Source organism: Enterococcus sp. DIV0901a (assembly GCF_051711525.1).
GTDB lineage: Bacteria > Bacillota > Bacilli > Lactobacillales > Enterococcaceae > Enterococcus_B > Enterococcus_B faecium.
Window position 1 is genome coordinate 230,687 of the sequence record NZ_JBIOMW010000001.1, and the last position, 57,671, is coordinate 288,357.

Annotated in this window: 52 protein-coding genes and 2 pseudogenes (2 of these 54 running past the window's edge); 41 read left to right on the plus strand and 13 right to left on the minus strand. The window is 34.8% G+C overall.

Annotated elements, in window-relative coordinates:
- The 3 genes in view from IGL70_RS01140 to IGL70_RS01150 are tightly spaced (at most 47 nt apart) and all read left to right on the plus strand, a layout consistent with a single transcriptional unit that may run on beyond the window.
- Positions 1-52: the 3' end of a citrate transporter gene (locus tag IGL70_RS01140; protein ID WP_104873879.1), read on the plus strand. 1,286 nt of this gene lie to the left of the window's left edge; only the last 52 of its 1,338 coding nucleotides appear in the window; the start codon falls outside the window, past its left edge; the stop codon is at positions 50-52.
- Positions 53-99: 47 nt separating this feature from the next.
- On the plus strand, positions 100-2,229 hold the full coding sequence (locus IGL70_RS01145; RefSeq protein ID WP_104873878.1) for a hydantoinase/oxoprolinase family protein: 2,130 nt from the start codon (positions 100-102) through the stop codon (positions 2,227-2,229).
- On the plus strand, positions 2,204-2,893 hold the full coding sequence (locus IGL70_RS01150) for a hypothetical protein (RefSeq protein ID WP_002307432.1): 690 nt from the start codon (positions 2,204-2,206) through the stop codon (positions 2,891-2,893). The genes IGL70_RS01145 and IGL70_RS01150 overlap by 26 nt, the downstream gene beginning before the upstream one ends.
- Positions 2,894-3,300: 407 nt before the next feature.
- Here the strand turns inward: IGL70_RS01150 and IGL70_RS01155 are convergent, their stop codons facing one another.
- From IGL70_RS01155 to IGL70_RS01170, 4 genes are all read right to left on the minus strand, one after another.
- On the minus strand, positions 3,301-3,987 hold the full coding sequence (locus IGL70_RS01155) for a GntR family transcriptional regulator (RefSeq protein ID WP_002289316.1): 687 nt from the start codon (positions 3,985-3,987) through the stop codon (positions 3,301-3,303).
- 135 nt (positions 3,988-4,122) lie between these two features.
- A complete protein-coding gene (locus tag IGL70_RS01160; RefSeq protein WP_002315615.1) occupies positions 4,123-4,317 on the minus strand; it encodes a hypothetical protein in 195 nt (64 codons plus the stop codon).
- 49 nt (positions 4,318-4,366) lie between these two features.
- Positions 4,367-4,807, minus strand: coding sequence for an acyl-CoA thioesterase (locus IGL70_RS01165; RefSeq protein WP_002289317.1), 441 nt, complete (start codon positions 4,805-4,807; stop codon positions 4,367-4,369).
- A 21-nt stretch (positions 4,808-4,828) separates the two neighbouring features.
- Positions 4,829-5,656, minus strand: a complete 828-nt coding sequence (locus tag IGL70_RS01170; protein WP_081156530.1) for an NAD(P)H-hydrate dehydratase — start codon at positions 5,654-5,656, stop codon at positions 4,829-4,831.
- Between the two features lie 148 nt (positions 5,657-5,804).
- On the opposite strand from IGL70_RS01170, the gene pepV reads away from it, so the two are divergent.
- The gene (gene pepV, locus IGL70_RS01175) at positions 5,805-7,223 is read left to right on the plus strand and encodes a dipeptidase PepV (protein WP_002294157.1); all 1,419 of its coding nucleotides are present in this window, start codon (positions 5,805-5,807) and stop codon (positions 7,221-7,223) included.
- Positions 7,224-7,279: 56 nt separating this feature from the next.
- Here the strand turns inward: pepV and IGL70_RS01180 are convergent, their stop codons facing one another.
- Both IGL70_RS01180 and IGL70_RS01185 read right to left on the minus strand, forming a co-directional pair.
- Complete coding sequence (locus tag IGL70_RS01180) at positions 7,280-8,227, minus strand: glycosyltransferase family 2 protein (protein ID WP_002289860.1); 948 nt, start codon at positions 8,225-8,227, stop codon at positions 7,280-7,282.
- A gap of 222 nt (positions 8,228-8,449) precedes the next feature.
- Positions 8,450-8,800 (minus strand): PepSY domain-containing protein, encoded by a 351-nt coding sequence (locus IGL70_RS01185; RefSeq protein WP_002289862.1) that lies wholly within the window; start codon positions 8,798-8,800, stop codon positions 8,450-8,452.
- Between the two features lie 199 nt (positions 8,801-8,999).
- Between IGL70_RS01185 and pepA the strand changes: the two genes are divergently transcribed.
- From pepA to ytpR, 4 genes are all read left to right on the plus strand, one after another.
- Positions 9,000-10,079 carry a glutamyl aminopeptidase gene (gene pepA / locus IGL70_RS01190; protein ID WP_104873659.1) on the plus strand — a complete coding sequence of 360 codons (1,080 nt, stop codon included), beginning with the start codon at positions 9,000-9,002 and terminating at the stop codon, positions 10,077-10,079.
- 143 nt (positions 10,080-10,222) lie between these two features.
- Positions 10,223-10,543, plus strand: coding sequence for a thioredoxin family protein (locus tag IGL70_RS01195; RefSeq protein ID WP_002287837.1), 321 nt, complete (start codon positions 10,223-10,225; stop codon positions 10,541-10,543).
- A 21-nt stretch (positions 10,544-10,564) separates the two neighbouring features.
- Positions 10,565-11,029: a universal stress protein gene (locus IGL70_RS01200; RefSeq protein ID WP_002287838.1), complete on the plus strand. Its 465-nt coding sequence runs from the start codon at positions 10,565-10,567 to the stop codon at positions 11,027-11,029.
- A gap of 206 nt (positions 11,030-11,235) precedes the next feature.
- On the plus strand, positions 11,236-11,841 hold the full coding sequence (ytpR, locus tag IGL70_RS01205) for a YtpR family tRNA-binding protein (RefSeq protein ID WP_002294153.1): 606 nt from the start codon (positions 11,236-11,238) through the stop codon (positions 11,839-11,841).
- 39 nt (positions 11,842-11,880) lie between these two features.
- On the opposite strand, the gene IGL70_RS01210 is transcribed toward ytpR, so the two are convergent.
- Entirely contained in the window at positions 11,881-13,170 is a 1,290-nt protein-coding gene (locus IGL70_RS01210; protein WP_002294152.1) for a S1C family serine protease, read from the minus strand.
- 427 nt (positions 13,171-13,597) lie between these two features.
- On the opposite strand from IGL70_RS01210, the gene rlmH reads away from it, so the two are divergent.
- From rlmH to IGL70_RS01225, 3 genes are all read left to right on the plus strand, one after another.
- Complete coding sequence (gene rlmH / locus IGL70_RS01215) at positions 13,598-14,077, plus strand: 23S rRNA (pseudouridine(1915)-N(3))-methyltransferase RlmH (protein ID WP_002287841.1); 480 nt, start codon at positions 13,598-13,600, stop codon at positions 14,075-14,077.
- 202 nt (positions 14,078-14,279) lie between these two features.
- Positions 14,280-15,563: a PD-(D/E)XK nuclease family protein gene (locus IGL70_RS01220; RefSeq protein ID WP_002330713.1), complete on the plus strand. Its 1,284-nt coding sequence runs from the start codon at positions 14,280-14,282 to the stop codon at positions 15,561-15,563.
- 40 nt (positions 15,564-15,603) lie between these two features.
- The gene (locus IGL70_RS01225) at positions 15,604-16,059 is read left to right on the plus strand and encodes a hypothetical protein (RefSeq protein ID WP_240186771.1); all 456 of its coding nucleotides are present in this window, start codon (positions 15,604-15,606) and stop codon (positions 16,057-16,059) included.
- Positions 16,060-16,381: 322 nt separating this feature from the next.
- On the opposite strand, the gene IGL70_RS01230 is transcribed toward IGL70_RS01225, so the two are convergent.
- On the minus strand, positions 16,382-16,765 hold the full coding sequence (locus tag IGL70_RS01230) for a hypothetical protein (protein ID WP_428862413.1): 384 nt from the start codon (positions 16,763-16,765) through the stop codon (positions 16,382-16,384).
- A gap of 86 nt (positions 16,766-16,851) precedes the next feature.
- Positions 16,852-17,709, minus strand: coding sequence for a hypothetical protein (locus IGL70_RS01235; protein ID WP_104873970.1), 858 nt, complete (start codon positions 17,707-17,709; stop codon positions 16,852-16,854).
- Positions 17,710-17,862: 153 nt separating this feature from the next.
- On the opposite strand from IGL70_RS01235, the gene IGL70_RS01240 reads away from it, so the two are divergent.
- The 11 genes and pseudogenes from IGL70_RS01240 to IGL70_RS01290 all read left to right on the plus strand — a co-directional run bounded on the left by IGL70_RS01240 (position 17,863) and on the right by IGL70_RS01290 (position 28,817).
- Positions 17,863-18,171: a DUF960 domain-containing protein gene (locus IGL70_RS01240; RefSeq protein ID WP_104873982.1), complete on the plus strand. Its 309-nt coding sequence runs from the start codon at positions 17,863-17,865 to the stop codon at positions 18,169-18,171.
- A 26-nt stretch (positions 18,172-18,197) separates the two neighbouring features.
- Positions 18,198-18,497 (plus strand): 4'-phosphopantetheinyl transferase, encoded by a 300-nt coding sequence (locus IGL70_RS01245; protein ID WP_104873971.1) that lies wholly within the window; start codon positions 18,198-18,200, stop codon positions 18,495-18,497.
- A gap of 173 nt (positions 18,498-18,670) precedes the next feature.
- Positions 18,671-19,222, plus strand: a complete 552-nt coding sequence (locus tag IGL70_RS01250) for a DUF1643 domain-containing protein (protein ID WP_002296259.1) — start codon at positions 18,671-18,673, stop codon at positions 19,220-19,222.
- Between the two features lie 147 nt (positions 19,223-19,369).
- Positions 19,370-19,663, plus strand: a complete 294-nt coding sequence (locus tag IGL70_RS01255; protein WP_002328685.1) for a Mor transcription activator family protein — start codon at positions 19,370-19,372, stop codon at positions 19,661-19,663.
- Entirely contained in the window at positions 19,656-19,952 is a 297-nt protein-coding gene (locus tag IGL70_RS01260) for a hypothetical protein (protein WP_104873972.1), read from the plus strand. The genes IGL70_RS01255 and IGL70_RS01260 overlap by 8 nt, the downstream gene beginning before the upstream one ends.
- Before the next feature lie 427 nt (positions 19,953-20,379).
- On the plus strand, positions 20,380-21,720 hold the full coding sequence (locus IGL70_RS01265; RefSeq protein ID WP_104873973.1) for a reverse transcriptase/maturase family protein: 1,341 nt from the start codon (positions 20,380-20,382) through the stop codon (positions 21,718-21,720).
- Between the two features lie 402 nt (positions 21,721-22,122).
- A complete protein-coding gene (locus tag IGL70_RS01270) occupies positions 22,123-23,760 on the plus strand; it encodes a hypothetical protein (protein ID WP_113844042.1) in 1,638 nt (545 codons plus the stop codon).
- Between the two features lie 84 nt (positions 23,761-23,844).
- Positions 23,845-25,017 (plus strand): IS256-like element IS1542 family transposase, encoded by a 1,173-nt coding sequence (locus IGL70_RS01275; RefSeq protein ID WP_104807992.1) that lies wholly within the window; start codon positions 23,845-23,847, stop codon positions 25,015-25,017.
- A 331-nt stretch (positions 25,018-25,348) separates the two neighbouring features.
- A pseudogene (locus IGL70_RS01280) lies at positions 25,349-25,663 on the plus strand (hypothetical protein); the annotation flags it as partial.
- Positions 25,664-25,778: 115 nt separating this feature from the next.
- Positions 25,779-27,550 (plus strand): annotated as a pseudogene (locus IGL70_RS01285) (McrB family protein).
- Positions 27,525-28,817, plus strand: coding sequence for a 5-methylcytosine restriction system specificity protein McrC (locus tag IGL70_RS01290; RefSeq protein WP_104873975.1), 1,293 nt, complete (start codon positions 27,525-27,527; stop codon positions 28,815-28,817). The pseudogene IGL70_RS01285 and the gene IGL70_RS01290 overlap by 26 nt, the downstream one beginning before the upstream one ends.
- A 341-nt stretch (positions 28,818-29,158) precedes the next feature.
- Here IGL70_RS01290 and IGL70_RS01295 read toward each other — a convergent pair whose 3' ends face one another.
- Entirely contained in the window at positions 29,159-31,816 is a 2,658-nt protein-coding gene (locus IGL70_RS01295; RefSeq protein ID WP_240187836.1) for a sigma 54-interacting transcriptional regulator, read from the minus strand.
- A 406-nt stretch (positions 31,817-32,222) separates the two neighbouring features.
- Between IGL70_RS01295 and IGL70_RS01300 the strand changes: the two genes are divergently transcribed.
- Genes IGL70_RS01300 through IGL70_RS01320 form a run of 5 tightly spaced genes read left to right on the plus strand, consistent with a single transcriptional unit; the run spans position 32,223 to position 37,410 of the window.
- The gene (locus tag IGL70_RS01300) at positions 32,223-32,657 is read left to right on the plus strand and encodes a PTS sugar transporter subunit IIA (RefSeq protein WP_002338593.1); all 435 of its coding nucleotides are present in this window, start codon (positions 32,223-32,225) and stop codon (positions 32,655-32,657) included.
- Positions 32,658-33,140: a PTS system mannose/fructose/N-acetylgalactosamine-transporter subunit IIB gene (locus IGL70_RS01305; protein ID WP_104873977.1), complete on the plus strand. Its 483-nt coding sequence runs from the start codon at positions 32,658-32,660 to the stop codon at positions 33,138-33,140. It begins immediately after the preceding gene.
- 3 nt (positions 33,141-33,143) lie between these two features.
- Entirely contained in the window at positions 33,144-33,959 is an 816-nt protein-coding gene (locus IGL70_RS01310) for a PTS mannose/fructose/sorbose/N-acetylgalactosamine transporter subunit IIC (RefSeq protein WP_086299915.1), read from the plus strand.
- Positions 33,956-34,780 (plus strand): PTS system mannose/fructose/sorbose family transporter subunit IID, encoded by an 825-nt coding sequence (locus IGL70_RS01315; protein ID WP_002307836.1) that lies wholly within the window; start codon positions 33,956-33,958, stop codon positions 34,778-34,780. Before IGL70_RS01310 ends, IGL70_RS01315 begins: the two co-directional genes overlap by 4 nt.
- Positions 34,781-34,827: 47 nt before the next feature.
- On the plus strand, positions 34,828-37,410 hold the full coding sequence (locus IGL70_RS01320; RefSeq protein ID WP_086299914.1) for a family 78 glycoside hydrolase catalytic domain: 2,583 nt from the start codon (positions 34,828-34,830) through the stop codon (positions 37,408-37,410).
- A gap of 177 nt (positions 37,411-37,587) precedes the next feature.
- On the opposite strand, the gene IGL70_RS01325 is transcribed toward IGL70_RS01320, so the two are convergent.
- A complete protein-coding gene (locus tag IGL70_RS01325) occupies positions 37,588-38,148 on the minus strand; it encodes a TetR/AcrR family transcriptional regulator (protein ID WP_104873978.1) in 561 nt (186 codons plus the stop codon).
- Positions 38,149-38,289: 141 nt separating this feature from the next.
- On the opposite strand from IGL70_RS01325, the gene IGL70_RS01330 reads away from it, so the two are divergent.
- The 5 genes from IGL70_RS01330 to IGL70_RS01350 all read left to right on the plus strand — a co-directional run bounded on the left by IGL70_RS01330 (position 38,290) and on the right by IGL70_RS01350 (position 42,770).
- Positions 38,290-38,904 carry a GNAT family N-acetyltransferase gene (locus IGL70_RS01330; RefSeq protein ID WP_104873979.1) on the plus strand — a complete coding sequence of 205 codons (615 nt, stop codon included), beginning with the start codon at positions 38,290-38,292 and terminating at the stop codon, positions 38,902-38,904.
- A gap of 189 nt (positions 38,905-39,093) precedes the next feature.
- A complete protein-coding gene (locus tag IGL70_RS01335) occupies positions 39,094-40,974 on the plus strand; it encodes a heavy metal translocating P-type ATPase (protein WP_104873980.1) in 1,881 nt (626 codons plus the stop codon).
- A 78-nt stretch (positions 40,975-41,052) separates the two neighbouring features.
- Entirely contained in the window at positions 41,053-41,280 is a 228-nt protein-coding gene (locus IGL70_RS01340) for a heavy-metal-associated domain-containing protein (protein WP_002294740.1), read from the plus strand.
- 4 nt (positions 41,281-41,284) lie between these two features.
- Entirely contained in the window at positions 41,285-41,827 is a 543-nt protein-coding gene (locus IGL70_RS01345; RefSeq protein ID WP_104873981.1) for a DNA-binding protein, read from the plus strand.
- A 226-nt stretch (positions 41,828-42,053) separates the two neighbouring features.
- Positions 42,054-42,770 (plus strand): DUF4767 domain-containing protein, encoded by a 717-nt coding sequence (locus IGL70_RS01350; RefSeq protein WP_002324336.1) that lies wholly within the window; start codon positions 42,054-42,056, stop codon positions 42,768-42,770.
- A 59-nt stretch (positions 42,771-42,829) separates the two neighbouring features.
- Here the strand turns inward: IGL70_RS01350 and IGL70_RS01355 are convergent, their stop codons facing one another.
- Entirely contained in the window at positions 42,830-45,766 is a 2,937-nt protein-coding gene (locus tag IGL70_RS01355; protein WP_438734861.1) for an LTA synthase family protein, read from the minus strand.
- Positions 45,767-46,077: 311 nt separating this feature from the next.
- Between IGL70_RS01355 and sstT the strand changes: the two genes are divergently transcribed.
- The 3 genes from sstT (at position 46,078) to truA (ending at position 49,011) form a co-directional block, all read left to right on the plus strand.
- On the plus strand, positions 46,078-47,298 hold the full coding sequence (sstT, locus tag IGL70_RS01360; protein WP_240187440.1) for a serine/threonine transporter SstT: 1,221 nt from the start codon (positions 46,078-46,080) through the stop codon (positions 47,296-47,298).
- A gap of 146 nt (positions 47,299-47,444) precedes the next feature.
- On the plus strand, positions 47,445-48,080 hold the full coding sequence (locus IGL70_RS01365; RefSeq protein ID WP_002294730.1) for a DUF998 domain-containing protein: 636 nt from the start codon (positions 47,445-47,447) through the stop codon (positions 48,078-48,080).
- 190 nt (positions 48,081-48,270) lie between these two features.
- A complete protein-coding gene (gene truA, locus IGL70_RS01370) occupies positions 48,271-49,011 on the plus strand; it encodes a tRNA pseudouridine(38-40) synthase TruA (protein ID WP_104873855.1) in 741 nt (246 codons plus the stop codon).
- A 144-nt stretch (positions 49,012-49,155) separates the two neighbouring features.
- On the opposite strand, the gene IGL70_RS01375 is transcribed toward truA, so the two are convergent.
- A complete protein-coding gene (locus IGL70_RS01375; protein WP_086299913.1) occupies positions 49,156-50,793 on the minus strand; it encodes a hypothetical protein in 1,638 nt (545 codons plus the stop codon).
- 145 nt (positions 50,794-50,938) lie between these two features.
- Here IGL70_RS01375 and IGL70_RS01380 point away from each other — a divergent pair, with 145 nt between their 5' ends.
- The 6 genes from IGL70_RS01380 to IGL70_RS01405 form a co-directional block, all read left to right on the plus strand.
- The gene (locus tag IGL70_RS01380; RefSeq protein WP_240186775.1) at positions 50,939-52,627 is read left to right on the plus strand and encodes a hypothetical protein; all 1,689 of its coding nucleotides are present in this window, start codon (positions 50,939-50,941) and stop codon (positions 52,625-52,627) included.
- A complete protein-coding gene (locus tag IGL70_RS01385; RefSeq protein ID WP_002326423.1) occupies positions 52,614-54,248 on the plus strand; it encodes a 6-pyruvoyl-tetrahydropterin synthase-related protein in 1,635 nt (544 codons plus the stop codon). The genes IGL70_RS01380 and IGL70_RS01385 overlap by 14 nt, the downstream gene beginning before the upstream one ends.
- Before the next feature lie 174 nt (positions 54,249-54,422).
- A complete protein-coding gene (gene msrA, locus IGL70_RS01390; RefSeq protein ID WP_002338584.1) occupies positions 54,423-55,256 on the plus strand; it encodes a peptide-methionine (S)-S-oxide reductase MsrA in 834 nt (277 codons plus the stop codon).
- Positions 55,257-55,369: 113 nt separating this feature from the next.
- Positions 55,370-56,326 (plus strand): aldo/keto reductase, encoded by a 957-nt coding sequence (locus IGL70_RS01395; RefSeq protein ID WP_002321245.1) that lies wholly within the window; start codon positions 55,370-55,372, stop codon positions 56,324-56,326.
- A gap of 287 nt (positions 56,327-56,613) precedes the next feature.
- Positions 56,614-57,312, plus strand: a complete 699-nt coding sequence (locus IGL70_RS01400) for a FadR/GntR family transcriptional regulator (RefSeq protein WP_002287585.1) — start codon at positions 56,614-56,616, stop codon at positions 57,310-57,312.
- Positions 57,313-57,461: 149 nt separating this feature from the next.
- On the plus strand, positions 57,462-57,671 hold the beginning of the coding sequence (locus IGL70_RS01405; RefSeq protein WP_002287584.1) for a PTS sugar transporter subunit IIC. The gene runs 1,107 nt beyond the window's last position; 210 of the gene's 1,317 nt are visible here — the first part of the coding sequence; its start codon is at positions 57,462-57,464; its stop codon lies off the right edge, out of view.

Below are 57,671 nucleotides of genomic sequence, written 5' to 3' on the forward strand. Positions count from 1 at the left end.
CATCGGTGCGATCTTATGCCTGATCACGTTCTTATTGTACGGGAACGCCTAGTAAACAAAACGTCGATAAAAACGATTAGATGAATGGAGGAAAAGAAAATGAAACGTTTTGTGCGAATGGGAATTGATGTTGGCGGTACACATACGAAAGCAGTCGCAATCGATAATGCGACGCACGAAATCATCGGAAAATCTTCAGTGAAAACAACCCACGATGATGTCCGTGGAGTAGCCGCAGGTGTCGTTCAGTCTTTTCAAAATTGTTTGCGGGAAAATAATATCAGTCCAGAAGATGTTGTGTTTGTTGCACATTCTACCACACAAGCGACTAATGCACTGATTGAAGGAGACGTAGCAAAAGTCGGCGTAATCGGGATGGCAAAAGGTGGATTAGAAGGTTTTTTAGCAAAACGACAAACTAGATTGAACGATATCGATTTAGGGAATAAGAAAAAAATAGAGATTGTCAATGCATTCTTACCTGTCAAACACTTAAATGTAGACCGTGTTTCAGAAACGATTTCTTCTTTAGAAAGAGAAAGAGCGGAGGTCTTGGTTTCTTCTATGGCATTTGGAGTAGATAATGGGGAACCAGAACGAGTTGTTTATGAAGCAGCATCTGTGAAAGCGATCCCTACAACGATGGCTTCTGACATTACGAAATTATATGGATTGACAAGAAGAACTCGGACAGCAGCAATCAATGCATCTATTTTACCAAAAATGCTAGATACGGCAACCTCTACAGAAGATTCCGTACGAGAAGCAGGGGTCAATGTTTCTTTGATGATTATGCGCGGAGACGGCGGAGTAATGGAAATCAATGAAATGAAAAAACGACCTGTTTTAACCATGCTTTCCGGTCCTGCTGCATCAGTCATGGGCTCTTTGATGTACTTGAGAGCGTCTAATGGTGTTTATTTTGAAGTAGGCGGAACAACAACCAATATCGGGGTCATTAAAAATGGACGTCCAGCAATCGATTATTCAATTGTAGGTGGCCACCCAACATATATCTCTTCATTAGATGTTCGGGTTCTAGGTGTGGCAGGCGGTTCGATGGTACGGGCTAATCAGTCAGGAATCATCGATGTCGGTCCACGTTCTGCACATATTGCCGGTCTAGATTATGCAGTATTTACGGAGACAGAAAAAATCAAAGGTCCTAAGGTTGAATTTTTCTCTCCTAAAGAAGGAGACCCTGCTGATTACGTCAAGGTAGTGATGGAAGACGGAGAAGAAGTGACTATTACAAATACATGTGCAGCCAATGTCCTTGGATTAGTGCAAGAAGAACATTTTTCTTATGGAAATGTCCCATCTGCACGAAAAGCCATACAGGCATTAGCAGACTATTGTCATACGACGGTTGAAGACATCGCAGAGCAGATCATGGAAAAATCCTATGCTAAGATTGACCCGGTGATTTTAGAATTGGCAGACAAGTATCACTTGGAGAAAGATCAGATTTCTCTTGTAGGTGTAGGGGGCGGCGCTGCCTCATTGATTACTTACTTTAGTAATAAAATGGGTGTGAAATATTCGATTCCTGAAAACGCCGAAGTGATTTCTTCTATTGGTGTAGCACTTGCAATGGTCCGAGATGTTGTAGAACGTATCATCCCTTCGCCAAGTAAAGAAGATATACGATCGTTGAAAAATGAAGCGATGAATAAAGCGATTGAATCAGGCGCTACACCAGAATCGATCGAAGTCCACGTAGAAATCGATCCACAGACTTCAAAAGTAACGGCTATCGCTACTGGTTCTACGGAAGTGAAAGCAACCGATCTAACCAAGGAGATCACAACAGAAGAAGCACTAGAGCTTGCTGCAGAGGATATGCGATTAAATAAAAATGAAGTTTGCTTATTGGAAAATACACCTTTCTTTTATGTATGCGGCGAACAGAATCGTTCAAAAAATGCTGGAAGTCTTCGGATCATCGATCAAAAAGGATTTATCAAGGTCCAACGTGGACATGCTTCATGTATGAAAACAACTGCAGCCAATTATATGACAGCTGTCGAACAACTTTGGGAAGATATGGCAGTTTATCAAACTGAATTGATTGCCCGACCAGAATTTTATCTCTGCTTAGGAGCAAGAGTCTCTGATTTTACAGCGACGGATCTGGAACAACTACAGCTTTTGATGGATCTGGAAGTATCTACTATGGAACCGGAGGAAGAAGTGATCGTCGTTGCCGGAAATATCAAACAAACATAAGTTAGAAGAGTTACTAAACGAATTACAACAGATCCCCGAAGAAATTTGGGGATTCTACCAGTTTCGGCGAGATTTATTTTGGAAAAAGATTCCTTTGTCCAAGCAGAAAATTCTTATACAAAAATCAATCGATTGTGGTATCGAAACGGCATGTAGCATCAAAAAAAAGTACCCTTTTGCCGATGTAGGAGAAATTTGTGAACAAATGGCTGTTCCAATCGTTTCCTGTGAATCAGAGCAAATAAACGAACGAATCACTTTTGCAACTTATGCAGAAGATGAAGGGATCCGATTGATGACGGAGCCGTTAGAAAAATTAAAATGTTCAGGACTAGCTTCGATCTCTAAAGAAACAGCGCAAGCTTTGATTATTGGACATGAACTATTTCACCACATCGAAGCTTCTGTTAAGGGAATTTATACGCAAAGCGAAAAAATTGTGCTGTGGCGGTTGCCTTTTTATACACATCAATCAAACATTCGTGCATTGAGCGAGATAGCAGCGATGAGTTTTTCAAAAGAGATGAATCAAAGCGATTTTTCGCCTTATGTATTAGAGGCAGTCTTACTTTGGCCATATAATGAAATTCGTAGCCAAGGGATCTTAGAAGAAATAAAAGAAATAGAAAAAAGATGTACGGAGTATGATTTAGATTACAAATAAAGAGACTGTGACAAAAGTCGTGTCACAGTCCTTTTTTTCCGAATAAACGGTGTTCTCCTGTCAACTCCTCGGTCACAAGTCAAAATATTCAACAAACATGAGAAGCTGTTTTTTGAAATTGTTCCTTGTGACTCGGAGATGAACGGCAGGCTCACGACCTCTTGGAAAACGGTGTTCAAAAGCTTGCATCTGCGGTAATAAGTCCAGCCAAGTTAAAAACATAAGAAGCTATTTTTACTTGGCTGTTCTTATTACTTGATGCAGGGCAGCTTTTTCACAACCTCTCAATAAACGGTGTGCAATCAGCTGACCCTCGGTATTAGCTCAAAAAAAACGGCAAAATATGAGGAACTATTTTGCCGTTTATTTCTCTAATACTCAGGTCAAAACGCTGATTCCAAAACCTCTTATTTGATGGGTCTGTCCTGAATATCTTCAAAATAATCGGGGTAATTATGAATCACGTATTCTTGCTCCTCGATAATCATATGTAAATGCATCGTGCAAAGAAATCCGACTTCATCAAAGTTATGATCAATCATTGATTGAAGCATTGTCTGATGTTCATCTAATACTCGACCCCAGTCTAATTCTGAAATCGTCAAACGTAACCATCTGAAACGGTTCAAGTGCGTACTATAACTTTCTAGCCAATCCCAAATTTCTCGTTTTCCAGCAATTTCATAACAAGTTCGGTGAAAATCAGTATCCAAATCAAAAAAAGCTTTTTTATTTTGAGCGATCACTGCCTGATCGGTTTGTTCTAGTATTTTTTCTAGTTTAGCTTGATCTTGCTTGGTCATTTTCGCACTGCATTCTTGCAGGATCGGTTTTTCCAACTTTTCCCGCGTATAACGGGCTAATGAAGCAGATCGGATATCGATTTTTGAAACATAAGTGCCGGACTGTGGAATGGTTTTTACAAGCTCTTGATTGCGCAGTTGGATCAGTGCTTCTCGAATCGGTGTACGCCCGATAGCTAGTTGTTCTTCTAACACTTTATCGGAGATTTTACTTCCAGGTGCTAACTCGGAATAAATGATTTGTTTACGTATAGATTCATAAGCTTGCTGTTGCAAATTATTGATAACCATTTAACCTTCCTTTCTATGCAGATATAATCTATTATAACATAAATCGCTTACAAATCGTGTGGGCATAAAAACACAGTCTGCAAAAAAAGCCCTGATAGGCATGCCTATTAGAGCCTCGAAAAGAAAAATATTGAATCAATCTGGTCGTACCTCTTGGATCGGTTTGACACGACCGCCGATTCTTTTAGCAAAAGCTTCGGATTCTTTTTTGTCTTTGAAAATGAGCAGATTGTCTAAGTTTTTTTCCCGAGTGCGACAGCCAGTTTTATCGATGTAACCGTGCATTACTTTAACGACATACATGGGGATCACCTGCTTTTTTCTTTTCATTATACGAACTACTCGACACAATACAAGAAAAATGCTTAGACGGTCTTTATTAAGAATTTACATCATCCAAAGAAGCGTACGCTTGGAATAACTGATCTAACTCCGGATTGACTTTGCTCAGCTTCACTAATCGTTGCGAATCAGAAAGTAAAAAACAGTGTTTACTACTGCCAGTAGTTTTTAATTTTTTGTCTTCAGTTCCCACAATTTCGTAGCTAAAATCCAACCGTGTCCCCGTATACTTTTGGATAGTTGGATGGATGCTCACTTTTTCTCCGTAATGGATCATTTCTTTATAGCTGCAATTTACTTCCAGAACGGGGATGATGATCCCAGATTCTTCGATTTTTTTATAGGGAAACCCTAGATGTACCAATAAGGCTACCCGAGCCTCTTCAAACCAGCGGATATAATTGCTGTGATGAATAATCCCCATTTGATCTGTTTCATAATAAAAAGGTTCTCGCACATAACCTGTAAATTTCTCCATGACTCATGCCTCGTTTTCCATTTATTTTTTACAAAAATAATTCATCCATTTCGGAAGTGCTTCGCTGATTTGTGTCGGCAAAACAATATATTGTTCTTTTGCCAGCTGGTCTCCAATGAAACTATGAAGATAAACAGCTGCTGCAATCGTTTGGTCATTTTGAGGAAACTGGGCTAAAAATCCTGTGATCATCCCAGCTAAAGTGTCACCCATGCCGCCTGTTGCCATAGCAGCAGAACCTAAAGGATTGGTGTAGAAGTGCTGGTGACCATAAATTTTTGTCTCATGACTTTTCAAAACGAGCACAGCACCGATTTCCTGTTGCTTCTTTTTGTTTTCTTTATCCCGTTGTTCTTGTATCGGTAGAGAACTCAACCGTTGCCACTCCATTTGATGAGGTGTAAGTACAGTTTGTTCGGGATAGGGTAGCAAAAGATGATTAGCAGCAAGTAAACTTAAAGCAGAGCCATCAATCACCAGCCATTGTTCTTTTGATTGGTTTTCTAGTACTTGTTTGAAACGTTCCAAACTCTTAGAAGAAGTACCCAATCCGGGACCAATCAAGAGTACATCTGCTTGCTTTATTACGGAAAGAAACTGGTCAGTATCCGTCCAATCTACAATCATTGCTTCTGGCAGATGACTGTGAAGAGCACTCCGATTTTTTTCATCAGTTACTACAGTCGTGAGACCCGCTCCAGTGTGTACGGCAGCTAAAGCACTCATAATGATTGCTCCGCCATATTGTTCATTGCCGCCAATCAAAACGATACGTCCAAATGTTCCTTTATGTGAAATTTTTGGACGAGGTGTGATGACTCTTTTCACTAGTTGTTCGTTTATCAGCATCGAAAAACCTCCTTTTACTCATTATAGCGTATATTTTTTTTAGAGAAAAACAGATAAGAAAAGGAATTGTCAGATTTTTTGAACTATTTTTTTCTGTAATTTGTGGTATCATGAACACGAAGACTTAAATAAGTGGAGGATTAACTTTATGACAATTGATTGGCAAAAAGAAGTAGAAGCACGTAAAGAAGACTTGCTTGAAGACTTGAAAAATCTTTTACGTGTCAACAGCGAGCGCGATGACTCAAAAGTAACACCAGATGCACCATTTGGACCTGGACCTCGCGACGCATTGAAACATATGTTAGCTTATGGCGAACGTGATGGATTTAAAGTAAAAAATGTCGATAACTATGCAGGGCATATTGATCTTGGCGAAGGAGACGAAACGCTAGGGATATTTGGACACATGGATGTCGTTCCTGCAGGAGATGGCTGGGACACAGATCCTTATGAACCAGTAATCAAGGATGGAAAGATCTTTGCACGCGGATCAAGCGATGACAAAGGTCCAAGTATGGCAGCTTACTATGCGATGAAGATCATTAAAGAACTTGACTTGAAACTATCAAAAAAAGTTCGCTTCGTAGTCGGCAGCGATGAAGAAAGCGGCTGGGGCGATATGGCTTATTATTTCGAACATGAAGAAGAACCAGATTTTGGTTTCTCACCAGATGCTGAATTCCCAATCATCAATGGTGAAAAAGGAAATGTTTCTTTAGCTTTACGATTCAAAGGCGACAATGCAGGAGATTATGTCTTGAAATCTTTTGTTTCCGGACTTCGCGAAAATATGGTGCCAGGAACAGCAACTGCAGCACTTCAAGTACCAAGTGCAGATGCAGCTATCGCGATGGAAGAAGCATTTTACCAATTCATCGAAGCAAATCCAGTAAGCGGAACGATTGAAGCGGACAATACGTATGTAAAAATCGAATTAGTTGGTAAAGGCGCACATGGTGCAAGCCCACAATCTGGTATCAATGCAGGTTCTTTCTTGGCATTGTTCTTAGATAACTATGAATTCCTAGGATCTGCTAAACAATTTATCCATGTAGCAGCTGCTTATGTCCATGAAGATTTTTATGGAGAAAAACTAGGAGTCGCTTATGAAGATGAAAAAATGGGCAAATTGACAATGAATGCTGGACTATTTGCTTTTGAAGAAAATGGTACAGAGGAAGCGAACTTCATCAATATGAATTTCCGTTTTCCAAAAGGTGTAACAGTAGACGGATTGCAAAGTGACATCGAACAAACAGTGGGGCAAGAAGGCGCAACAGTTACTCGAGGTGCTCGCGTAATGGAACCACATTACGTACCAATGGATGATCCATTGGTGGCTACATTATTGCAAGTCTATGAAGACCACACTGGAGAAAAAGGCTACGAACAAATCATCGGTGGCGGAACTTACGGACGTTTGTTGAAACGTGGCGTTGCTTATGGAGCGATGTTCCCAGGATATACTGATACAATGCACCAAGCAAACGAATTTATGAGTCTTGATGACTTGTTCAGAGCAACAGCAATCTATGCAGATGCCATCTATCGTTTGGCGAAATAATTAATTAAAAAGAGGATCAAGAATTGCAAATTATTTTTGCAGTCTTGATCCTTTTTTTACTTTCTACTGTGGTATTCATGATAAACATGATATAGATTCAATTCATATTCTTTCTTAGCGTTCGTGACGACTGTATCCAAAATCAACCCTGTTACTAATGAAAGAAGTGCTAAAGTCATCAATCCAGTACTTAAAATCGCAGAAGGGATGCGTGTAATAAAGCTTGTCAGCATATATTCGCGAATCACAGGAATCCCCGTGACCAATCCAAATAAAAAGAAGAAGATGGTCCAAATCCCAAAGAAAAGCAAAGGCTTATAATCTTTAAACATTTTAATAATCATCATGATCACTTTGAATCCGTCAGAGAATGTATTCAATTTTGATTCGCTGCCTTCAGGACGATCACGATAATCGATTGGGATCTCAACGAACTTGAATTTTTTATCTAAAGCATGGATCGTCAATTCCGTTTCGATTTGAAAACCAGAACTCATAATAGGAAAACTTTTGACAAAGATACGATTGAATCCTCGATAGCCGGTCATGACATCAAGAATTTTTGTTTTATACATTCTAGTAATTGTATTTCTAACAAGGTTATTTCCAAAATCGTGGAAAGGTCTCTTATTCTCATCAAAGTAGGTTCCATTTGATAGGCGATCACCAATGACCATATCTGCTTCACCAGAACGTAATTTCTCGAGCAAACCATGTACAGCTTCTGCAGGATAAGTATCATCGCCATCTACCATTAAATAATAGTCGGCATCGATATCAAAGAACATTTGGCGGATCACATTTCCTTTTCCTTGACGAGGTTCTTTTTTTACGATTGCTCCACCTTGAACGGCCAATTCGTATGTTCGATCGGTCGAATTATTATCATAGACATAAATATCTGCTTCTGGTAATTCTCGTTTAAAGTCTGCAATGACTGTTGAAATTGTTGCTTCCTCATTGTAACAAGGAATCAGAACAGCAATTTTTTCTTGTTGTTCCATTTTTCACTCTCCTTAACTATAGAAAACAAAAGCTAAATTAAAAATACCTCATAATCAAAGGAAATGCTAGTTTTTCCCGCTAAATATCATTTATTTAAAAAGAAAATACTGGAATATATGTTTGGAAAGCTCTATCTAAAAAACCACCCACTACAAAAGAAGGACATGATACCTCTCTTTTGAATAGTGGGTGCGTATTCGTTCTCTCACTTTTTTGACGTATTAATCTGTTGCACCTTTTTTTCTTGAAATTTCTAATACGGTTCCTGTATGAGCATCTGCTAAAAATTCATAATAAACAGTTTCGCCATCTTCTATCCGAGAAAGACCTCCCCGATAAGCACTCGACCGAACGGCGAATTTCCTAATAGGTTCCTTTTCAAAAGAGATCCAAGAACCTTCGATTGCACCTTCTTTTAGAAAAGATGACTTGATATTTTCAAGTACTTGGTCTGCTGACAATACTTTTTTGCGATGATACCAAATCGTTGAAGCTACCCCGCTCAATAATCCTAGACCGATTCCAACTGCTAACCCACCTTTAAAATAGCTTAGTTCGCTTTCTTCATACATGTGGACATACCTCCTTCTTCTCACTTGTTACTCCTTGTGCTTATTTTACCACACTCTCATATTTTCTTTGAAATAAATAACCGCTACCAGAAAAAATAAGCTATAATAAATACGATCGGTCTGCAGAAAAAATCATATTTTATCCGCAGATCAATATAAGTCTGAGAGGAGTTTAGTCTGAAATTTAGACGAATAGCATATGGAAGAAAAAACATTTCAACGAATCAAAGAGTTAACAGAATTACAAGGAACAAGCGGTTTTGAACAAGACGTTCGCGCTTATATGGAAAGTCATATGGAACCGCTGGTAGATGAGTTACAGTTAGATGGTTTGGGCGGCATTTTTGGTCTGCGCCATCATGAAGAAGCGGATGCACCCCGTGTAATGGTCGCAGCACATATGGATGAAGTCGGATTCATGCTGACACAAATCCAAGAAAACGGGCTTTTTAAAGTCGTACCTCTAGGCGGCTGGAATCCTTACGTTGTTTCTGCACAGCGTTTTACACTTAAAACCTCTACTGGTAAGAATTATCCATGTATTTCTTCTTCCGTTCCCCCGCATTTATTGCGAGGAACAAGCGGACAAAAATCAGTAGAAGTAACCGATATTTTGTTCGATGCTGGGTTTGAATCAAGAGAAGAGGCAATGAGTTACGGTGTCCTTCCAGGAGACACAATCGTTCCTTACGCTGAAACGATCAAAACAGCCAACGGAAAGAATATCATCAGCAAATCATGGGACAACCGCTATGGCTGTACAATGGTATTAGAAGCTTTAGAAGCGTTGCAAAATGAAACATTAGGTCATACATTGATTGCAGGCGCGAATGTCCAGGAAGAAGTAGGCTTGCGTGGTTCTAAAGCTTCTGTCAATAAATTCAAGCCAGATCTGTTCTTTGCAGTAGACTGCTCTGCAGCAGATGATACAGTGACGAAAAATGGCACATTCGGACATTTAGGAGAAGGTACATTGATGCGTATCCAAGATCCAGGTTTGATCATGCTTCCTCGTTTGCGCGAGTACTTGCTGGATATCGCTGAAACAAACAATATCCCTTATCAATACTTTGTTTCAAAAGGCGGTACAGATGCAGGTGCTGCTCATACACAAAACGAAGGAATCCCAAGTACAGTGATTGGCGTAGTGGGACGTTATATCCATACGCATCAAACGATGTTCAGTATTCGCGATTTTGAAGCTGCACGAGAAATGTTGATTCAAACACTGAAAGGTTTGGATAAATCAACAGTGAATATGATCGTATACGGAAAATAATGCGATAGTGAAACTATAAAATCTGGCAAAAGATTGCTTTTTGCCAGATTTTTTTTATAAAAAGAGGATCAATGTTTGTTAGTTCGAAAGAAAGGTGTATAATTTAATTGAAAAATACATAAACAGAAAGTAGAGGACAAAGAATGATTATCCCAAATAGTTTAGAAGAATTAGCAGGCTACGTAGAAACTGGAAAGAGTGTATTTTTCTTTACTGCCGGCTGGTGCGGAGACTGCCGTTTTATCAAACCGCAAATGCCTGAAATTGAAAATGACTTTTCTGATTGGCAATTTATTGAAGTAGACCGTGACAAGTACATAGATGTAGCCGCTGAATGGAACATTTTTGGTATCCCAAGTTTTGTCGTGATCCAAGACGGAAAAGAATTAGGTCGTCTAGTGAATAAAGATCGTAAAACAAAACAGGAAATCGAATCGTTCCTAGAAAGTGTAACGAAAGGCTGACATCTGTTAGGAGGGGTCAAGATGAATCAAGAATATAAGAATATTTTAGTAGGTATCGACGGTAGTGAACAAGCCCTTGCTGCTTTCAAAAAAGCGGTAGAAGTGGCTCGCCGTAATAATGGGAAAGTATATGTAGCAAACGTAATCGATCAGCAATTTTATAACTTTATGGGCTATGCACCTATTGACCAAAATCTAGTCGATCAGCAAACTGAAACAGCCAAGGAAATGATCGAAGAATGTAAAGAATATGGGAAATCTGTTGATTACACAAATATAGAAGGAATTATTGCATATGGTTCTGTTCGTGAATCCATGGCAGTCAAATTGCCAAAAAAATATGAGATCGATCTAATCATGGTTGGGCAGTCAGGTCTAAATGCAGTCGAACGCTTTATGACAGGAAGTGTAGCCAGCTACGTGATACGTCATTCACCTTGTGATGTCTTGATCGTTTCTGACGAAGAAGAACAGCCAAGTAATTAAGCAAGTGGAACTTGTACGACCTTTTTAATCAATTAACTAAAAAACAGTAAAGGGACTGTGACAAAAGTCTTGTCACAGTCCCTTGTTACGAATAAATAGTGTTCCAGAAGAGGCTTCTTCGGAAATAAAGCATGAAAAAAATCTCATGCAGTGAATGCAATTTTTTGTTAAGATAAATCTCAGCAAAGGATAATGGAGGAAAGAACATGATTTTTGCTTATAACAAAGCACACGTCGGAGACACCTTGATGGTTATCATAGCCGACGATAAAGGAACAGAAAACACCGTTGAACGCAAATGGAATGTTGCTCGGATCAAAGATGAACAAGGTCAAGTTGTTGCTTGGAACTTTTTCCATATCTCCGATCATCTAACAATCGAAGGGAACGGCCAAGTAAGCTTAACAGATGAGGAATTAGCGAAATTGAATCGATTGATCAAAGAAGCAGGATTCGAAGAACAGCTTGAAGCTGATCATGAACCGAAGATCGTTGTCGGGTACGTAAAAACATGCGTCCCACATCCTGATTCTGACCATTTATCGATTACTGAGACAGAAGTAGACAATGGGACAGTATTGCAAATCGTTTGCGGTGCACCAAATATCGAAGCTGGACAAAAAGTTGTCGTTGCAAAACCAGGAGCCATGATGCCGGATGGAATGATGATCTGGCCAGGAACTTTGCGAGGGGTAGACAGCTATGGAATGATCTGTTCCGCTCGTGAATTGCATTTGCCAAATGCTCCAGCAAAAAAAGGAATCTTAGTATTGCCTGAGGATGCCGTAGTCGGAGAAGCATTTCCAAAATAAAGAGGTTGTGACAAGTCTTTGTCACAACCTCTTTTTTTATTAATTTTCACTATTTTGATTTTGTTTTAATGCCGATTGATCGATCGTCAATTCAACAGTAGTTGTTTTTTCTTTCGAGCCTTCATAGTAAGTGATTTTGACAGAATCTCCCACTTTTTTCTTATACAAAGCAGATTGAAGTTCTACACCAGAAGAAACTTCTTTGTCATCGATCTTAGTAATGACGTCGTATTGTTTCAATCCAGCTTTTTCAGCCGGTGTAGCTGTTTGGACATTTGTCACGATGACACCGTTAGTTACAGATGAAGGAATCTTCAAGATTTGTTCTTGTTGCTGAGTAGAAACGGCAGATAAGTCGACCATTGTGATACCTAGAGCTGGACGTGTCACTTTTCCGTCTTTTTCCAGTTGATTGATGATATTCACTACATCGTTACTTGGAATAGCAAATCCCATTCCTTCTACGCTTACATTAGAAGTAGATTCAGAAGTACTTGCGATCTTACTTGAGTTGATACCGATAACTTGTCCTTCGATATTAACTAAAGGACCACCAGAATTTCCAGGGTTGATTGCTGCATCTGTTTGGATCGCATTGATATTGACTGTTTCGTTCGATTCATTCGTACTTGTCACTTGTCGGTTCAAGGAAGAAATGATTCCTGAAGTGACAGAATTTGCATATTCAGATCCTAGTGGGGAACCAATTGCAATCGCAGGCTCACCAACCTTTAGAGCACTTGAGTCACCAAAAGAGGCAACTGTTTCGACTTTGTCTGAATTGATCTTCAACACCGCTAAATCTGAATAAGCATCTGTTCCAACTAATTCAGCTTTTACCTTCGTACCGTCTTTCATCAAGACTTCAAGACCTTGCTGGCCATCTACTACGTGATTATTCGTGACTACATAAGCAGTATTCCCGTCTTTTTTGTAGATCACGCCGCTTCCTTCACTATAAGCTTCCAAATTACTATCATCTGAGCTGCTACTTTCTTCTTGCTGCCCGAATAGTCCGCCAAAACCGCTTGATTGGTTTTGACTTTGTAAGTTGATAACAGAAACGACAGCGTCTTGAACTTTATCTACCGCTTTGGTGATATCAGAATCTACATTGACTTTGACATTTTCCACAACTGTTTCACCGGCAGAATTCTGATTGCCGCTTGTAGCAGTAGAACTATTGTTGCCAGTGCCCATCGCTGCATAAAAAATGCCAGCTGTCAGTAGTCCTCCAACGATCCCTCCAACAAGCCCCAGACCTAACTTACGCCAGAGGCTATTATTTTTACTTTTTTTCATCTTTGGTGTCACATTTTTTCTATCCATGTGTTCCTCCTCCAATTACATTCATTTATCTACTGTTAGTATAGTCTTATTTGTTGACTTTAGTCTACTTTGAGACTGTGAACTTTTTATGAAAAACTTTAGGAAAAATCATTGTTTTCAGATGAAAATATTTGATTTTCTTTTTCCACAGATACTGTGTAAAACTACGCGGATAGGATTGGAAAAATAAGGGATAAAACATATCCACAGCCTGTGTATAAAGTGGATAAATTCTTATAAAACGTATGTTTGCCTAATGAATGTGATGAAATAAGGTAAAATAACACTGTTTTCTGTGGATAAACCTGTGGATGTTGTGCATAACTGTTGGGGAAATCTTTTTAACAAAAATAGCCAAAATAAACATATAGACGAAAAAATTGATTATAATAAACAAAGTGAGCATGAAGACCAAAGGAGAGAAAACATGAATATCAAAATTATCTCAGTAGGAAAATTAAAAGAAAAATACCTGATCCAAGGTATCAATGAGTATGTCAAACGGCTGAATGCCTATGCAAAAATCGAATTGATCGAAGTTCCTGACGAAAAAGCCCCGGAGAATTTAAGCGAAGCGCAAATGAGACAAGTAAAAGAAAAAGAAGGGGAACGGATCTTAGCGAAAATCAAAGAACAAGAATACGTCTATGCCTTAGCAATTGAAGGGAAAAATCCCACAAGCGAATCTTTTGCTAAACAAATCGACCAATTAGGTATCCAAGGAAAAAGCCACCTTGTTTTTGTTATCGGCGGTTCTTTAGGACTCAGCGAAGCCGTCATGAAAAGAAGCAATGCTCAGATCTCTTTTGGCAAAATGACGTATCCACATCAATTGATGCGTCTGATCCTTGTCGAGCAAATCTACCGTGCCTTCCGGATCAATGCGGGGGCTCCATACCACAAATAATGATATTTTTTAAGAGAAAAAATTATCCCTATTTTAAATAATAGCAATAGGTAGTGGTAGGGAGAAATTTATAAATAACTTTTTTATTTGCTTTGGTAGCCAAGTAAGTTGCAAAAGAAAAATAGATACTGTTAAAAAGATAATGTAGACATAGAAACAAATACGTAAAATTTTAGTTAGAATAATGGCAAGGAGAAAAAACATGATAGATGAAAAAAAGTGTTTAAAAAATCTATTGGAGGATATGGATGATATTGAAGAAAGACTATCTAAATGGACTGGGAAAACAAATATATTTCAGATACTTAAGCTATCTAAAAATGAAATAAGACATAGTAATTTTTTAGCTTTTTTGTTTGCTCCAAATGAAACCCACAATTTATCTGATGAGTTTTTTAAAATGTTTTTGAAAAGGTATATAGATTCTAATGATGATACCAAAGCTGCTATCAATTATTTTGATGCTTTACTTAATAGCTATGAAGATTTAATTGTTTACAGAGAAAATAAGAATATTGATATTTTATTGGTATCGGAAAAAAATAAAATAGTGGTGTGCATCGAAAATAAAATTCTGTCTTCGGAGTCTAGAGGGCAACTTAATAAATACCAAAGATATATAGAACGCAATTATTCTAACTATAAAAAAATTTTTGTTTTTTTAACTCCAGATGGAAATGAACCCACAAATCCTAGTTGGGGCATAATTACTTACAAGGATATCGTTGAAATACTGGAGCAATTAATGCAAAAAAATAGTATGGAAAAGAAAGTATATTATTTGATAAAAGACTATGTTGATATTTTAAGGAGAGATGTCGGAATGGATGATGAAATCAAAGAAATCGTTAGAAAAATTTATCAACAACATAAAGAAGCATTGGATCTAATATTTGAAAATATACCAGATAATTTAAGTTTAATGAGTGAATTATACATTGAAGCTTTGGAACAGATTGCTAAAGAAAATGAAATAATTTTTGATCCCAAGTATAGCGGAAAATCTATAGTGAGATTCCAAATACCAGAATTCACTGATTTATTTCCAGATTTGCCTTTGTCTCACCCAGGTGGATGGAGTAACCACAAAATGTATGCTTTCGAAATATTAAATAAAGGAGGAAATAGTGTCGGAAAGATAAAGCTTGTATTTACTGGTAAGATTCCAGAAGAAAATAAAAAATTTGTTGAAGAATTAATGTTAACGACAGGAGTAAAAAAGAAGAAGGAAAATTGGGAATGGTGGAACGTTGCCGAATGGAAAATTAACAAAGTGAATATGAGATTTATTGAAGAACTTTATACAAAGTTAGAGAATGAAGGAAGGAATCAAGTTGTAAAAGAAATCAAGAAATCGCTTGAAAAAATTTTAAAGGATATAAAAGAAAAAGCCAGTGAATACGAAAAGATAAAAAATAATTTTATTCTGAAGTCAGAGAATAGTATAACAAATTTTGAGAAAACAAATGTAAATTTAATTGAATAGAAATTCAGATACATTCTTTGGGAGGTAAGTATGAATATTAATGAAATTTGGCAAATCAGAAGATGAAGAAATTTGGAAAAAAGCTTTAACAGAAGCTATGGTAGAAACCGGTAGAGATAATTATATTGAAACAAAATTATCGAGGATTAATATTGATTATGTGAGTCAACTTGAAGTAGAAGATTTTTATGATTTTTTATACGATAGTTATTTCGTTTGGAAATATACAGCAAAAAATAGATTAGCTACTTCAAGATCACATTTTGAAAAACATAAAAATAATCTATCAGAGTTAAGTAAAATTCAAAAGGAAATTTTTAGTTTTGAATTACCTAATACTAAGTTGGGATTAATGTACGCTACACAAATCAACGGATTTGGTGTAGCTGGTGCATCAGGATTACTAGCGTTATTAAAAACTGAAGAATTTAAAACTGATGAAAAAATAAAACAAATGAATCCACAAAATTTGAAGATAGAAGATGCAGTATATTGAATTGATGTCTATCGTAAAAAAGCAAATCATTTAAATAAAATTTTTAAAACTTACAGCTGGACACCTAGAAATATTGACGTTATTCTATGGTATTTCCGGTAGTATTAGTTATCTGAAATAAATATAAATCCAAATATATTATCGATGAAGTCCAATTTTCTCTGTAGAAGATTGGACTATTTTTAATGACAAAGGATTTGTGCGCGTTTATTCATATCTTGTTTTGAGACATCTGGATATACCTAAAATTTATGCTTTTATTTTAACGGATAAAAAAGACAAAGCACTAAAACCTCAGTACTTTGTCTATAGTCTGAAACCACTAGCTTGCACCAATGGTTTTAATTAATTGAATTACTTGTATCACGTTTTTTACCAACTGAATTTTTTGTTCTTTTTCCTCTTCTTCTTTTTCTAAAGTTTCTATTAACTCCTGAAAAGATATTATGAATTCCTCTTTTATTTTGTGCGTATCAGTAAATTCTATAAGAAAGGCTTTTTCCAATTCTATAAAGAAGACTTCTTCAGGAAACAGTTTTCTTAAATTCTCATGTTCTAGTCTATGTTTAATTTTAGAGTTTAAATTTTCATCCTCGTGGAGAGAGACAGCCTGAAGATCGAAGATGTTAAAATTGAAATATGTCTTTGTTAAAGTTTCAAGAATTTTCATATGATCGTAACCCTTCCAAGGACCTTCATATTTCATTTGCATAAGATGAATTTTTTCTATCCATTCACTCCACGAATTCTTTTTTTCTTGAATTATTGGTAAAGCGTATTCAACTATATTATTTATAATATCTTTATAGTTAATTCAAATTCTCCTCCATTTAAATTATTATATTTATATATATCATAAATTATTTGTACAGGACAATTATTTTTAAGATACTCACTAACTTTATCGAAAACGGACTTATTTGTAGTAGAATAAAAAAACCCTTCATAATATACAAAAAATTCCACATGTTTTTTCGTAATTTCTTTTATACTTCGAATTCTTGGAGTTGATTCACATTCATAATAATCAGAAACACGACTACGATCATTAATATATATATTCATATCCCATTTTTCCGCTTCACCAATGGAACACAATGCTGTTACTTCACATAAAATATCAATTAGTATTTTGTTTACATATTCAAAGTCTAATTTATTCCAACCTAATTTTTCTAAATTTGTTCTAGTTTCATTAGATAAACTGGGTGAAAATTCATTGGGAAAGATGGGGAGATGATAGCATACTTTTTTTATATTAAATATATCAGGGTGTAGATAACTCTGGTTACCAGTAATAGCTGTTGCTGCATACCAAGTGCTATTTACTATGCTTTTTCTAGTAAATAATTCATTTATCAAAAGTATGAGTTTTCTTATTTCGCCATCTTCAAGTAGTCTTCTTGCTTCATTTAAATAAGAACTAGAAAAATTATTATAATCTTGAAAAGTCCATTCCTTAGAACGATAAGTTATTTCGTGTTCTAATTGTTTTTTTCTATATTCATCTATTTCAAGTTCATGTCTTTCAATATTGTTTCTTAACATTGTTAGTTGTAAATCATTTGTAGCACGTTGTTTATCTTGCTTTTTTCTATAGTTAATATCTTTTATAGCTTTTATGGAAAAAATATCATTAATCCAAGACATATAAGAATTCCTCCGATAAACTATTTTTAGTACTGTCTGTTTTTAATAGTATAAAATGAATCAAATTGAATATCAAATATATATTATATCCATGAAGCCCAATCTTCTATAAAAAAGATTGGGCTATTTTTTATGGCAAAGGAGGGAAAAGAAATGTTTCAAAATAAAGGACAACGTTATGTCACAAAGGGAGTAATGGACAGTTTACCAGTGGAATTACAAACTTTATGTTGGAAGCTAATCGATCAAAACGTTCAAAAGCAACTTCCTTTAGATTATCTTCAAATTTTTGAATTTTCTATGGAAAAAGGAAATCAAAAGTTGGTTCATCGTCAAGAAGAACCAGAAGCAAGAAAAGAGTATCTGATTTCACCTAAGCTTCGTTTGAAATCAGTGTCTCAAAAAATATGGGTCATTGATTCGGGTGAGTATCAAACGATGTTATTACCAGAAGAATACTAGTATCTAAAAGAAAGGAACGAAAGGACTTGTTAGAAACGGCTATCGAAGTACTGGAAAAGTGTGCACAGCTGGTCACTACTTCTGAAGAGTGGGGCTATGAATCCGTTACGATGGAAAAAGAGGAAATTGAAATAGGTACGCTTCCTAAAGATGTTCATCTACCACGTTTAGTGATGACACATCTTTATATTTATTGCGCACCAGAAGATGGAAAAGACTATGTAGTTTATTTCATTACAGATATTACCAGCCAGCGAGAATTTGTTCGTGGGTTACTGGTAGAAGGACGATTGGTTTGGAGTCAGATTGGAGGAACGAATGAATAAGATCGATTATTTGAGAATGATTGCGAAATGTTTAGAAGATATCCTTACCGCGATTCATCAAATTCTGAAGAAAAAAGGAGAAAGAATATGAAATATTTTCAACTAGTATTGACACTTATAACGGCAATGGTAATTGAAGTGCTTGAACAAAAATTAGCATAGGAGAAAAAGAGATGATTGAAAAAGAATTAGTGACCACACAAACAGAAGTTTGGCGAGATCCTCATCATACCCATCGCTATGTTTTCAAACGACAATGGGCGATCAAAGGAAAAGAAGCGGAAGATAAATTAGCGGTAGTCATTACTATTCGTCCAACAGATACAGAACCATTTACGAATGATTTGAGTATGTTATTAATCGAAAAGAATATCCGACAATTAGGATTTACTGGTTTTATTGCCGTGAATCTTTTTTCGTATACAAAAGCGAAAAGTCCTCGGGTATTTCTTCGTGGCAATGATGAACAATCTTTGGAAATATTAACGACTGTTTTTACAGAAAAGAAAATCAATACCATTATTTTTGCTTGTGGTTCGATTACAGCGACGAGTCAAGTGGCTTATGAACAAGCGAAGACTATTTACGATCAATTGAGTGCGAAACAAAAGAAGATGACCAAAGTATTGATAAATGCAGAAGGCAAGTTATCCCATCCATTAAGTATTCATGTTCGTAATGAATGGCAATTGGCAGATAGTCAATTATTATTTCAAGAAAAATAACGTTTTATTTTATCATGTTACTTATAAGTAGTTTTACATGCTTTTTGACTTTAAAAATACATGTGATGATACATGTTATATGAATTATCAATGTACCCAGTAATATGCTATTTTCATTATGTAAAAAATAACAGGGGGGGTGTGTAGATGGAGATTGATAAAACTTGTTTGAGTAACTCTTATAAAAGTATGAATGACTTTTTTGAGGAAATGGAACTGGATTCAGAATTGCTCTATCAATTTTATCTTGCTTTTCGAGGGCAACAGATTTCTTTTCCGATGAAAATGTACGATCGCGAGTTAGTAAGAAAAAGAATCGAAAACATGATAGAACAGGAAAAAACTGTAGATATCCGTCAATTGACAGAAGTTTATGGTTTCTCTGCAAGATGGATTCAAAAAGTAATTAAACAAAAAGAAAGGAGAAGAGTACATGGCTAAGCTGATTGTATTAGGTGGTTTAATTTACGGTGGATATTGGTTATATAAGTATATTCTTGCACATCCGAATATAGATAAAGGAAACGTAATTAAGACAGTTGGGGTAATCATAGTTGGACTCATAGCTCTAACTAAGAAAAATAATACTAATAGCCCAAAAATAATGAGAACTTATCGCTGTAGAGGATGTGGAAGGGAAATTTCTACTAGTTTTAATCCATCTGAAAGCCCGCAAGGAAGAGATCGTTGTCTTGCTGGCTATCGTCATTCTTGGGAAAGGATTAACTAAATGAACACCATTGAGATTAATTGACTGATAAAATAAGTACGTGAGGGAACTTACAATAAATTAATATAAGGGGAAATTTTTGTTAAGTTTTAATTTATTTAGATAAAAGATATGATATAATAAAATTGCTCTATATGTAGTTATAGAGGGATAGTGTTTGATAAAGTCAAGTACAACAATAATTACATTGAGTAATTGATTTGTGCTATATAGAGTTAATAAATGACTGAATAGGTTCATAACCAATTCTGCTCCTTTCGTTAATTCATTGGCTTTACTGATATTATACATGAACAGTTTGATGTTCTCAGGGCGCTGTAAGTATAGCATTATACTTCTTGTAGTGTTTGTGTGTAGGAAGAGTAGCAACCCATCGGCCCTAGATGGTACTTTTCCTCATCCAAAAAAATAAAAGGGAGATTAAGTTGTGGAAGATTTTATTACGAGACCATATCTTCATTTTGACTATAGGACAAGATATTCTTCAGTTAAAAGCTATGTCGAAAATCCAAAAAGGATTATCAGACATAGCTTTTTGCCGTTTATTCATAAGGAGAAAGTGTTGATCAAGTATAAGGAGAGTGAAATAGGTGAACGTCCTATAAAACTTAAGCTACGTGACCTCTATAGAGCTGGTCATTTAGATTCTTGTATTTATAAGTATTATACTGACTGTCTTAATGAATGTTATGAGTATCAAACACAAATAAGAAAAATAGATAATAATGTTGCTTCTTATAGAAGTGGAAAAGGTAAATCCAATATAGATTATGCTGCAGAAACGATAAATTTTATTAAACAAAAGAAAAATGGTTGTTATATTTTTATAGGAGATTTTGAAAAATTTTTTGATACTTTAGATCATGAATATTTGAAATGTAAATTAAAAGAAGTATTAGGATATAATAGATTACCTGAAGATTGGTATAAAATTTTTAAAACTATAACAAAATTCTCGTGGATTGAACAAAAAGATTTAAATGATTTATTTGGTTCCGAAAAAGATCAATATAAAAATGGCATGAAATCCTATTTCAAGAGTTGGGAAGATTTTAGAAACTTTAAAGTCAATAATCATGTAAGTAAAAACACTAAAAATTATGGAATTCCACAAGGAACACCTATAAGTGCATTATTATCAAATATTTATATGATGGATTTTGATAAATGGTTAAATGAATTATCATTAAAGTATAATGGAAAGTATTTAAGATATGCTGATGACTTCATTCTGATATTGCCATTTGAAACAACTGGTGAAGCTGTTTATATGAGAATAGTCAATATGATTCTAGAATATGCAACTAACGAAATTAAATTGAAAATCGAACAGAATAAAACTAGTAAATATGTGTTTAAAAATGATACTATATATTTACTTAATTTAGAGACACACTGTAGGCAAAAGTTTATTCAGGCAAAACTAGATTATTTGGGATTTATATTTGATGGTACTAAAGTAAAAATGAGACAAAAAAGCGTTTCTAAATTTTATAGAAAAGCTAATAAAGCTATAAGTAAAGCAAAAAAGAGGAGTCAAGTTAAGAATTCCGAACATCTTATTGGTAAGAGACATATTTATAGATATTTTTTTGATATTGGTGAAAACGATAAGAGTGGAAGTAACTTTGGTAATTTCATTTCTTATGCAAAACGATGTCAAAAAAAATTTGATCAGATTTCTCCTCTCACAGAGAATTTAATGATGGTGCAAATTAAAAATAGAAGAAAAAAATTATTAAAAAGATGTATAAAAACTAATAACTAAAAATTGTTAGTTTTTATATTTAATTTATGAAATGGCTAAACATCATTAACTCATGATACCCAGCGCCTTATCATAAGTGAGACAAGAAGAATGAAAGATAGTAAAGTAGTAGTAAATAGTCATATCCAAGAAAGCGGATATGGCTGTTTTTTTTATGAAAGATGTTTGTTTCGCTAAAGAGATAGCAATCCACGCTCGGTAAATATAAGAGCCACATAATTAAGCTTTGAACTCATTAGTTAAGCAATTCGATGTTGGAACAATTCTTGGTGTTCAGACCATTACCTCCCTCTCTTATAATTTTAGTGCTTTTTTAAGTGAGAGTAAAAATAAATAACGATTTATTTAAAATTTAAGTTATACTAGATAAAGCAATCCATGAAAGGAGTATATAATTAAGTAATGCAAGTAAAGAAAAAAATAATATTGTCCATTCTCCTAGCAATTATTGCTGGACTTTATTCAATCAATTATTTTAGAAATGTTCATACTATTTCTACATCGGGGGATATTGCCTTCCATTTTGCTAGAGTCAAAGGGTTATCTTCAATTTTTTCTGGTCCAATCAATTTTACGACGTTTAATCATTATGGGAGCGGAGTGAATTATTTTTATCCCTACTTGACCTTTTTTCCGGCAGTCATTTTTTATTGGATAAGTAATAATTTAATCGTTAGTTATATCTTATATGTTTGGCTATTGAATGTTTGTACTATCATGCTGATGTTTCATTATGGACTAAAATTTTTAAAAAGAATCGATGCGGCTTTTATATTTAGCTGTTTATATACATTTTATGGGTACCGTACGATTGATATTTATCATCGTTCTGCTATTGCTGAAGCGATTGCACTTACGGTTATACCGATAGTTATGTATTATGCTTACGCACTGATTTATGAGAAAAAGCCATGTGCAATTCCATTAGCAGTCAGTATGAGCTTACTCATTTATACACATGTTCTTTCCACTTTTATGAGTGTAATAGCCGTTGGCTTACTAGTCTTAGGTGGCTTTATAGTAAGTGAAACAAGAAAAAAAGAAAGCATCCGGTTGATTGTGGAGTTGTCAAAGGCAGTAGGAATGACGATTCTTTTAACAGCTTACTTTTGGTATCCGATGTTCCGACAAATCATGGTTCAATCGATTAATGAGCCAGATAAAACGACCTTACAACACCAAGCATTAAATGTCTCGGATAGTTTGATTGGTGCGATGAATAATGACCTGACAACCTTTACGGTAGGAATCATTGGTATTATTTCTTTGATCTGTCCACTCTTCTTTTTTAAAGGATTTAATCGCAAAGAAAAAGTGATTTACCTTAGTGCGGTAGTCTCTTGGCTCTTATCCACCAAATTTTTTCCATGGTCTTTATTACAAAATACACCCATTCAAATGATTCAATTTCCTTGGCGAATCTTAGGATTTCAAGTACTCTTTGGCTCGTTGATTTTATCGTTCGTTTTCATGAAGAGCACATCAGCTAAGCAAAGAAAAGTAGTTAATATAACGACAATTGTTTTATTACTGTTGGCTGTATCTGCTGCAACAAAAGCAAACTATGAACATAAAGTTGTCACTCAGAGAGATCACTTGGTAATGAATCAAGAAAATCTTATTCGTTACACGACACTCCTTCCCGGAGGACTTTATGACTATGCACCCACGGAAGCATTACAATACAAAGAACATTTGCAGAATCATGAAGTAAGAATTGGCAAGGAATGGCATACTATGCCTTATCAAGTGATGGATTCGAAAATAGTCTATACAGTACATGAATCTAAAGGACAAAAAATAACGCTTCCTGTATTTGATTATTGGGGGACAGTCGCAAAAGTAAATGGACAAAAAAGAGAGATTGATAATAGTGAAGGACTAGTGTCGATTGAAGGAACACAAGGAGAAACAATCATTGAAGTTTCTTCCATTTATCCTCCAACTATGAAGTTAGCTTTTTTAATTAGTTTATGTAGTTACCTCTTTCTTTTAATTAGTTTTCTTATCAGGAAGTTACAACAGATAAAGTCCATATAATTGTGTAAAAGATAAAAGGCCATGTAACAGCCCTTTTACGGTACAATGTTTTTAACCACAAAAACATACCCAGGAGGACGTTACATGACCCAAGTACATTTTACACTGAACAACGAAGAGGTTCAAAGTATTATTGAACATTCGGTAAAAGATGATATTTCTAAAAATATTTTAACCACTGTTTTCAACCAATTGATGGAAAATCAACGAACAGAATATATTCAAGCCGATGACTATGAACGTTCAGAAAGTCGTCAGAGTCAAAGAAATGGCTATTATGAGCGAGACTTTACGACTCGTGTGGGTACACTCGAATTAAAAGTGCCTAGAACACGTGATGGTGAATTTTCACCGACGGTGTTTGAGCGTTATCAGCGAAATGAAAAGGCACTGCTCGCTTCAATGCTTGAGATGTATGTTTCGGGCGTTTCGACACGTAAAGTTTCAAAGATTGTTGAAGAGCTATGTGGAAAATCTGTATCGAAATCTTTTGTTTCTAGCCTGACTGAGCAGTTAGACCCGATGGTCAACGAATGGCAGAACCGTTCACTCTCAGGTACGAATTATCCTTATCTGATGACTGATGTTCTCTACATAAAAGTCCGTGAGGACCATCGAGTGCTTTCTAAAAGCTGCCATATTGCGATCGGGATAACAGAAGGTGGCGACCGTGAAATCATTGGCTTCATGATTCAAAATGAAGAAAGTGATGACACATGGTCCATCTTCTTTGAATACTTAAAAGAACGCGGCCTAAAGGGGACAGAACTCATCATTTCTGATGCCCATAAAGGCCTAGTGTCTGCGATTCGTAAGTCATTTACCAACGCAAGTTGGCAGAGATGCCAGGTCCATTTTTTAAGAAACATCTTCAGTTCCATTCCAAAAAAGAATTCAAAACCGTTTAGAGAAGCAGTAAAAGCGATCTTTAAGTTTACGGATATTGAACTCGCTCGAACAGCTAAGAATGCCTTAGTCGGTGAATATATCGACCAGCCTAAATATACAAAAGCCTGCGAAATATTGGATAATGGCTTCGAAGATGCCTTTCAATACACGGTTATCGGAAATAGTCATAATCGGCTAAAAAGCACCAACCTTCTTGAACGACTGAACCAGGAAGTCCGCAGAAGAGAAAAGATTATTCGGATTTTTCCCAACCGAACGTCTGCCAATCGATTAATTGGAGCTGTCCTTATGGACCTTCATGACGAATGGCTCAGTTCTACAAGAAAATATATTAAGTTTGATCAATGAGAGACCGGTAAAACATTGTATAGTATTTTACACAGGATTATGGACTTGACTTTACAACATATAAAAATAATGATCTGATTACATTTTTTTCAATATTAGCTTACTAGAGAATAAGAAAAAGTAAGTAATAAACCAAATTTAAACTTTATATTATAATAATGAAGCTTAATCTTCTTTATAGAGAATTGGGCTATTTTTAATGGCAAAGAGGGGAAGAAGATGTTTCAAAACAAAGGACAACGCTATGTTGTAAAAGGAGTAAAGGAATCTTACTGGAATCAAAAATCTTTATTGAGAAAATTATCTTTGAATCTAAGCACAAAGAAATGAAGGTACACTAGATAGCAATGAAGATATCTTTGTCATTAAACGTCGCTATTTTACACAAGTAAGTGATGATTTGATTCATGTCTTTTCCAATGAGTGGTATGTTTCTGAGAAAAAATTACATGCTTCTAATCTGCAATATATGCCAGGTGAAGATCCAATTCCTAATATGAAAGCAATTATCAACAGTAAGGATTACGAAGGATATAAAGCCAAACATCCAGAAGCGAAACCATTTAAATACCCACAAGAAATGAAGCGAGCATGGCGTAAAATGTTAGATGATGAGCTGATTCCCCTTGAAAATGAATTGAGGTAAACGAGAAAATTGAAGAAATTGTATGATAAACATGTTAATAAATGATGCTCGAAATAAAATTTGGTTTTATTTTTACATTGGGTACGGTAAATAAAATTTGAAAGTAGAAGAAAATATGAACAACAATGAAACAAAAAAAACATATGAACTAAGAATAACTGCTGATGAGATTAAATCAACAGACCCAACATTTACTATGAAGAATCTAAGATTAGGGGATAATTATCAACCAAAAGATGCTTACTTCCGTACGGCAGAAGGCGAAATAACTAGAAGAAACTACGGTAAAAATGAACGGAAAATTTCAAATCAAACATTACCGCGATTAGCTATTCAAATGTTTGAACGATCGATTGTTTCTCTACCAGAAAGCGAAAGAGCAACATTTCCTGTGTGTCGATATCACTCAGGAGATGAGATAATACGAGGGATTTTTCCAGATGTTGACAGTTTCAAAAAAAAAGGAAGTCCATTGAATTTTTGATTTATAAATATAATGAAGACAAGCAGATAGTCATCTATTGTTGGAGTATTTTTTCAACTTTATTATTTGTACAAGAATGTTTGAAACGTTTTGGAACATCTGGGGATGAATTTATTCTTGTTTATAAAGGGAAAGAGAAAAAGGAAATACGAGTAGGAGAGACTCAGACTATGACCAATCATTTGCTGAAATCATATGTTTCACATTTACTCAAATCTAAAAACCTTATTCTACGTGGCGCTCCTGGAACAGGGAAAACATTCCTTGCAAATGAAATGGCAGCTGATGTCGTTTCAAATGGAAGAACTACACAAATCAATGAATTGAGCGAAGATGAAAAGAGCCGAATTGGATTTGTCCAGTTTCATCCTAGCTATGATTATACTGATTTTGTCGAAGGGTTACGTCCAACCACATCCGATGATGGCGTTGTTAGTTTCACCTTGAAAGATGGAAGCTTTAAGAGCTTTGTTGAAGAAGCAAAGAAAACAAAGAAAGTAGATGGACAAGATAATTTTGAAGAAGCTTGGACTAAATTTTTTGATGCGGTAACGGAAGCTAGTATAGAGGGAGAAGGCTACAATAAACTTAAAACATTGACTGGGAAACCAGTACGCAATCTTCTCGCCTATGAAAGAAATGAAATTCAAGGCGTTTATCCTGCAAAAACTACTACTTACATGAACCATGACCAAATTTATAATGTCTATCGTGGATTACCTGGTACGCCAAAAGGTGGATTTGATGCTTATCGAAAAGCGATTGTAAAACACTTAAAAGAAGAATTTGGCTTAAAAAACTACACGGCGTCAACGGTAGATTCTACGAATAACCAAAACTATGTGTTTATCATTGATGAAATTAATCGGGGCGAAATTTCCAAAATTTTTGGCGAATTATTTTTCTCAATTGATCCAGGGTATCGCGGGCATAAAGAAGGTGTTTATACACAATATGCTAACCTCCATGAAAATCCAGAAGAAAAATTCTATATTCCTAATAATGTTTATATTATTGGGACGATGAACGACATTGACCGTTCTGTTGACACTTTTGATTTTGCTATGCGCCGGAGATTTACTTTCTTAGAAATAAAAGCAGAAGATTCAGCACAAAATATGCTGACTCAAGAGAAAACAAAAGAACTTATGACGCGTTTAAATGAGGCTATCATTGCCAAAGAAAAAGGTGGATTGTCAACTGATTACCAAATTGGTGCTAGTTACTTTTTAGGTATCGATAATGGTGAGGAGACAATGGAACAATTATGGGATACTAAGTTATATCCATTATTGAAAGACTATTTTCGTGGTGAACATAAGGCGACAGAAAAATTAGAAATACTAGGAAAGGTATACTCTAATGACGGTGATTTAGATGAAGCTGAAACCTCTACACGATAATCAAGAAATCAATGACTCAGTTGTGCAACATCCAATCATTACGAACTTAGTTAATCGTGACTTAAGTAGTTTAGAGAAAGAAAATTTTATTATCTTTCCGCAACAGTTAAATCAATCCAAGGATCTAAGTGAAGATAACTTGATATTTCAATCAAGAAATGGAAAAATTTGGACTTGTAATGTCGTAGGTATCCTTAGCGATTCAACAGATGAATTAAGAATTCATTCTAGATTCGCTAATCAAATGAAGCATGAAGATTTCTTTTTACGTTATATGCTTCAGCGTGTTTTGAATTACAACGTGATTAATGATCATTTTAGTGCATCTAAAAAGATGACATACTACGATTTGTTGGTATTTCTCTTTCCTTATTATCTGAATGAAGCAATGCGTAAAGGAATATACAAAGAATATGTCAAACGAGAATACAATAATGCCAATATCAAGGGAGCTGTTGATGTTGCAAAACACATCCGTTCGAATGTTCCTTTCGTTGGAAAAGTTGCTTATCGAACACGAGAGTTTAGCTATAATAATCACCTAACCCAGCTTATTCGTCATACTATTGAAAAAATCCAAAATGAGTACGATTTCTTACTTAGTGGAGATGAGGATACGAAAGAAAACGTGGTTCTAATCAAACAAACAACACCTGATTATGCTAGATTAGACCAATTTAATATCCTTCAAGAGAATATCTTTCATCCAGTCAAACATAGTTATTACGAGGAGTATTCGGCTCTTCAACAAATCTGTATCCAAATTTTATCGGAAGAAAAATCAGGATTTGGAAGTGATAAAAATCAAATACATGGAATCATTATCGATGTGTCTTGGCTATGGGAAGAATACATTGGGAAAGTCACTGATTGGAAACATTATGGCAGAGATAAAGGGTTAGCAACAATGCATTTATTTCAAGAGCTCAACCGTTCCCCACGATATCCAGATTTTACATTTAATAATATACCAATTGATACAAAATACAAAAAACATCTTGATACTAGAAATGACTATAATCAGTTAGTCACATATATTCATATAATGAATTTAGACCAAGCAGATACAATGAAAGGCGGCTTTCTCCAACCTACTTCCGATCTCCTTCCTGCAAATCATGGGTATAAAAAAATAGGCGTATTAAGCGGGCTAGGAGGAGAAATATTCACATATCGTTTTTTCATCCCGCAAGTTTCATCAAGTTATTTGGAATTTGTAGAACAGATGAGAGAGGTAGAAGCAGCACTACAAACTACTTTTCAATAAGTAGGAATTATAGAAATTTTACTCAAAAAATCTTCATTCAACAATCTGACTAAATAAGTTGAGAAAACAAAATATCTATATTTCAACATCCAAGTGAATTATAAATTTCATGCACTCTTGATACCTAAAACCTTATCATAAACGAGAATACCATTGAAAAAATTATAATAAATAAGCTTCAATTGTGATACGAGAAGGATACGGTTCTTCTTAACTAATATTGAAAATAGTCAGCAAAAAGGGGGACAAACTTTTAATTGTCTCCCTTTAATTGTTAAGGTGAAATATTATCACTCTTAAACAATAAGTTTAAAAAATACTCGTTTACATAAACCGAAGGATTATTTAGATGCAATAATATCATAGATAAAGAAACATTCATCATAAGAAACAGTGATCCCAAATTCTGTTTCAATATTTTTGAAGGCCTTTTTTACATGAAAAATTGGTTCATGAGAAGGCCTTGTGTCATCTTCTGATATAATTTTAAGTTCATGACCGTTTATCAATGTACGCTCAATTAGACACGCTGTGTGAATCAAAAGTTTTAAAAGAATGGAATAAGTGAATTTTTTGTGGAAAGTACATTCCAATTCTTCGATAAAATCCATTAAGCTTTTTTGGATCTTATTCCCAGCTAATAAGTAGAGGTATTTGTCCACTGCTTCAATTCCCATATCAAAAACGATATTTCTTGTGAATGAGTGGCTGCTGCCCTTTTTTGATTGTTGTTCTTCAGTCGTAAGATGACAAAGTACCTTATCTAACCCATCATGAAGAACAATTTCTTCTAGAGAAACAAAAGGAGCATAGCTGATTTTTGGATTTACAGTCCCGACGATTGCTATGATTTCTATATCTTTAGAACGTAGCATGGTTTCTCGTATTGAAGTTCCGTTATGACCGCTGATTGATTGAACATCAACATCAAATATTTTTAATTCTTTCAATAATGATTTAATGTTTTCTTCTAAAAATCGGGCGGTTCCTTCTCCAGTTTGACAAACTGTGTAGATGATTTTGCTTTTTCTCTTATTGAATTTGGAAACTATTTTATTATTAAGTAAAGTATTTCTACGATTATCAATGTCTAAAATATTATTGATAGTAGATTGTAGTCCCATAGATAAAAATTCTGTATTTTTAGCAGCTTCTAATATTATCAATGTATCAATTCGTTCAATGATAAAAATGCTTTTTTGGGTTTCTTTTCTTAAATTAGATTCAAAATTTACTAAAGATCCCATATCAGCAAAAATGATGATTTCTGTCGATTCAAAGTCAGCTATCGTTTTTTTTATGGCATCATAAGTTTGCTTTGGTGTACTGTGTAAAGGCATGTCAACAGGGACAATAATTTCTTTGGAAAGAAGACTATTCACAGTATGTGCAATTTCAGATGCGACGCGCTCGCCGTGGGCACATACAAGAATACTGACATTTTTACTATTTGTTTTATTTTCTACTATGGAAGAAACGATAAGACTCAATGAATGGATTTCATTTTGAGAAAAAATGATCTTCTTTTTTTGTTCTAACTGCTTGACGATTTTACGTGTAACTTGCATAACATTAGCAGGTAGCTTCTCTGTTGTTTTGATCTGGCTGAAAAATATATCGTTTTGTTGAGTGTGGCTGTGAATATATAAAGCAAAAGCAGTACTGACATTTTTATCTAGGATGATGCCTAAGGTGTTATATAAAATATCTGATATTAATAAGACAATGCTTTTTATATCATCGTTCAATAAAAAGGTGAAATGATCATTTCGCAATCGCTCTTTAGCGATTTCTTGTGAATAATCATTAAATGCTTGTGTAATTGAACGGGGGCTATTGGAATAATTCTTAGTAAAAAAATTTACAAAATCATAGCTGGCGATTGTTTTTCTGTCTTCATCCAATGTGGTATCAAAAACAAATGGCTTTACGCCAACAATCGTTTCGATTTCTTTTTTGTCAGCTAGATTTATTTTTATTAAGGATGATAAAACTGTAGGTGGAAAGAAGTCTTGCGTAATCAGAACTTCTTTTGAATTGTTTTTTTTCTTTTCTAATAGAGCACGAGCTACAGATAATTGAATGTCACTTTTCAATTGACCGATGTTTCCGAGCGGGGTATAAGCCAACAATGCTTGAATCGCATCTGGCTGTACGATTATTTGAGAACCAATTTTTTCTGTTTCTTTGTTATATAAGAATGATATGAGATCCAATCTTTCGACAATGCTTCTTTCTTGAAAGTTTGGAAGTTGGATCATGACAGGGATTCTACGCTTAAATGTTTCTAATAATGCTGAATTCGGAGGCTCTGTAGTTGCCGTGATCAGCAATGTTGAAGCGTAGCGCTTATTGACAGAATCACCTAGTTTATAGAACTGATTTTTATCGATAAATTGAAAAAGCATCTCCTGTCCTTCTGGAGGCAAGCGATGGACTTCATCAAGAAACAAAATTCCTCCATTAGCAGCTTCTATCAATCCTACTCTATCGGCATCTGCTCCAGTGTACGCTCCTTTGACATTTCCAAATAAGTGACTTAGCAATAATTGCGGATTGCTTGCATAGTCGGCGCAATTAAGAACAGAAAAATTTGCTTTTTCGTTGAAAATATTTTCTTGTTTTCCATAATCAAATATTTTTTCAGCTAACAAGCTTTTGCCAGTCCCTGATTCTCCAAAAATCATCATATGTAATCCTCTTGGAGGATAATTGATTGCTGCCTCTGCTAATTGAATAACTGGTTGTAAACTTTTATTTGCACCGATCAACGAATCAAAAGGATGAATTTTTTTAGAGGAGTAGTTATCTTTTATGAGTTCTTGTATGGAATTTATTTCTGTCTCTCCTATATAACGAAGGTTTAGTCTTTGACAGAGTATTTTTTTACATAGAAATCTGGTTGGTTTTCCTGATAGTTTTAATAATTTGTCCTGCCTCATGAGTTTGTTTAGATCCGAAGAAGCATTATTTCTTAAAATATCTAATTCCAAAGACACTTCTTTTGCGGTTATACCAATATCTGTATCATTTAATAAAATCTTTTTTGAAAGGCTTTCTGTGTAAGTGGTGCAGTAATGGTGCACCTTGTCTATTCGTTTCATAAAACACCTCCTCCCACTAATATAAAGCGCTTTAATGTAAAAATCAATACACTTAAATACTTATGGAAAAAGCTGAGAGTGGCTTTTGAAGATAGCAGTCGACTATTTATACCAATTTTATTAAATCTTAGTTAGAAAAGATGTGTTTTGTGTATTTATCTGTATCATTACGTACGTGATAGTCCAATATTTTTATTATGCGTATTACATGTGCATTTTTTCTTTTAAGAATTGCCTAGATTTCAATAAGTTAAAAAATGGCACGAGTTTTGCTTTGTTTTTTATTGAAGGGAGGCATTTGATGAATAAGAAGATGGGAGTTATTTTAGCAAGTCATGGTTTTTTTGCTAAAGAAGCACTAAATAGTTTAGAAATGATACAAGGTGATTTTAGTAATGCACGTGTGGTTTCATTATTTCCAGGAATGAGCTTAGCTGATTTTGTAATTAAAATTGAAGAGAAAATAGAAGAACTTGATACGACTAATGGACTGCTTATTATATGTGACATTTTTGGAGGAACACCTAGTAATGCAGCCGCGATGATTTTAATGAAATACCAAAGAAAGGATTACTATGCTTTTGCAGGATTCAATCTAGGGATTCTGCTTGAATTGTCTAATTTTAGAGAAAAGGCACCTGAGTACGTGATGGAGAAAATGAATGAATTAATGTCTTATAGTTGGAAACAGATAGAAACACCAAAACCAATAATCGAAAAAGCGGAGGGATTGTAGATGGCAATTGAATTGATTCGTATTGATGATCGTCTAATACATGGCCAAGTCGTCACAACTTGGGTAAAACAAAAAGGAATTGAACAAATCTTGATTATTAATGATTCGATAACAAATGACCCTGTTCAAAAATCAGTTTTCGATATGATGGCACCTCAAGATGTCATTGTAAGAACATTCGGGGTAGAACAGTTTGCAGAAATCTATCAAAAAACTGCAATTAAAAGAAAAACCTTATTATTATTAACGAATCCTGTAGATGTAGAGACGTTGTTAGATGGAGGGGTCCAGTTTAATTATTTAAATCTTGGCGGCATGAAATTTACCTCTACTCGTACAAGGTACACACGGGCTATTTCTTTAGATGAGAGAGAAAAACAAGCACTTGTCAATATTAGCAACAAAGGTGTCAAAGTATCCGTTCAAATGATTCCATCAGATAAAGAAATCCATATATCAGAATTGATAGAAGGAGAGGGATAATAAATGTTAATACAATGCATATTGTTAGCAGTGTGGGCTGGGATTTGTACTGTTGATGAAAGGACGCTGTGGACTGGAACGCCAAAAGCAATTTTAGCTGGATCAGTTGCAGGAGTGATAATGGGAGACATCACTACAGGTTTGGTAATTAGTGGTACACTTCAAATGATGTGGCTGGCAAATGCAGCAATCGGCGCATATATCCCACCTAATGAAGCAACAGGAGCGATAATTGGCGTGGCAATTGCCATTATGACAGGCGGTGGTTTAGCAACTGGTTTGGCAGTAGCTGTACCAACAGCATTGTTGTGTCAGCAAATCATCATGTTAACGAATACGGTCAATATCGTTTTTCTTCATAAAGCAGAGAAAGCAGTGGAAAGTGGGGATTTTGACAAAGTTGCACGATATAACTATTTAGGAATCCCATTAAGTTTTATTGCTGGTTCAGTTCCTGTCTTTTTAGCGGCATATTTTGGCGGACCAGCAGTACAATCAGTTTTGGATTTTGTGCCGGAACAAATTTTTGATGGACTAACTGTATCTGCAGGCATTATACCAGCTGTTGGTATGGGTATGTTGTTGATGATGATGTTAGGTAAAAATATGTGGATTTTTTTGCTTCTTGGCTTTGTATTTGCAGCATATTTGAATTTAGGAACAATCGCTATCTCGATCATAGGAGTTTGCTTAGCTGGTTTGTATGATCTAATGATAAATCGGGAGGACGCAACACAAAATGTTAGTATAACGTCTAATGAAATTATCACAAATAAAAATGATGATTCAGAAGCTATTGAGGAGGTATACGATTTATGATTATAGAAAATGAGCAATCAAAGATGACAAAACAAGATTTAACAAAAGCATTCTTTCGTTCTCAATTATTAATGGCTACAAGTAACTTTGAACGAATGCAAGCATTAGGTGCATATTATTCAATAGTACCGACTTTGAAAAAAATATATGGGGATAAACCAAAGGAGGAACGGGTAGCTGCAATTAAGCGACATTTAGAGTTTTTCAATACTAATCCCTATGTATACGGTCCGATTTTAGGAATAACAATGGCTATGGAGGAACAAACACCAGAGGATCAAAAAGAGTCTGTTATTGCTGTGAAAACTGGATTGATGGGGCCTTTTGCTGGTTTAGGTGACAGCTTGTTAGCAATGACAGTAGTTCCTATATACATGAGTATTGCTTCAGGGCTAGCAATTGAAGGGAATCCAATCGGTCCTATCCTTTTCTTCATTCTGTTCAGTTTGACTATTTGGCCTTTAAAATATAAAGGGATTTTTATGGGGTATGAAAAAGGATCGGCGTTGTTAACAGGAGAAAACGGCAATAAAATGTTAAAACGGTTGGCTACTATGGGAAATGTGGTCGGAATGATGGTAGTTGGTTCTCTTATCGTAAGTACTGTGAAAATTAATATTCCTATCGAATATACGGTTGGAGAATCTACCATAAAGATCCAAGAAATGTTAGATGGTATCATGCCTAATTTCTTTCCATTGCTTATCACGTTGCTTGTCTATTATTTACTTAAAAAAAGAAATGCAAAAAATGCTGTAGCAATCATCGTTTCGATTATGGTAATTGGAATCTTTTTATCAATAATAGGAATTCTAGCGTAATTATCTGCATAGAAAATTCTTAAGTCATTGAATAATGTGGAGGCGTTATGGAAAATTGTACCGATTTAATAATAATAAATGGAAAGTATACTAATTATGCTGTGGATGTAGAAGAATCGATTATAATAAATTGGTCTCGAATAAACATAATTCAAAAAAAAGCCCAGTTATATATTATGAACGAAGATCAAGATATCGTTCTCAAACAAGAGATAGGAAATAAAAAATATAGCAACGTGAAATTTCCAACTATTTCTGATCAAAGAAAAAAGTACTTACTTCATATCATTATAGAAGGGGAAGAAAGTATACAGGAATTTCATACAACGTTTTATTCCGCAAACCCTAATTTGAAGAACGCACATTGGATTACAAGACAAGATCATCCTATTGAGAAAGAAAATATGTATTACAGAGATCGACCTTCTATTATTCTAAAAAAATCATTTATAGTTGAGAGACTAGAGAAAGATTTATTTTTAGATATTTGTGGATTAGGATACTATACAACTTATATCAATGGGAAAAGAATAGACGATTACTATTTGAATTCAGATGTAACAAACTATGGTAAACAAGTGTATTATGATACTTATAAGCTTAATCCTTTTGTGGAAGAAGGTTCAAATGAAATTATAGTAGAATTGGCAAATGGCTGGTACAATCCTGCCCCGTTGAAATTATTAGGGAAATACAATATGAGACATCGCCTTTCCATTGGTAAGCCAATGCTCATTTGTTCAATCAGCGAATTGGCGAATGGCAAACAAAGAAATATTGTTGAGAGTAATCATGATTGGTTAGCTGAAGGAGGGGAAATTCTATTCGACAATATTTATATTGGCGAAAGAGTTTCGTTTGTTGAAAATGAGGAAAGTAATCCTGATTCATCTACTCGAGTAAATATGAGGGTAACGGAAATCGTTGGTCCAGCTGGAAAACTTGTGCCAAGTACTATACCAAAAACGAAAAGATTGAAAAAAAGAAAACCAAATGTAATAAAGAAAACGAAATATGGTTATTTGATTGATTTTGGAAAAATTATTTCAGGGCAGATTTCTTTAACTATTTCTTCAAAAAAACAAAATATAAAAATTAATTATGCTGAGAGCCTCAATGATTCGCAAACCGAATTGGACTATTCTACCACAACTACAAGCATATATGGAATCAATGATCCGGAACAGGGGATTAATGAATCAGATACAGTCATACAGGAAGATCAGTTTCTATGTGGGGACGGTAAAACGACATTTGAAAACATGTATGTTTATCACTCATTTCGATATATGAAAGTTGAGGGAGAATGCGCTATTTTTGATATCAATGATTTACATGCATTTGATACTTATGCTGATCTTACAATAACAAGTGAATTCAATACTTCTAATCAGTTGTTGAATGATCTTCAACGTATTGCGATTCAAACCAAAAGAAATAATATCCGTTCATATTATGAAGATTGTGCTCGTGAAAGACTAGGATATGGTGGAGATATTGTCGCATTAATAGAATCTCAAATTTATTCATTTGATTCGGAACAATTATTGAAAAAAGTGTTGCTTGATTTTATTTTCGATCAAACCCTTGAAGGAGGAATAACACAAACTGCTCCATTTATGGGTATCCAGACGTTTGGACCTAGTAATAACGCTGGTTCGTTAGGATGGCAATTAGTGCTTCCAGTCATTGTCTTAAAATATATGAAATATTATGGAATGTCCATTATTGAGGACAAAAGAATTTCAGTATCTTTGAATAGACATCTGAATTATCTTTTGAAATTTGATTATGAGTACATTAAGTATTGTTGTTTGGGTGATTGGGGTTCTGTAGATACTGTTCTTATTAATAACAAAGAAACACCGCCAGATAAAGAATTTTGTTCAGCAGCAATGTATTTAATAGTATTGCAAAGCTATCAAAAATTAGCTGTGTTTACTAAAGGAATGAGCTTTGAAACAGAAAAGTTAGAAGAAAAAATTAGGTATGTAAAAGAAAAACTAATAAAGGAATATTACAATTCTAAAGGTTATTTTCAAGGTGGCAGCCAATCAAGCTATATTTTTTCTCTCAAAGCTGGATTAGATAAAGAATTCCCAGAATTATTACAAAAATTCAAAAATCAAATTAGGGAAGATGATGGTGTCTTTAAGATGGGGATTTTTGGCATGGCGTGGTCATATGAAATTCTAGATGATCAAGATTTAATTTATCAATGGCTCACAAGGAAAAATTATCCAAGTTTTTATTCTATGGTATCTAATAATAGTGGAGCGTTGGGCGAGTATTTTAAAAAAATGAATGGATCTTCTTTAAATCATGCTATGTTCACATCATACAGTCAATGGTTTATCTCTACTTTATTGGGAATCAAATTTGATCAAGAGACACAAGAGTCTACTGATTTATTAATTGATCCTTATATTCCTGACGATATAGAATTTGCAGAAGGGACTTTAAGAACGATTCATGGAGAAATTGGAATAGGATGGGAAAAAACGCAAGAAAAAACGATGATAAAAGCCCAGATTCCTTCAACTATCAATTATAGATTCTCAAAAGAATTTAAAGTAAACTCGAAAACAATCATCGATGGCAGTTGGTTAATTGAAGCCATCAAAAGATAATTAAGTAATAGTGTACAATCATTATTTTTGTTACAAAATTTGTATGGTGGAAGCAACTAAATATATTTCACTCCTATAAAAAAATTCGAAAAACAGCATAGTTTTTCAAGAACTTTTTCATCTATTTTTACCGGAAAAAGTGGCTGCGACAAGATTTTTGTCACAGCCTTTTTTTATTCAAGGCATGATTTTCTCTATGTGATCATTCAGTTTCTGTAAGAGTTCTAATAATTCTTTTTTGGAGTACTTGTAATTGCTTTCTACCCATCGATTGAGAACAGATAGACAACCTTGGACGTGGTACGTAGTGAAGAATCTCATTTCTTCTGTGATAATCGTTTTCTTGTCTTCATATAGCCATATGTTCAGATAGTTTTCTTCAATAACTTGTTTAACTTTCTTCTGAAACGAAATATCACCATGGTTGAGGATAAATAAGCGATATAAAAAAGTATTTGCGTAAACATAGTCAATCAAGCGAGTGTATAGTTCCTCATAGCTATGGGCTGGATCATAAGAGAGAATTTCATTTAGATCCCGAAAAAAGTTGCTTTCTAATTGATCATATAGATCATAGATATCTTTATAATGTGTATAAAAAGTCGAACGATGTACATTTGCCGTTTCTGTTAGTTCGCGTATAGTGATTGCTTGAATCTTTTTATTTACTAATAATGTGGATAGTGCTTCAGCCAAAGCTTTTTCTGTTTTTTTGACGCGTCTATCTGTCTTTTTCATTTACCTATCTCCTTATCCGACATATCAAAGCAAAGCTGTCGCTTAATCGACAATCTTATAGATGATTGACTATAGATAGTAGACACTGTGTCTATTATAATGTAAGTATAACACAATCATTGAAGTTGAGGAGGCGAAATGATGAAACTAACTTTTAAACCCTTAGAAAAGAAAGATTACAAAAAAGCTATCTATTTTGCTGTTGAAGGAATGAACTTTGAGAGATATATGGAAAATGAACTTCTGCTGAATCTTTACGGAAGATATTTTTTGTATATGGAGTTGAATCGAGCAACTCAAATTCTTGCTTTGTATGCAGAGGACGAGTTGGCAGGTATTTTGCTGGCGGAGATAAAAGGAGAAAAAAAGAAACATCGTTCTTTTGGACAGCAAATATATGTTAAGATATTCGATTTTTTACAAAATATATTTGCTAAAGAAAGTAAAGGAGCTTACGAGACAGCAAATGAACACATGCTTGCAGCATATTTAAAAAAGCATTCGCCAGATGGAGAGATCATTTTTTTAGCTGCAAATCCTGATTTGAAAATAAAAGGCATCGGTACCAAGTTGCTAACAGAATTTGAAAAAAGAGAGAAAGGAAAAGAAATATTCCTTTTTACAGATAGTGGCTGTATGTATCAATTCTATGAACGACGTGGATTTGAAAGACTAAAGGAAAAAATTAGCAAGATAAAAATCTTAGATAAAGAAATAGATCTCCGATGTATGCTGTACAGGAAAATCATTCAATGAAAATTTTGATAGAAACGACAATAGTTGGCAAGATCACTTTTAGTGAGTCTTCTTGCTAACTATTTTTTGTAGTATATTCTACCAAAAGAAAACCGCCTTTTTGACTAAACTTGATAGTGGTCAATTTTTTATGATGGATAAGTCTCTATACTTAGTCTCGTAAGAACGAAAAGGAAAAGAGGGAGAAAGATGAAATTTCAAAAGTGGATCCAAGAGCACCGAAATCATATCACCGCCTTATCAGCTGTGTTGATTATTTTTGGTTTTATCGGAAAATTTACTGGATTTGTCTTGTTCTATAACATTGCTCTAGCCATAGCTTCTATTATTGCGGTCATACCTATTATGATCCATGCGTATCAGGCAGTGAAAGTCAAAGTTATCTCAATTGATTTACTCGTTACTATTGCTGTGCTTGGTGCCTTTATGATCGGAGAATACAAAGAGTCAGCTATCGTTACATTCTTGTTTTTGTTTGGTAGTTATCTGGAACAAAAAACATTGACCAAAACGCGGGAATCAATCAAGGCTTTGACCGAGATGGCCCCATCGACTGCTAGTGTTGTCCAAGAAGATGGAACGACTGAAGAAGTGGAAATCGATGACGTGGAAGAAGGCGATATCGTCTTAGTAAAAACTGGTGGAGCTATTCCTGTGGACGGACGAGTCATTGACGGAAAAGGTTATGCGGATGAAGCCGCAGTGACTGGTGAATCACGACAAGTCGTCAAAATCAGTGGAGATGAAGTCTTCTCTGGAACGATTTTAGCAGATGGCTATATGACGATCGAAGCAACTAAGGTCGGAGATGATACGACCTTTGCCAAAATTATCGAATTAGTAGAAGAAGCACAAGATACCAAATCCCATGCAGAAAAATTCATTGATCGATTTTCTCAGTATTATACTCCAACCGTTTTACTTATTGCGTTGCTTGTTGGTCTGATCAGTCGTGATTTTCGTTTAGCAATCACTGTTTTGGTTCTTGGTTGTCCTGGCGCTTTAGTCATTGGTGCGCCTGTTTCGAATGTAGCAGGAATCGGTAATGGAGCGAAACGGGGCATCTTAGTCAAAGGCGGTGAAGCAATGGATACTTTTGCCAAAATCGATACTTTTGTCTTTGATAAAACCGGTACATTGACCAAAGGAACTACTGCTGTATCCACTATCAAGAACTATACAGAGGATGAAGGGGACAGCTTAGCTTTAGTGGCTCGATTAGAAACGTTATCCGATCATCCTCTGGGGCGCGCCGTGATCCATTATGCTCAGGAGAAAGACATTGATTTTCAACAATTAGCAGTCAAAGATAATCAGACGATCAAGGGACAAGGAATCACAGCTGAGATTGATGGTCATGCAGTTTGTGCGGGCAACACCAAATTGATTGCCGCTCACAAACTTTCTCTCACACCAAAGCAAGTACAAGATTTACATCAATTACAACAAACAGGCAGCTCGGTCATTATTGTAGCAATCGACAAAAAAATCACTCAAATCATTGGTGTGTCAGATGTGATTCGACCAGAAGTCGCTGAACAATTAGCTATGTTGAAACAAGCAGGAGCAAAACATTTAGTGATGCTGACAGGTGATAATCAGATGACTGCTGATTATGTAGCTGATATGTTAGGCATTGATGAAGTCCATGCTGAATTATTACCAGATGAAAAGGTTCAATTTGTGAAAAAATACCAAGAACAAGGATTGCGCGTTGCTTTCATTGGAGATGGAATCAATGATTCTCCCTCTTTGGCTGCGGCTGATATCGGGATTGCTATGGGATCAGGAACGGATGTCGCTATCGAAACGAGTGACGTTGTCTTGATGCAATCTAGTTTTGGATCGTTGGTTCATGCTTACCGTTTGGCTAAGAAAACTGTTTTGAATACCCGTGAAAATGTAGTGATTGCCATTGGTGTCGTCTTATTTTTACTCATCGGCTTATTTGCCGGGTTTATTTACATGGCTAGTGGGATGTTCGTTCACGAAGCTAGTATCTTGATCGTTATCTTTAACGCGATGCGCTTATTGTATTTTGGACACGAAAGCAAAGAAGAAAAATCGTAAAACTTGATAAGAATCAATTTTTTTATGGAAGCTGTAATCTAGAATAAGACTATCAAGAAAAAGGAAGGAAGAACTACGATGAAAAAAATTATTATGCAATTAGATACACTAGCTTGTCCAAGCTGTATGCAAAAAATCGAACATGCGGTTTCTCAACAGCCTGGGGTAAGCAATACGAAAGTTTTGTTTAATGCGAGCAAAATCAAAGCAAACTTTGATCCAGATGAAGTCCACCCTGAACAATTAGCTGCAGTTGTGGAAAAATTAGGTTATGAAGTCCAATCAGCAAAAGTAAAAGAGGCGTAAATCAATGAATATAGTGGAAGAAAAATTTGCTCAAGAAACAAAACAAGCAGATATCGACCATCATAAACCAACTGCTGGCGCCATGGTGGGGCATGTATTAGCAAATTTTAAATTAGAAGAAATGAAATTGATCCAAGCACAATTGTATGTTTTGGGTACATCTTCGCAAGAATTAAGTACCCTTTTTTCAGAATATGCTGATCAAGAAGCGAGATGGTTCAATAAAATCTCTCATGAGTCAGTGATTGATAATGAAATCGTTCCGTCTACTTTAGAAGAAGTCATGCGTTATGGAAAAATTTACGAACATGGTCAAAACAAATATTTACCAGCTTCAACAATGTTGGAAAACTTTGCAAAAGATTTTGATTTCCAAAATATGTTTATCACACGGGCAATCAAGTTAGCTGAAAAAGAAGAAAAATATGGCTTGCAACAATTACTCGTTGAACTTTTAAGTTTCAATAAAGAAATCATCTACCAAGTACAAAGACTCCAAGGAAAAACTGTCCGACAAGATTTGGATGAGGAAGACGATGATGACTAAAAGTCTATGTTTCTTCAAATACAAATATAAAGCGTGAGGTAAATTGGAAAATCACGAAGATTAAAATAAAAGAAGCACCCGCTGATGTATTACAGACAACATCAGCGGGTGCTTCTTAGTTTTTAGAAGATTTGAAAGATTGATGAGAAAATACAAAAAATCAATAAAATCACATTGCTTATTTGATAGAATAAAGAAGTGGGAGTAATCGAAAGGAGTTTTTTAATTGAAAAAAAGGATTTTAGTAACAATTGGTCTAGCTTTTTTGTTAGCTGGTTGTACCAACGGGAATGAATCGAAAAAAGAATCAACAAAAGAAACAGCGAAAGCAACAATTGCAACTACTACAACAACTAGCACAGAGAGCAAGTCAACTGCAGCAAGTACAGAAACAGCAGATACCTCTACTTCGTCAGAGTCTTCCAAAACGACTGAAACAACTCAAACATCTACTTCAAGTTCTTCTGTAGAGGCTTCATCTTCCTCTTCAGAAAGCAGCGAACAAGTTGAACAAACACTGTGGAATGCAGACAAATCCGCACAATTAGAGGCATTTATGGCTACATGGGGCCAAACAATGGGACAACAATACAAAAGTTATACGAATCAAATGAGTGTGGACTTATATGGTCTTAAAGTCCCTCAAGCTATTTTGAACGGGGAGTGGAAGATGGCTATTGGTGGAGTGCCTGTTTCTGCAGAATGGTCAGAAAGTGGGACAGGTCAAGCAGACTATCAAATCACAGCCGTCTATTCCGATGCAGAGACAGAACCATATCTGAAAAAGCACGTCTATCTATTCGGGTTTCAGCAAAATCAGCCAAAAGTATTGGTGACACAACAAAATCAGGGGAATCCCGATAATTATCTTTACTTTAACGAGACAGCGAATAATGAATTGAAAAATGGCTTTAATCAAATCGTTTATGGACAAGCAAATTAATGAGATAAACAAGGGGTTGTGACATGTCTTTTATCACAACCCCTTGCTCAGTTTATTTGTTAGTCTTTTATTTTTTGTGTCGCCCATGTTGCACTGTACTGGTTACCTGCAACAAGATCATATTGTATCAGACGATAATCTTCTAGAATTTCTTTTTGTTTCTCAGTTAAATTTTTTTCTTGGATAATTTGACTATCCTCTGTAACAAAGACCTGTTTTCCATTAAAACGATTAGACAAGCTTTCTGTAGGATCAATTGTTAATGCAGGTAGATGATTAGATACTTCTGTCAACAACGCATAGTAAGGAGTTACTTTGATATTCGCATGCTCAAGAGCCATAGCACCAAAGTTATTAGGAGCAACAACTTCTTTATTTAACGTAGCTGCTTGTTCACGACTATACTTGTTGTTATAAATGAAATAATCTGTCTGGTGCTGTTCTAATCCATATTTTTTCGAATCATTCCCACTATAGATTGCGGGTAAATGGTCACCATAAAAAACAAAGGTAATCGGTTTATCGATTTTGTCGATTTCTTGGATGAATTTTTTTACTGCTGTATCGGTATAGTGAAGGCCTTGCATATAAGTTTGTAATTCTTTTCTTCTATTAGGAATGACAGCAGTTCCTTCAGCAGTGTAGTTCAATTCACTATAGTAATCATCATAAGGCATATGGTTTTGCATAGTGGATAATTGGATGAATTGCGACGTTTCTGTATTGCTTTGTAAAGCTTTCAAGGTTTCTTTGTATGCTGAATCATCCGATATGCGTGGGCTTTGTTCTATTTTATCCGTATAAGTTAATTTATCCGGACTGTCTAAATAATAGAACCTGTCAAAACCAAATTTATCAAACACTTGTTTTCTGCGATAAAGAGCAGCTGTAAAAGGATGGATGGCTATTTTTTCATCGAATAGATCGGTAATATTTGGACTTATTTTCTGACGCTCCACTAGCTGGGTATAAGGTGTAACTAACGAAGCAGACAGGTTACTGATACTCAAGCCTGTCAGTCCTTCCCATTCCATGTTAGCTGTTCCGCCACCATAACCGACGGATAACATCAATCCTCCTGTTCCTTCTGTTATAATGCTTTTGATGTAAGGAATAGGGTCTGTAGGTACTGTCAGATTAGGGACACGTGCAGGATCACTGAAGCTTTCACTTAAATTGAGAACGATCGTCTGATTGTTTAACCAGTCACTTCTTGTTTGGTTGATTTCATCTGCCTTTGTGTTGTACTTTTTCATTATTCCATTAATTTTTTCTTTCGAATAGCCAGCAGGTTCTTCCATGATTTTAATGTCGATATTGTTTAGGAATTGAATGACTGGTCCGTTATCTTTTACGGCGCCTTGCTGGTTAAAGAAAGTCTTGTTTACTTTAAATAAATTAAACAGCAAGAAAGAAGGCGAATTTTTGTGATTAATGAAAAAGACACCCGAAAAACATCCTAATAATACAGCGATACTGATAAATCGACGTTTCCAATGAATCTTCAAGGAATACTGTTTTTGTAGTCTACGTTGTACAATAATACTAGTAATCAATAATAGGAGAAGGATCAATCCGCCCACGATTAATAAGACTGGGCTAACCATCGATAATAGTTCTGACAATCCGGTCAGCATTTTTAAATCTGAAGGAAAGACAGGCTCTTCCCGCATTTCCATTTTGATTACTGTCGAAATAGTGAGCAGTAAGTTAATGATCAAGGTAGCAGTCAAGGCGTACCAAAAACGATTGGAAATCAACAATAGTAAGAAGAAAAATCCCATAATAATGATGATTGTCAGGATCATGGGTGCTTGTCGCTGAGTAAATATTTTTAAGGCAACCTGGATAGTTTCTTTCCAACCTTCTTTTGGTTCTAAAACGAAAATCTGCACGAAGGTAAAGCAGTAAAAAAATGCTGCAACTAAAAAATAACTTTTATGAACAAAAAGCCAATGAATTCTTTTTTTCCAACGCTGAGTTAATTGTTCAATCGAATCAAAAGCGAAGTATTCGATGAAACGATGAATGAAACGGATTTTTTGTATATAAAATAAAAAGATAACTAGGAGGGACACTGCTAATAAATAGTAAATAAAAAACTGCCCGATATTTATCAGCCATGCCTTCCCTGAGTTTGGAAATTCACGTTTCATAAATGTAGATACGCGATAAGAAACTAAAGGGAAATTACATATAACTTGAGTGACAATCAAAAATACAGCAAGAAAATTTCCTCTTCCTTTTATACCTAATTTATCAGATAGCATTTCTAAAAATAAAAACGAAGAGAAAGTATAATACATTGCGAAGAGAGAATATGGTTTAGAAAACCTCAGCGCTGTATCTGTATTTCCTCTGATGATGAGTGAAATTTGTGTCATCAAAATAATCAAACCGAATAAAACAATCAAGCTGATAAATACTTGAGGAAGCTTATAGCGGACCTTTTCTTTCCAGTTCCATTCTTTCAAACCATAACCCATTAAAAATAAATAAAAAATCCATAAAATACTCTGTCCATTCTGTAATGCAAACGGGTCTTTATTAAATAGAGTAGAGCAGCCAACTAATCCAATTGTTAAAAATAATAGTAGATATTTAATTGTTGTTTTCGATAATTTATTTAAAAATCCAACTGTATAAGGAATACTACAAAAAAGCAAAGTACAAGAAACAGCATAAGTAAAGTAATTCTGACTGATAGGTGTTAGGATAAGCCAATAATCACGAATATTCAAGCTGCCAGCTTGTACGTAAAAAAAGATATTGCAAACTAGTGTGGCTATTAGGAATATAAAGGCAAAACGACTTAAATAATGTAAAACTTTTAAACGGGCGATTTTTTGATATTGGTAACCCATGTAAAGTGGGATCAAATTTGTACCAATAACAACGGAAGTTTGTAAAAATGTATAGATGTAGAATCGACCAGGGTTTGTTGCATATGTAGGAATAGTGACTGCTGAAATCAATATACGCTGTAAAACCATCATTATACAAGCGACAAAGATTGTCAGGAAGCCATAACTCTCCTTCTTTATTTTTTTCAAGAATAAACACCTCACAAAAAAATTGGACAAAAACATAAGAAAACGTTTCCTGATAAGTTGCCCATTAATAACATCCTAACTTAGAATATCTCAAAAAACAACGTGTAGACAGAAAAAGTACAAAATTAGCAAGAAATGGTTGTTTGTATTGTTAGAATTTTTAGAAAATTATACCTTTAGTTTCTTTGCATAAAATGATACAATGATTGTTAAAATTGTGAAAGGGTGGTCATTTGTTAGAGAAGTTTTTGGATATGTCGTTAGTTCAACGTATTGTTGTTGGTATTTTAGTCGGAATATTGTTTGGTATCTTTTTCCCCACATGGACATTTATTTCAATATTGGGAACGTTGTTTGTCAGTTGCTTGAAGGCAATCGCACCTATTCTGGTTTTTTTCTTGACGATGGCGTCAATTGCCAAGCATAGAATTGGGAATAAGACATTCGTGAAGCCTATTTTGATCTTATATTTAGTGGGAACATTGCTTTCTGCACTTGTAGCAGTTATTGTAAGTTCAATTTTTACTGTTCCTATTACTTTACAAGAAACAGTATCTGAAAAAGCACCGCAAAGTTTGGAAAGTGTTTTATCTACTATGTTGACGAATGTCACACAAAATCCTGTTCAATCTCTTATTGATGCGAATTACCTTGGCGTCTTATTCTGGGCTGTATTGTTGGGACTAGCTTTTCGAGCACGTTCAGAATCGACAAAAGAGTTGGTGGATCAGATATCTATAGCGTTGTCACAAGTCGTACAAGTGATTATTGCATTTGCTCCGATAGGGATTTTAGGATTGGTTTATCAATCAATTGCTACGACTGGAATCGCTGGATTGGCAGAGTATCTGCAGCTTTTACTTGTTTTGATCGGTACGATGCTGTTTGTCGCATTAGTTGTGTACCCATTCCTCACGTTTTTGTTTATTAAAGAAAATCCCTATCCATTGATTTTCTTTTGTTTGAAAGAAAGCGCACTTCCCGCTTTCTTTACCCGAAGTTCTGCCGCAAATATCCCGATAAACATGATGTTGGCTGAAAGATTGAAATTGACAAAAGAGTCTTATTCCACATCGATCCCGTTAGGTGCTACGATCAATATGGGCGGTGCCGCGATTACCATTTCCTTGATGACGTTGACTGCTGTACATTCTTTAGGGATTGAAGCACCTTTTGTTTTGAAAGTCCTTTTATGTATTTTGTCTGCTTTAGCTGCTTGTGGAGCTTCAGGTGTTGCGGGCGGTTCACTGTTATTGATTCCATTAGCATGTAGTTTGTTTGGTATCTCTAATGATGTCGCGATGCAAATCGTCGGTATTGGATTTATTATCGGTGTTATCCAGGATTCAATGGAAACTGCCTTAAATTCGTCAAGTGATCTGTTGTTTACTGCAATAGGAGAGCTAGGCGCGCGTAAAAGAAGTGGGGAAAAAATCAAATTGAAAGATTGTTTAGATGGATTAAGTGAACGTTGAACGTTAGATATTTAGTATTTTTAAAATGATTCGAGTTTTTAATGAGTTATATAGATGTTCGTGTAAATAGAGGTTTCTGTTAAATCAAGATAAAGTCGTTTATAATAACAATTAAAAGCATAGGTAATTGTTATTGGAGGCGTATCATGGATTTTTTACGTAAATTTGGTTTTTTCTTTTTATTATTAGGCGTGCTGAGTGATTTTTTGACTCCGTACGTATTAGGATTGTATTATCCTGAATTAGATCAAATGAAGAGCGTGATCAGTGTATTTGGAGAGGTTTCCAGTCCTGTAAGAAAAGCGTTTCTTATTTGGTCTGTGGTTTCAGGGATCTTTTTCATCCTGTCATTGCCTGCATTGTATGCTGCATTTGTAAGTACATCTCGTGTGTTAGCTACCCTAGTTACAGCAGCCATCGCGTTCTATGGTATAGGTGATTGTATCTTTACAGGTTTGTTCAGTATCAATACCCATGAATCTTCGTGGAATGTCTCGACATGGGTCCATAATATCGGATCAGGTTTAGGTTACAGTGGTTTTTTATTGTTTCCAGTTCTTCTTTTCTTGATCTATCGAAAAAATGGGCAAATGGATGTAAGCCACTTATACCTTGGACTGTCTGTGATCAGTTTGCTTTTTGCGGCGATTTATGGACTGGCAAGAATTCCTTCTATAAATTCTTGGCCATTACTGAATAAAATAGGTTTTTGCCAAAGAATCAGTTTTTTCTTTAATTATGTGCCCATTGCCTGGTTGAGTATCTTGCATCTCAAACAGTAAAACTTGAGCCGTCAAATTGAACAGTCAGCGGATACTTCATCCGGTGGCTGTTTTTTGTTTTTCTGAAATATATATTTCCACACTTTTCTTGTATAGCTTCTGTCTTAGAGAAGCAAGGAGCTATATTTTGTGCTACAATCTTAAAAAGGTAGAGAGAAGACCAAATGGAAGACAGAGGAGCCACTAAAATATGAGAAACATCAAGTTGACAATCGAATATGACGGAAAAAGATATTCAGGATGGCAAAGACTTGGAGATGACGATAAAACCATTCAAGGAAAAATCGAAAAAGTATTGCATCAGATGACAAATGAAGAGATAGAAATTATTGGATCAGGAAGAACAGATGCTGGCACCCATGCGCGAGGACAAGTAGCAAATTTTAAAACAAACACAGAAATTGGACTGGCAGAAATGATCGACTTTATGAATCGTTACCTTCCGCGGGATATTGTCATCAAAAGAATCGAAGAAATGCCTGAGCGCTTCCATTCAAGATATAATGCGGTGGGCAAAAAATACAGCTATTATGTTTGGAACAACGTGATTCCTTCAGCATTTGAGCGAAACCACAGCTTTTATTTCCCTCAAGAGTTGGATATGGACAAGCTGAATGCAGCTTGCGAAAAATTAGTGGGTACACATGATTTCATTGGTTTTTCTGCATTGAAAAAATCAAAAAAATCCACAGTGCGTACGATTGATGAATTATCTATCGAACGAAAGGGAGAAATGCTTCATTTTACTTTTGTCGGAGACGGATTCTTATATAAAATGGTGCGGATTATCATGGGGACATTACTAGAAATCGGCACAGGTGCCATGCCGATAGAAACAATCGATGAAATATTTGAAAGCAAAGTGCGGCAACATGCAGGAGAAACCGTCCCTGCACAAGGTCTGTTTTTGGATGAAGTTTATTATCAATAAAAATACTTTGATAATGGATGAAACGCATGTTTCACAGTATAAATATCGATGTTAAATAATGTATGAAGCAAATTAAAGAAATATAAAAAAAGACTTTTTAGCCTGTTTATGTGTACAGCTAAAAAGTCTTTCTTAAATAAAAATCTAGTGAGAATGTTGTACTTCTCTTCTCGGTTGTTTTTGTTTAGAAAAAGTAAATCGATAAAGTAAAAATAAAATCAAAGTAACGATAGATAAATATCTTGAAGCAATTGCTAGTTTTGTGTACTGATAAGTAATAACGACTTTATTTATACCTGGAGGAATAGTTAATTCAGTTGTGCCAAACTTAGATAATTTTGTTTGTACTAGTTTGCCATTAATAGAAGCCACTTGCCCTTTATAACGATAAATAGGTGTCATCAAGACAGTATTTTTATTATTCGAATTATCTAATTCAATTGTAAGTTTGTTACTCATAAAATGAGTTGTTGGATTTATTTCCTGGTTACCTAGTAAATATTGATCATTATTAATCATATCAGGATGATAGATTGACTCTTTGTTTGCATAATCAGTATGATTGTAATTTTCAGCTATAGCAACAGCGTCTTCAGGTGCTATAAGTGTTAATGAATCTTTGTTAGCATGGATAGAATTGCTTACTCCTGAGAGATGCAATATTAGTGCAAGAAACGTAAAGACCATTATTTTCCATGAATTATTTTTAGTAGAAAAAATATAATAAATCACTATACTCATCGTATAGGCTATAAATAAAGAAGAAAAACCATTTAACCGCCAGACAAATTGTAGACTCTTAACTGGTGTATGGTTAAAAAGTTGCCAAGGAAATAAATTGGTTGAACAAAAAAGAACAAATACACCAAGAAAGAAAATAAATAAATCATCAGCAGTTAATTTTTTTATAAAAATAAAAGCACCAATCAATCCGAGAAATAAGAATAATCCAATAGTATAGTTGTTATAGTTATTATTTAAAATATGTGTCAGCATATCACTAGGAGCCATACCACTTAATTCTTTTCCCAGTGGGACTTTCAATTCTTGTGCTCTAGATTGTTGAATAAAAGGAATTAAGAATCCCGCACTTAAAAAAAAGGTGAGGGCGGTAGCTTTTAAAAGACTTAAGAGTCTAGCGATTTTTTGGTCCCAAAAATAAAAAGAAAGAAACAACGTTCCTCCAATAAATACAGAAACCATAGCGACAGAAAGTAAATGAGTATACACTACTAGCGTCATGCCAATAGACAACCAGTACCATTTTTGGTAATCTCTAATATAAATTTCGTAACACCCCATTAGTATCAAAGGCAAAAATGTTAAAGCGACAGCTTCTCCCAATGAAGCACGATGGAATATGTCAATGGCACGATAGGCGGAAAATGTATAAATAATCGAAAATAACAGCGAAATATAACGATTGTTTTTTATTTGTTTCATAGAAAAATAAGAAACGACCATTGTTAAAAAAGTGATAAAAAAATAGTAGATATTATAACCTAAAACAAGATTTCCCATCATTTTATAAAATAAAAAAGCTGGATAAAGAGTAAGCCATGGATAAAAAATATTCATCATTGTTCCATGATGATCGAAGTTATTGAAGTTTACTGGAGAACTCCATACATTATCTAGTCCTATGATTCGAGATAAATGAAAGTAAGTATCCTGATTGACACTATGATAGATTCCCTTAGACATGAATAGAGGGATGACGTAAGCAAAACTTAGAAATAACATAAAAATGATATCTATTATTTGGTTTTTGTTTTTTTTCATTTTTTTCTCCTATTTAAAAGTAATAAAAATTGATTCTTTTCTAGTATATCATACTAGTGCTATGAAAAATTTAACGCAAAGCTTATTAAAAAAAGACAATTCTAGTATACTGAAAATAGAATTAAAAAAGGAGAACAACAAATCTATGAAAATAAGTAAAAAAGCATTTCTTTTAGTAGTTCTTATCTTACTTAGTACTTTATATTCAGTAAATTTTATGAGAAATGCCCAAGAAATTTATACAACAGGTGATTTATCTTTTCATCTTTCACGAATCAAAGGGTTATCTTCTATTTTTGAAGGGCCAATCAACTATACAACATTTAACAATTATGGAGATGGACTGAACTATTTTTATCCTTTTCTTACAATAATTCCTGCAGTCGTTTTTTATGGAATTTCAAATAACTTAATATTAAGTTATGTTCTATATATTTGGTTATTAAATATTTGTACGATTCTGATTAGTTTTTATTATGGAGAAAAGTTTTTTAAAAAGATAGATGCTGCTTTTTTATTTAGTTGTTTATATACTTTTGCAACTTATCGAACAGTTGATATCTATTATCGATCCGCAATTGCAGAAGCAATCGCTCTTACGATTATCCCAGCTGTTTTATATTATGCTTATGGATTGATATTCAATAGAGAAAAAAAAGTCATCGCTTTATCTGTCAGTATAAGTCTACTTGTGTATACTCATGTCTTAACTACACTATTGTGTAGTGCATTGATTGCTTGTATGATTATAGTTCGTTTGTTTTTAAGCAAGCAAATAAAAAACGATATAAAATTTGTGGTCGTGAATTTAGTAAAGGCTGTTTTTTTGACTTGTGCATTAACTAGCTATTTTTGGTATCCTATGTTGCAGCAGATGAATTATCAAGAAATACACAGTCCCTTCAAAACAGATTTGCAGCTAGAAGCACTTTCTATTTCAGATAGTATCATTCAAGCGTTAAATAACGATATTACAACATACACTATGGGGTTATTAGGATTGGTTGCGTTGATTTTTCCTTTATTCATACTGAAAGAAATGGAGAAAAAAGAAAAAATCATCTATGTTGGCGTAGTTTCTACATGGGTATGCGTAACTAATTTATTTCCATGGTTTTTGTTTCAAAAAACACCGATAAGCTTGCTCCAGTTTCCTTGGCGTATCTTAGGTAACCAAATCTTTTTTTCTTCAATGATCATAACGCTTGTTTTTATGAAAAAGACTATGAATAAAAAATATTCATGGTTAATCATTGGCGCTACTGTGGTGTTTCTACTCGTCACGTCTATAGCAGCAAAAGAAAATTACGCAAAAGTTATCCAATCAAAACACGGTCATATTGTTATCAATGAAGAAACACTCCCACGTTATACAACATCAGATATGGGAGGATTATACGATTACGCCCCAACAGAAGCGATAAAAGAAAGGCCTCACTTAGAAAAACATGAAGTAAAAGTAGGAGAATCGTGGGAAAAAGGGAAGTATAAAGCTGCAGATAATAACATTACTTACACAGTGGCAAGCAACAAAAAGCAAAAAGTGACAGTACCAGTATATGCTTATTTAGGTGCACAGGTAAAAGTAAACGGTAAAGTCGTAAATGACTCTTATAAAAAACATGGCTTAGTGAATGTGGATGTAAATGCTGGAGAAAATAAGATAGAAATTACAACAAAATATACTCCAACTGCTCTCATGGCTTTATGGATCAGTATTCTGACTTATTGTTTAGTGGTGTATTCAAGTTTTAAACGATTTGCACCTAATAAGTTGAAAGATTCTCGATATGTGACTAAAAAGGAGATAAACAAGAAGAATGAAAATAAATAAAAAAGTAGTAATATTGAGTGGATTAATTATAGTTAGTAGTATATATTCTTTCATCTTTTTCAAAAATACACAGAGTATTTATACCACTGGAGATCTTTCTTTTCACTTATCTCGAATCAAGGGGTTATCGACTATTTTTACCAGTCCGATTAATTATGAGACATTCAATTATACTGGATATGGTGTAAATTATTTTTATCCCTTTCTGACTTTTTTTCCAGCTGTAATGTTATATTGGATGACAAAAAATTTGATTGTAAGCTATATTATTTACGTTTGGTTATTGAACTTGTGTACAACACTCGTAGCTTATCATTATGGCGAGCGGTTTTTAAAACAAAAAAAAGCGGCATTTTTATTTAGTTGTCTCTATATTTTCTCTGCTTATCGGACAGTAGACATCTACTATCGTTCCGCAATTGCCGAAGCTATCGCAATAACACTTGTTATCCCTGTATTATTTTATGCTTATCAAATCATCTCTGGAAAAGAAGAAAAGTATCCGTCTGTAAAGCTAGCATTGAGTATGAGTTTGCTAGTGTACAGCCATGTACTATCAACATTAATGAGTACAGCATTAATTATCATTTTTATTTTTATTCGTTTGGTTTCTAAAGGTTTCAAGAATGCAGATTTTATTGCTATATTTAAAAAATTATTTAGTGCGGCAGGAATGACATTGGTTCTGACGAGTGCTTTTTGGTATCCGATGTTTGAACAAATGCTCTACCAAAAAATCAACAAACCTAGCGTGACAAATTTATATGCTCATGCATCTAATGTGTTCGATAGTCTGACTGAAGCTATGAATAACGACTTAACTACTTACTCAATGGGACTAGTTGGTCTGTTATCTTTATGTATTCCCCTGATTTTATTTAAAAAATTAACAAACATAGAAAAAAAGATTTATTATGGTACGTGTTTGACTTGGCTAGCTACAACTAGTTTGGTGCCATGGTATCTTCTGCAAAATACGCCAGCCAAATTGTTACAATTTCCTTGGCGGATCTTAAGCTTGCAAATAATATTCTCTTCTCTGATATTAACGATGATATTTTTCAAAAATAGAAGATACAATAAGACAAGAGAACTATTTTATTTATTTATGACTGTTTTGTTATTAATCACTTTAACTGTTTCTAGTAAAAAAAATTTCAATCAAAAAATAATTTCTCAGCCGGGACATATTGTTGTAAACAAAGAAACAGTAGAGGCGTATACCACTAAAGGAATGGATTATTTTTTATATGATTATTCTCCTATCGCTTCATTGGAGAATAAGGAGCATATAATAAAACACGAAGCAAAGATTGGCAGTCAATGGGTAAACCTTCCTTATAAAACAACTGGTAGTTCTATCATATATAGAGTAACTAATGAGAAGAGCCAAGTAATCACACTTCCTGTATATGCTTATTTAGGAACGAATGTAGAAATAAATCATCAACCTGTAAAGGAGCAGGTGAATGCTAATGGATTGGTACAAATAAGCGGAGTCAAAGGAGTTGCTGATATTAAAGTAAGCACAAATTATACAGTAACGACTATTATTTCTTATCTTGTTACATTAACTGCATATTTATGTTTATTTTTTAAAATAGTTTTCCATAAAAGGTAAATTAACTTTTCATTTATAAAATAAATTGATTAAAAAGGAGAATCTGTCGATAAGGATTCTCTCTTTTTTATACGAAAAATCTGTAGGGGGATGAAGTAATCGCTTATTTCCTCACTTTATGATAAATTACAGCTAAAGTCACTAGCTTGTCTTCTTCGGAAAGGAGGAGAATCTATGGATGAGGAACAAATATTCATTCAAACACTTTATAATCTGATTTTGAATCCGAATACACGAGATTGGGAACGAAAAGTATTGATTCAGACAAAGAATGACACAAGAGAAAATATATCCGTTAAAGAACAGTTATCAAAACTAGAAGCAACACTACGTCCATTAGCTATCCGAATGAATCTGACGCCTGATGTAATGGACTTTTATTTATTGATTACGGAAGGATTTGATAAGGAGCAAAAATATGACTTTTCCAAGCATGCCATGCAAGATGCTGACTATCAAGAACGTGCAGTATTTGCAGGGGGATGTTTCTGGTGTATGGTCGAGCCGTTTGAATCGAAAAAAGGGATCCTATCTGTTTTGTCAGGATACACGGGCGGACATGTTGAAAAACCAAATTATGATCAAGTAAGTGGTGGTTACACAGGTCATGTGGAAGCTGTGGAGATCATTTATGACACAAGAGAAATAAGTTATAGCGAGTTGCTGACAATCTATTGGCAAATTACTGATCCCACAGATACATTTGGACAATTTCAAGATAGAGGGAAGCAATATCGTCCAGTGATTTTTTATCAAGACGAACGACAAAAAGAATTAGCGGAACAATCAAAACAGAAACTAGACAGTTCAGGAACTTTCCACCAACCAATCGTCACAAAAATCGAACCAGCCGGTACGTTTTGGCCAGCAGAAAACTATCATCAGCAATTTTACAAAAAACAACCGAAACGTTATAAAAAAATCCAGCAAGCACGTAATCAATTTCTGATCTATCAACGAGTAAAAAACAAATGGCAAAAAAATATACGAAAAAATCATTTTGAGTAACTCCTTTTCTTTAAAATGTAGTAAACTAAAAATAGAAAACAAGAAAGCGTTTTAAAAAGATTTGATGAGGAGGAGAAAAATTGTATATTGCAGATAGTGCACGTTATGAAAAAATGGAATATCGTAAATCCGGTCATTCAGGTTTGAAATTACCGATTTTATCTCTCGGATTATGGCAAAATTTTGGTGATTATGATCCTATCCATAATCAAAGAGAGATTTTAAGAGGCGCATTCGACATGGGAATTACCCATTTCGACCTTGCGAATAATTATGGAGGCCCTGCTGGAGCTGCAGAGAAAAACTTTGGGCGTATTTTTAGAGAAGATTTTCAAGCCTACCGTGATGAACTGATTATTTCTAGCAAAGCAGGTTATCATATGTGGGAAGGGCCATATGGGGAATGGGGCTCTCGTAAATCCATCATTTCAAGTTGTGACCAAAGTCTCCAAAGAATGGGGCTAGATTATGTTGACATCTTCTATCATCATCGCCCAGACCCTGATACACCTTTGGAAGAAACAGCAGAAGCTTTGATGCAACTTGTAAGACAAGGAAAAGCATTATATATTGGTATATCCAACTATAATGGAGAAGATACAAAAAAAATGACTGAAATTTTAAAAAGAAAGGAAGCACCGTTCATTATTCATCAGATGCGCTACAATATGTTTTCTCGTGCACTACTAGAAGACGATCTATCTCCAGTATTAGAAGAAGAAGGGCTAGGGGCAATCACGTTCAGTCCGCTTGCTCAAGGGTTGCTGACAAATCGTTATCTACATGGTATTCCTGAAGATTCTAGAGCACATCGTAAGGAAATACCATTCCTTTCAGAAGAACAAGTTGGATCAACTCTGGAAAAAATCAAAGCATTGCAAACAATCGCCGTATCACGAGGACAATCATTAGCGCAAATGGCCCTTGCATGGAATTTGCGACAAAAATCTGTTACAAGTGTACTGGTCGGAGCAAGTCGGTTAAGTCAGTTACAAGAAAGTGTTCGAATGATGGATAATTTAGATTTCTCACCAGAAGAAGAATTGAGAATCGACCAAATTCTAGAATAGAAACGATGTAATCAAACTTTTTATCCATATATTAAAAAAACAAAAGATGACATCAAGAATCGAATGAAGATCGTCTGTTATTGAACATCATATTTTTTGTCGTTCAAAATAAAAATGATCGAAGGCTAGGAGTGAATTTTATCCTAGTCTTTTTTATGGTAAATATCTTCTTCGTTTGTATGTCTATGAACGGATTAATCAATTTTGTATACAAAAAATCATCAGATGATTCAAACGTGTTATAATAATTACGAAAAAATACATCAGATGAAAAGGAGGTATGTGGTTTGGAAGAAAATAAAACCCTAGTAGAAGTAACTACTGACAAGATCCTTAGATATTTAAAGGAAATGCAGTTGCAAGTAGGAGATAAACTGCCGAATGAATATGAATTGTCCGATTATTTAGAGGTGGGGCGAAGCACGGTGCGAGAAGCTGTGCGGGCTCTAGCTTCCAGGAATATCCTTGAAGTTCGGCAAGGAGCGGGGACATTTGTCAGTGATAAGCGAGGGATTGCCAATGACCCACTCGGTTTTTCTTTGATTGAAGATCAGGATCGGATGATACGAGACTTATTTGAACTGAGATATTTATTGGAGCCTAAGATGGCAGGTTTGGCAGCGGAATATGCAACGAAGAATCAAATCGTCCAAATGAAAAAATTAACGCAAAAGATTGAAACTTCTTTTCGAGAAGGCACACAAGAACATGTTCAATTAGACATCGATTTTCATACGATGATTGCAGAAGCTAGCGGAAACGTAGCCTTGCTGCATATTATCCCAATCATTAATGAATCAATTGCTTTGTTTAATAAAAATTATGATATCCAGCATCTGAAAATCGAGACGATCGATATTCATACAGAGATCGTTCAGGCCATCGAAAGGCGGAATGCACTTGCTGCGTTTGATGCAATGACTGTCCATATGGCAATAAATCGGAGAGAATTGCAGAAAATAATAGGAGAAAAAGAAACTAATTGACAGTTCATCTGATGTATTTTATGATAAATACATCAGATGAATTTTTGTTTTATATTTGGTAAAAAAGAGGAGTAAATAGTTTCTGTTCATCGAAATGTAAGCGCTGACTAATAGACAAAAAGAGATGACGTCAAGGAGAAGAAGCAGGAATGAGGGGATCTGGAATGAGTTTTATGGATAAATTAGCCAATGTTTTAGGGAACGTGGCAACGAGAATCAATAATTTAAGGTATATCATGGTGATAAAAAACGCATTTGCTGCATTGATTCCGGTAATTATTACGGGTGCTTTTGGCACATTGTTTTCAGCAATGGTCTTTGACTCGGAAAATGGCTTAGCACAGATAAGTTTCTTGCGT

What these genes read in the sequence shown, in the direction of transcription:
- IGL70_RS01145 (WP_104873878.1), top strand. Translation starts at nt 100, where the DNA reads ATGAAACGTTTTGTGCGAATGGGAATTGATGTTGGCGGTACACATACG.
- IGL70_RS01155 (WP_002289316.1), bottom strand. Translation starts at nt 3,987, where the DNA reads ATGGTTATCAATAATTTGCAACAGCAAGCTTATGAATCTATACGTAAA.
- IGL70_RS01160 (WP_002315615.1), bottom strand. Translation starts at nt 4,317, where the DNA reads ATGAAAAGAAAAAAGCAGGTGATCCCCATGTATGTCGTTAAAGTAATG.
- IGL70_RS01165 (WP_002289317.1), bottom strand. Translation starts at nt 4,807, where the DNA reads ATGGAGAAATTTACAGGTTATGTGCGAGAACCTTTTTATTATGAAACA.
- IGL70_RS01170 (WP_081156530.1), bottom strand. Translation starts at nt 5,656, where the DNA reads ATGCTGATAAACGAACAACTAGTGAAAAGAGTCATCACACCTCGTCCA.
- pepV (WP_002294157.1), top strand. Translation starts at nt 5,805, where the DNA reads ATGACAATTGATTGGCAAAAAGAAGTAGAAGCACGTAAAGAAGACTTG.
- IGL70_RS01180 (WP_002289860.1), bottom strand. Translation starts at nt 8,227, where the DNA reads ATGGAACAACAAGAAAAAATTGCTGTTCTGATTCCTTGTTACAATGAG.
- IGL70_RS01185 (WP_002289862.1), bottom strand. Translation starts at nt 8,800, where the DNA reads ATGTATGAAGAAAGCGAACTAAGCTATTTTAAAGGTGGGTTAGCAGTT.
- pepA (WP_104873659.1), top strand. Translation starts at nt 9,000, where the DNA reads ATGGAAGAAAAAACATTTCAACGAATCAAAGAGTTAACAGAATTACAA.
- IGL70_RS01195 (WP_002287837.1), top strand. Translation starts at nt 10,223, where the DNA reads ATGATTATCCCAAATAGTTTAGAAGAATTAGCAGGCTACGTAGAAACT.
- IGL70_RS01200 (WP_002287838.1), top strand. Translation starts at nt 10,565, where the DNA reads ATGAATCAAGAATATAAGAATATTTTAGTAGGTATCGACGGTAGTGAA.
- ytpR (WP_002294153.1), top strand. Translation starts at nt 11,236, where the DNA reads ATGATTTTTGCTTATAACAAAGCACACGTCGGAGACACCTTGATGGTT.
- IGL70_RS01210 (WP_002294152.1), bottom strand. Translation starts at nt 13,170, where the DNA reads ATGGATAGAAAAAATGTGACACCAAAGATGAAAAAAAGTAAAAATAAT.
- rlmH (WP_002287841.1), top strand. Translation starts at nt 13,598, where the DNA reads ATGAATATCAAAATTATCTCAGTAGGAAAATTAAAAGAAAAATACCTG.
- IGL70_RS01220 (WP_002330713.1), top strand. Translation starts at nt 14,280, where the DNA reads ATGATAGATGAAAAAAAGTGTTTAAAAAATCTATTGGAGGATATGGAT.
- IGL70_RS01225 (WP_240186771.1), top strand. Translation starts at nt 15,604, where the DNA reads ATGAAATTTGGCAAATCAGAAGATGAAGAAATTTGGAAAAAAGCTTTA.
- IGL70_RS01230 (WP_428862413.1), bottom strand. Translation starts at nt 16,765, where the DNA reads ATGAAATATGAAGGTCCTTGGAAGGGTTACGATCATATGAAAATTCTT.
- IGL70_RS01235 (WP_104873970.1), bottom strand. Translation starts at nt 17,709, where the DNA reads ATGTCTTGGATTAATGATATTTTTTCCATAAAAGCTATAAAAGATATT.
- IGL70_RS01240 (WP_104873982.1), top strand. Translation starts at nt 17,863, where the DNA reads ATGTTTCAAAATAAAGGACAACGTTATGTCACAAAGGGAGTAATGGAC.
- IGL70_RS01250 (WP_002296259.1), top strand. Translation starts at nt 18,671, where the DNA reads ATGATTGAAAAAGAATTAGTGACCACACAAACAGAAGTTTGGCGAGAT.
- IGL70_RS01255 (WP_002328685.1), top strand. Translation starts at nt 19,370, where the DNA reads ATGGAGATTGATAAAACTTGTTTGAGTAACTCTTATAAAAGTATGAAT.
- IGL70_RS01260 (WP_104873972.1), top strand. Translation starts at nt 19,656, where the DNA reads ATGGCTAAGCTGATTGTATTAGGTGGTTTAATTTACGGTGGATATTGG.
- IGL70_RS01270 (WP_113844042.1), top strand. Translation starts at nt 22,123, where the DNA reads ATGCAAGTAAAGAAAAAAATAATATTGTCCATTCTCCTAGCAATTATT.
- IGL70_RS01275 (WP_104807992.1), top strand. Translation starts at nt 23,845, where the DNA reads ATGACCCAAGTACATTTTACACTGAACAACGAAGAGGTTCAAAGTATT.
- IGL70_RS01290 (WP_104873975.1), top strand. Translation starts at nt 27,525, where the DNA reads ATGAAGCTGAAACCTCTACACGATAATCAAGAAATCAATGACTCAGTT.
- IGL70_RS01300 (WP_002338593.1), top strand. Translation starts at nt 32,223, where the DNA reads ATGAATAAGAAGATGGGAGTTATTTTAGCAAGTCATGGTTTTTTTGCT.
- IGL70_RS01305 (WP_104873977.1), top strand. Translation starts at nt 32,658, where the DNA reads ATGGCAATTGAATTGATTCGTATTGATGATCGTCTAATACATGGCCAA.
- IGL70_RS01310 (WP_086299915.1), top strand. Translation starts at nt 33,144, where the DNA reads ATGTTAATACAATGCATATTGTTAGCAGTGTGGGCTGGGATTTGTACT.
- IGL70_RS01315 (WP_002307836.1), top strand. Translation starts at nt 33,956, where the DNA reads ATGATTATAGAAAATGAGCAATCAAAGATGACAAAACAAGATTTAACA.
- IGL70_RS01320 (WP_086299914.1), top strand. Translation starts at nt 34,828, where the DNA reads ATGGAAAATTGTACCGATTTAATAATAATAAATGGAAAGTATACTAAT.
- IGL70_RS01325 (WP_104873978.1), bottom strand. Translation starts at nt 38,148, where the DNA reads ATGAAAAAGACAGATAGACGCGTCAAAAAAACAGAAAAAGCTTTGGCT.
- IGL70_RS01330 (WP_104873979.1), top strand. Translation starts at nt 38,290, where the DNA reads ATGAAACTAACTTTTAAACCCTTAGAAAAGAAAGATTACAAAAAAGCT.
- IGL70_RS01335 (WP_104873980.1), top strand. Translation starts at nt 39,094, where the DNA reads ATGAAATTTCAAAAGTGGATCCAAGAGCACCGAAATCATATCACCGCC.
- IGL70_RS01340 (WP_002294740.1), top strand. Translation starts at nt 41,053, where the DNA reads ATGAAAAAAATTATTATGCAATTAGATACACTAGCTTGTCCAAGCTGT.
- IGL70_RS01345 (WP_104873981.1), top strand. Translation starts at nt 41,285, where the DNA reads ATGAATATAGTGGAAGAAAAATTTGCTCAAGAAACAAAACAAGCAGAT.
- IGL70_RS01355 (WP_438734861.1), bottom strand. Translation starts at nt 45,766, where the DNA reads ATGATGGTTTTACAGCGTATATTGATTTCAGCAGTCACTATTCCTACA.
- sstT (WP_240187440.1), top strand. Translation starts at nt 46,078, where the DNA reads ATGTCGTTAGTTCAACGTATTGTTGTTGGTATTTTAGTCGGAATATTG.
- IGL70_RS01365 (WP_002294730.1), top strand. Translation starts at nt 47,445, where the DNA reads ATGGATTTTTTACGTAAATTTGGTTTTTTCTTTTTATTATTAGGCGTG.
- truA (WP_104873855.1), top strand. Translation starts at nt 48,271, where the DNA reads ATGAGAAACATCAAGTTGACAATCGAATATGACGGAAAAAGATATTCA.
- IGL70_RS01375 (WP_086299913.1), bottom strand. Translation starts at nt 50,793, where the DNA reads ATGAAAAAAAACAAAAACCAAATAATAGATATCATTTTTATGTTATTT.
- IGL70_RS01380 (WP_240186775.1), top strand. Translation starts at nt 50,939, where the DNA reads ATGAAAATAAGTAAAAAAGCATTTCTTTTAGTAGTTCTTATCTTACTT.
- IGL70_RS01385 (WP_002326423.1), top strand. Translation starts at nt 52,614, where the DNA reads ATGAAAATAAATAAAAAAGTAGTAATATTGAGTGGATTAATTATAGTT.
- msrA (WP_002338584.1), top strand. Translation starts at nt 54,423, where the DNA reads ATGGATGAGGAACAAATATTCATTCAAACACTTTATAATCTGATTTTG.
- IGL70_RS01395 (WP_002321245.1), top strand. Translation starts at nt 55,370, where the DNA reads ATGGAATATCGTAAATCCGGTCATTCAGGTTTGAAATTACCGATTTTA.